The organism is Mesorhizobium sp. WSM4844 (assembly GCF_055811775.1).
On the sequence record NZ_JBVVQB010000008.1, the window covers coordinates 82,961 to 138,569 of the forward strand.

Annotated in this window: 57 protein-coding genes (2 of these 57 cut by a window edge); 41 read left to right on the forward strand and 16 right to left on the reverse strand. The window is 62.3% G+C overall.

The window, feature by feature from the left end; all coding sequences use genetic code 11:
* The 9 genes from AC0L2A_RS09635 to AC0L2A_RS09675 form a co-directional block, all read left to right on the forward strand.
* Positions 1-514, forward strand: partial view of a DNA-directed RNA polymerase subunit alpha gene (locus AC0L2A_RS09635; RefSeq protein WP_023799278.1) — the 3' portion only. The gene continues 497 nt to the left of window position 1, outside the view; only the last 514 of its 1,011 coding nucleotides appear in the window; its start codon lies beyond the left edge, outside the window; its stop codon occupies positions 512-514.
* 144 nt (positions 515-658) lie between these two features.
* Complete coding sequence (gene rplQ, locus AC0L2A_RS09640; protein ID WP_023799277.1) at positions 659-1,090, forward strand: 50S ribosomal protein L17; 432 nt, start codon at positions 659-661, stop codon at positions 1,088-1,090.
* Between the two features lie 195 nt (positions 1,091-1,285).
* A complete protein-coding gene (locus AC0L2A_RS09645) occupies positions 1,286-2,773 on the forward strand; it encodes a DegQ family serine endoprotease (RefSeq protein ID WP_473494214.1) in 1,488 nt (495 codons plus the stop codon).
* Between the two features lie 51 nt (positions 2,774-2,824).
* The gene (locus tag AC0L2A_RS09650; protein WP_473608505.1) at positions 2,825-4,135 is read left to right on the forward strand and encodes a replication-associated recombination protein A; all 1,311 of its coding nucleotides are present in this window, start codon (positions 2,825-2,827) and stop codon (positions 4,133-4,135) included.
* A gap of 68 nt (positions 4,136-4,203) precedes the next feature.
* Positions 4,204-4,581, forward strand: a complete 378-nt coding sequence (gene crcB / locus AC0L2A_RS09655) for a fluoride efflux transporter CrcB (RefSeq protein WP_473608506.1) — start codon at positions 4,204-4,206, stop codon at positions 4,579-4,581.
* Positions 4,582-4,714: 133 nt separating this feature from the next.
* Positions 4,715-5,695 carry an RluA family pseudouridine synthase gene (locus tag AC0L2A_RS09660; protein WP_091591186.1) on the forward strand — a complete coding sequence of 327 codons (981 nt, stop codon included), beginning with the start codon at positions 4,715-4,717 and terminating at the stop codon, positions 5,693-5,695.
* 11 nt (positions 5,696-5,706) lie between these two features.
* Entirely contained in the window at positions 5,707-6,621 is a 915-nt protein-coding gene (locus AC0L2A_RS09665) for a DMT family transporter (protein ID WP_167366359.1), read from the forward strand.
* An 11-nt stretch (positions 6,622-6,632) separates the two neighbouring features.
* On the forward strand, positions 6,633-7,424 hold the full coding sequence (locus AC0L2A_RS09670; RefSeq protein WP_473608508.1) for an ATP12 family chaperone protein: 792 nt from the start codon (positions 6,633-6,635) through the stop codon (positions 7,422-7,424).
* Between the two features lie 286 nt (positions 7,425-7,710).
* Positions 7,711-9,597, forward strand: a complete 1,887-nt coding sequence (locus AC0L2A_RS09675) for an MFS transporter (RefSeq protein WP_473519632.1) — start codon at positions 7,711-7,713, stop codon at positions 9,595-9,597.
* A gap of 85 nt (positions 9,598-9,682) precedes the next feature.
* Here AC0L2A_RS09675 and AC0L2A_RS09680 read toward each other — a convergent pair whose 3' ends face one another.
* The gene (locus AC0L2A_RS09680) at positions 9,683-9,877 is read right to left on the reverse strand and encodes a DUF2735 domain-containing protein (RefSeq protein WP_473494209.1); all 195 of its coding nucleotides are present in this window, start codon (positions 9,875-9,877) and stop codon (positions 9,683-9,685) included.
* Between AC0L2A_RS09680 and AC0L2A_RS09685 the strand changes: the two genes are divergently transcribed.
* Positions 9,877-10,089, forward strand: a complete 213-nt coding sequence (locus AC0L2A_RS09685) for a hypothetical protein (RefSeq protein ID WP_473608509.1) — start codon at positions 9,877-9,879, stop codon at positions 10,087-10,089. The genes AC0L2A_RS09680 and AC0L2A_RS09685 overlap by 1 nt on opposite strands.
* A gap of 105 nt (positions 10,090-10,194) precedes the next feature.
* Positions 10,195-11,235, forward strand: coding sequence for a glutamine synthetase beta-grasp domain-containing protein (locus AC0L2A_RS09690; RefSeq protein WP_473608511.1), 1,041 nt, complete (start codon positions 10,195-10,197; stop codon positions 11,233-11,235).
* A gap of 145 nt (positions 11,236-11,380) precedes the next feature.
* On the opposite strand, the gene AC0L2A_RS09695 is transcribed toward AC0L2A_RS09690, so the two are convergent.
* The 6 genes from AC0L2A_RS09695 to AC0L2A_RS09720 all read right to left on the reverse strand — a co-directional run bounded on the left by AC0L2A_RS09695 (position 11,381) and on the right by AC0L2A_RS09720 (position 18,530).
* Positions 11,381-12,583, reverse strand: a complete 1,203-nt coding sequence (locus tag AC0L2A_RS09695) for an ABC transporter permease (protein WP_473608512.1) — start codon at positions 12,581-12,583, stop codon at positions 11,381-11,383.
* A gap of 5 nt (positions 12,584-12,588) precedes the next feature.
* Entirely contained in the window at positions 12,589-13,731 is a 1,143-nt protein-coding gene (locus AC0L2A_RS09700) for an ABC transporter permease (RefSeq protein ID WP_473608513.1), read from the reverse strand.
* Positions 13,728-14,426 carry an ABC transporter ATP-binding protein gene (locus AC0L2A_RS09705; RefSeq protein WP_473608574.1) on the reverse strand — a complete coding sequence of 233 codons (699 nt, stop codon included), beginning with the start codon at positions 14,424-14,426 and terminating at the stop codon, positions 13,728-13,730. The genes AC0L2A_RS09700 and AC0L2A_RS09705 overlap by 4 nt, the downstream gene beginning before the upstream one ends.
* A gap of 969 nt (positions 14,427-15,395) precedes the next feature.
* Positions 15,396-16,424 (reverse strand): helix-turn-helix domain-containing protein, encoded by a 1,029-nt coding sequence (locus tag AC0L2A_RS09710; RefSeq protein ID WP_473608515.1) that lies wholly within the window; start codon positions 16,422-16,424, stop codon positions 15,396-15,398.
* A gap of 303 nt (positions 16,425-16,727) precedes the next feature.
* Complete coding sequence (gene glnA, locus AC0L2A_RS09715; protein ID WP_023799265.1) at positions 16,728-18,137, reverse strand: type I glutamate--ammonia ligase; 1,410 nt, start codon at positions 18,135-18,137, stop codon at positions 16,728-16,730.
* A 54-nt stretch (positions 18,138-18,191) separates the two neighbouring features.
* Complete coding sequence (locus AC0L2A_RS09720; RefSeq protein ID WP_006205430.1) at positions 18,192-18,530, reverse strand: P-II family nitrogen regulator; 339 nt, start codon at positions 18,528-18,530, stop codon at positions 18,192-18,194.
* 435 nt (positions 18,531-18,965) lie between these two features.
* On the opposite strand from AC0L2A_RS09720, the gene AC0L2A_RS09725 reads away from it, so the two are divergent.
* The 3 genes from AC0L2A_RS09725 to AC0L2A_RS09735 are packed head-to-tail and all read left to right on the forward strand — an operon-like array spanning position 18,966 to position 22,515.
* Entirely contained in the window at positions 18,966-20,498 is a 1,533-nt protein-coding gene (locus AC0L2A_RS09725) for an NAD(P)H-hydrate dehydratase (RefSeq protein WP_473608516.1), read from the forward strand.
* Positions 20,495-22,387, forward strand: a complete 1,893-nt coding sequence (locus tag AC0L2A_RS09730) for a hypothetical protein (RefSeq protein ID WP_473608518.1) — start codon at positions 20,495-20,497, stop codon at positions 22,385-22,387. The genes AC0L2A_RS09725 and AC0L2A_RS09730 overlap by 4 nt, the downstream gene beginning before the upstream one ends.
* Positions 22,342-22,515, forward strand: coding sequence for a hypothetical protein (locus AC0L2A_RS09735; protein WP_473608519.1), 174 nt, complete (start codon positions 22,342-22,344; stop codon positions 22,513-22,515). Before AC0L2A_RS09730 ends, AC0L2A_RS09735 begins: the two co-directional genes overlap by 46 nt.
* 35 nt (positions 22,516-22,550) lie before the next feature.
* Here the strand turns inward: AC0L2A_RS09735 and AC0L2A_RS09740 are convergent, their stop codons facing one another.
* Positions 22,551-24,083, reverse strand: coding sequence for an acyl-CoA carboxylase subunit beta (locus AC0L2A_RS09740; protein WP_473608520.1), 1,533 nt, complete (start codon positions 24,081-24,083; stop codon positions 22,551-22,553).
* A 178-nt stretch (positions 24,084-24,261) separates the two neighbouring features.
* On the opposite strand from AC0L2A_RS09740, the gene AC0L2A_RS09745 reads away from it, so the two are divergent.
* A complete protein-coding gene (locus AC0L2A_RS09745) occupies positions 24,262-24,498 on the forward strand; it encodes a transcriptional regulator (RefSeq protein ID WP_473608521.1) in 237 nt (78 codons plus the stop codon).
* 445 nt (positions 24,499-24,943) lie between these two features.
* Positions 24,944-26,365, forward strand: a complete 1,422-nt coding sequence (locus AC0L2A_RS09750) for a DEAD/DEAH box helicase (RefSeq protein ID WP_091591164.1) — start codon at positions 24,944-24,946, stop codon at positions 26,363-26,365.
* A gap of 95 nt (positions 26,366-26,460) precedes the next feature.
* Here the strand turns inward: AC0L2A_RS09750 and AC0L2A_RS09755 are convergent, their stop codons facing one another.
* Both AC0L2A_RS09755 and AC0L2A_RS09760 read right to left on the reverse strand, forming a co-directional pair.
* Positions 26,461-27,435 carry an alpha/beta hydrolase gene (locus AC0L2A_RS09755; RefSeq protein ID WP_473494201.1) on the reverse strand — a complete coding sequence of 325 codons (975 nt, stop codon included), beginning with the start codon at positions 27,433-27,435 and terminating at the stop codon, positions 26,461-26,463.
* 96 nt (positions 27,436-27,531) lie between these two features.
* Positions 27,532-28,353 carry an SDR family oxidoreductase gene (locus AC0L2A_RS09760; RefSeq protein WP_473608523.1) on the reverse strand — a complete coding sequence of 274 codons (822 nt, stop codon included), beginning with the start codon at positions 28,351-28,353 and terminating at the stop codon, positions 27,532-27,534.
* 214 nt (positions 28,354-28,567) lie between these two features.
* Here AC0L2A_RS09760 and AC0L2A_RS09765 point away from each other — a divergent pair, with 214 nt between their 5' ends.
* From AC0L2A_RS09765 to AC0L2A_RS09790, 6 genes are all read left to right on the forward strand, one after another.
* Entirely contained in the window at positions 28,568-29,602 is a 1,035-nt protein-coding gene (locus AC0L2A_RS09765; protein WP_473608525.1) for a cysteine synthase A, read from the forward strand.
* A complete protein-coding gene (locus AC0L2A_RS09770; protein WP_473608526.1) occupies positions 29,602-30,345 on the forward strand; it encodes an alanyl-tRNA editing protein in 744 nt (247 codons plus the stop codon). Before AC0L2A_RS09765 ends, AC0L2A_RS09770 begins: the two co-directional genes overlap by 1 nt.
* A 67-nt stretch (positions 30,346-30,412) precedes the next feature.
* Positions 30,413-31,264 carry a 3-mercaptopyruvate sulfurtransferase gene (gene sseA, locus AC0L2A_RS09775; RefSeq protein WP_473608528.1) on the forward strand — a complete coding sequence of 284 codons (852 nt, stop codon included), beginning with the start codon at positions 30,413-30,415 and terminating at the stop codon, positions 31,262-31,264.
* Between the two features lie 5 nt (positions 31,265-31,269).
* Positions 31,270-31,833 carry a GNAT family N-acetyltransferase gene (locus AC0L2A_RS09780; RefSeq protein ID WP_027154015.1) on the forward strand — a complete coding sequence of 188 codons (564 nt, stop codon included), beginning with the start codon at positions 31,270-31,272 and terminating at the stop codon, positions 31,831-31,833.
* A 112-nt stretch (positions 31,834-31,945) separates the two neighbouring features.
* Positions 31,946-32,752, forward strand: coding sequence for a 4-hydroxy-tetrahydrodipicolinate reductase (dapB, locus tag AC0L2A_RS09785; RefSeq protein WP_473608529.1), 807 nt, complete (start codon positions 31,946-31,948; stop codon positions 32,750-32,752).
* Positions 32,753-32,829: 77 nt separating this feature from the next.
* Positions 32,830-33,297 carry a DUF1203 domain-containing protein gene (locus AC0L2A_RS09790; protein WP_473515228.1) on the forward strand — a complete coding sequence of 156 codons (468 nt, stop codon included), beginning with the start codon at positions 32,830-32,832 and terminating at the stop codon, positions 33,295-33,297.
* A 221-nt stretch (positions 33,298-33,518) separates the two neighbouring features.
* Here AC0L2A_RS09790 and AC0L2A_RS09795 read toward each other — a convergent pair whose 3' ends face one another.
* Both AC0L2A_RS09795 and ald read right to left on the reverse strand, forming a co-directional pair.
* On the reverse strand, positions 33,519-34,820 hold the full coding sequence (locus AC0L2A_RS09795; RefSeq protein WP_473507633.1) for an outer membrane protein: 1,302 nt from the start codon (positions 34,818-34,820) through the stop codon (positions 33,519-33,521).
* 200 nt (positions 34,821-35,020) lie between these two features.
* On the reverse strand, positions 35,021-36,136 hold the full coding sequence (gene ald / locus AC0L2A_RS09800; protein WP_473608530.1) for an alanine dehydrogenase: 1,116 nt from the start codon (positions 36,134-36,136) through the stop codon (positions 35,021-35,023).
* 159 nt (positions 36,137-36,295) lie between these two features.
* On the opposite strand from ald, the gene AC0L2A_RS09805 reads away from it, so the two are divergent.
* A complete protein-coding gene (locus tag AC0L2A_RS09805; RefSeq protein ID WP_023799250.1) occupies positions 36,296-36,769 on the forward strand; it encodes an Lrp/AsnC family transcriptional regulator in 474 nt (157 codons plus the stop codon).
* Here the strand turns inward: AC0L2A_RS09805 and AC0L2A_RS09810 are convergent.
* Positions 36,766-37,368, reverse strand: coding sequence for a 5-formyltetrahydrofolate cyclo-ligase (locus AC0L2A_RS09810; protein WP_473608576.1), 603 nt, complete (start codon positions 37,366-37,368; stop codon positions 36,766-36,768). The two genes, AC0L2A_RS09805 and AC0L2A_RS09810, sit on opposite strands and share 4 nt — an antisense overlap.
* Before the next feature lie 265 nt (positions 37,369-37,633).
* Here AC0L2A_RS09810 and AC0L2A_RS09815 point away from each other — a divergent pair, with 265 nt between their 5' ends.
* Positions 37,634-38,899, forward strand: coding sequence for an NAD(P)/FAD-dependent oxidoreductase (locus AC0L2A_RS09815; RefSeq protein WP_473608532.1), 1,266 nt, complete (start codon positions 37,634-37,636; stop codon positions 38,897-38,899).
* 207 nt (positions 38,900-39,106) lie between these two features.
* Here the strand turns inward: AC0L2A_RS09815 and AC0L2A_RS09820 are convergent, their stop codons facing one another.
* Positions 39,107-40,363 carry a class I SAM-dependent methyltransferase gene (locus AC0L2A_RS09820; protein ID WP_473608533.1) on the reverse strand — a complete coding sequence of 419 codons (1,257 nt, stop codon included), beginning with the start codon at positions 40,361-40,363 and terminating at the stop codon, positions 39,107-39,109.
* 243 nt (positions 40,364-40,606) lie between these two features.
* Here AC0L2A_RS09820 and AC0L2A_RS09825 point away from each other — a divergent pair, with 243 nt between their 5' ends.
* From AC0L2A_RS09825 to AC0L2A_RS09905, 17 genes are all read left to right on the forward strand, one after another.
* Complete coding sequence (locus AC0L2A_RS09825; protein ID WP_023799246.1) at positions 40,607-40,741, forward strand: hypothetical protein; 135 nt, start codon at positions 40,607-40,609, stop codon at positions 40,739-40,741.
* A gap of 108 nt (positions 40,742-40,849) precedes the next feature.
* Positions 40,850-41,140 (forward strand): Dabb family protein, encoded by a 291-nt coding sequence (locus AC0L2A_RS09830; protein ID WP_473608535.1) that lies wholly within the window; start codon positions 40,850-40,852, stop codon positions 41,138-41,140.
* Positions 41,141-41,350: 210 nt separating this feature from the next.
* Complete coding sequence (locus AC0L2A_RS09835; RefSeq protein WP_473608536.1) at positions 41,351-42,262, forward strand: VOC family protein; 912 nt, start codon at positions 41,351-41,353, stop codon at positions 42,260-42,262.
* Positions 42,259-43,089, forward strand: coding sequence for a 3-deoxy-8-phosphooctulonate synthase (gene kdsA, locus AC0L2A_RS09840; RefSeq protein ID WP_254026192.1), 831 nt, complete (start codon positions 42,259-42,261; stop codon positions 43,087-43,089). The genes AC0L2A_RS09835 and kdsA overlap by 4 nt, the downstream gene beginning before the upstream one ends.
* Positions 43,090-43,190: 101 nt before the next feature.
* Positions 43,191-43,394, forward strand: a complete 204-nt coding sequence (locus AC0L2A_RS09845) for a dodecin family protein (RefSeq protein WP_023799242.1) — start codon at positions 43,191-43,193, stop codon at positions 43,392-43,394.
* Between the two features lie 97 nt (positions 43,395-43,491).
* Positions 43,492-43,857, forward strand: a complete 366-nt coding sequence (locus AC0L2A_RS09850) for a PRC-barrel domain-containing protein (protein WP_095494874.1) — start codon at positions 43,492-43,494, stop codon at positions 43,855-43,857.
* Positions 43,858-44,260: 403 nt separating this feature from the next.
* The gene (gene eno / locus AC0L2A_RS09855) at positions 44,261-45,535 is read left to right on the forward strand and encodes a phosphopyruvate hydratase (RefSeq protein ID WP_473608537.1); all 1,275 of its coding nucleotides are present in this window, start codon (positions 44,261-44,263) and stop codon (positions 45,533-45,535) included.
* A gap of 199 nt (positions 45,536-45,734) precedes the next feature.
* Positions 45,735-46,058, forward strand: a complete 324-nt coding sequence (locus AC0L2A_RS09860; RefSeq protein WP_023799238.1) for an FtsB family cell division protein — start codon at positions 45,735-45,737, stop codon at positions 46,056-46,058.
* Between the two features lie 172 nt (positions 46,059-46,230).
* Complete coding sequence (gene pdhA / locus AC0L2A_RS09865) at positions 46,231-47,277, forward strand: pyruvate dehydrogenase (acetyl-transferring) E1 component subunit alpha (protein ID WP_027153999.1); 1,047 nt, start codon at positions 46,231-46,233, stop codon at positions 47,275-47,277.
* A 15-nt stretch (positions 47,278-47,292) separates the two neighbouring features.
* Positions 47,293-48,678 carry a pyruvate dehydrogenase complex E1 component subunit beta gene (locus tag AC0L2A_RS09870; RefSeq protein WP_473608539.1) on the forward strand — a complete coding sequence of 462 codons (1,386 nt, stop codon included), beginning with the start codon at positions 47,293-47,295 and terminating at the stop codon, positions 48,676-48,678.
* A gap of 17 nt (positions 48,679-48,695) precedes the next feature.
* On the forward strand, positions 48,696-48,974 hold the full coding sequence (locus AC0L2A_RS09875; RefSeq protein WP_473608540.1) for a hypothetical protein: 279 nt from the start codon (positions 48,696-48,698) through the stop codon (positions 48,972-48,974).
* A 45-nt stretch (positions 48,975-49,019) separates the two neighbouring features.
* A complete protein-coding gene (locus AC0L2A_RS09880) occupies positions 49,020-50,432 on the forward strand; it encodes a pyruvate dehydrogenase complex dihydrolipoamide acetyltransferase (RefSeq protein ID WP_473608541.1) in 1,413 nt (470 codons plus the stop codon).
* Positions 50,433-50,595: 163 nt separating this feature from the next.
* Positions 50,596-51,234: an SGNH/GDSL hydrolase family protein gene (locus AC0L2A_RS09885; protein ID WP_473608543.1), complete on the forward strand. Its 639-nt coding sequence runs from the start codon at positions 50,596-50,598 to the stop codon at positions 51,232-51,234.
* 19 nt (positions 51,235-51,253) lie between these two features.
* A complete protein-coding gene (gene lpdA, locus AC0L2A_RS09890) occupies positions 51,254-52,717 on the forward strand; it encodes a dihydrolipoyl dehydrogenase (RefSeq protein ID WP_473608544.1) in 1,464 nt (487 codons plus the stop codon).
* Positions 52,718-52,813: 96 nt separating this feature from the next.
* On the forward strand, positions 52,814-53,071 hold the full coding sequence (locus AC0L2A_RS09895; protein WP_473608546.1) for a GlsB/YeaQ/YmgE family stress response membrane protein: 258 nt from the start codon (positions 52,814-52,816) through the stop codon (positions 53,069-53,071).
* A 126-nt stretch (positions 53,072-53,197) separates the two neighbouring features.
* Positions 53,198-54,163: a lipoyl synthase gene (gene lipA / locus AC0L2A_RS09900; protein ID WP_473608547.1), complete on the forward strand. Its 966-nt coding sequence runs from the start codon at positions 53,198-53,200 to the stop codon at positions 54,161-54,163.
* A gap of 12 nt (positions 54,164-54,175) precedes the next feature.
* Entirely contained in the window at positions 54,176-54,634 is a 459-nt protein-coding gene (locus tag AC0L2A_RS09905; RefSeq protein WP_473608548.1) for a type II toxin-antitoxin system RatA family toxin, read from the forward strand.
* Here AC0L2A_RS09905 and AC0L2A_RS09910 read toward each other — a convergent pair.
* Complete coding sequence (locus AC0L2A_RS09910) at positions 54,610-55,119, reverse strand: CinA family protein (RefSeq protein ID WP_473608550.1); 510 nt, start codon at positions 55,117-55,119, stop codon at positions 54,610-54,612. The genes AC0L2A_RS09905 and AC0L2A_RS09910 overlap by 25 nt on opposite strands.
* Positions 55,116-55,609, reverse strand: partial view of a bifunctional 2-C-methyl-D-erythritol 4-phosphate cytidylyltransferase/2-C-methyl-D-erythritol 2,4-cyclodiphosphate synthase gene (locus tag AC0L2A_RS09915; protein WP_473608551.1) — the 3' end only. It continues 736 nt past the right edge of the window; 494 of the gene's 1,230 nt are visible here — the last part of the coding sequence; its start codon lies off the right edge, out of view; it ends in the stop codon at positions 55,116-55,118. The genes AC0L2A_RS09910 and AC0L2A_RS09915 overlap by 4 nt, the downstream gene beginning before the upstream one ends.

Sequence of the window (55,609 nt, forward strand, 5' to 3'; positions counted from 1 at the left end):
CCTCATCCCGGTCGACAGCCTCTACTCGCCGGTCAAGAAGGTCTCCTACAAGGTCGAGAACACCCGCGAGGGCCAGGTTCTCGACTACGACAAGCTGACCATGACGATCGACACCGACGGTTCGATCTCGGGCGAGGACGCGGTGGCTTTCGCCGCCCGCATCCTGCAGGACCAGCTTGGCCTGTTCGTCAATTTCGACGAGCCGCAGAAGGAAGTCGCCGCCGAGCAGGTGACCGAGCTTGCCTTCAACCCGGCGCTGCTCAAGAAGGTCGACGAACTCGAGCTTTCGGTGCGTTCGGCCAACTGCCTGAAGAACGACAACATCGTCTATATCGGCGACTTGATCCAGAAGACCGAAGCCGAGATGCTGCGCACCCCGAACTTCGGCCGCAAGTCGCTGAACGAGATCAAGGAAGTCCTGGCGGCGATGGGCCTGCACCTCGGCATGGAAGTGCCGGATTGGCCGCCGGAAAACATCGAAGACCTCGCCAAGCGTTACGAAGATCAATACTGACCGGTGAATTGAGAATGGTGAAATGGTGAATGGTCGTCGGTCGGCGACTTCGGAGAGGTAGAGTCCTTCCATTCACCATTCACTATTGACCATTCACAAAACGAAACAGCCGGGCCAACCGCCCACAACACCAGGAGAAGAGCCATGCGCCACGGATTTAAAGGCCGCCGGTTCGCCCGCAGCATAAGCCACCGCAAGTCGATGTTTGCCAATCTTGCCGTGTCGCTCATCGAGCATGAGCAGATACTCACCACCTTGCCGAAGGCGAAGGATCTGCGTCCGATCGTCGAGAAGCTGGTGACGCTCGGCAAGCGCGGCGACCTGCATGCCCGCCGCCAGGTGATTGCCCAGATCGGCAATGAAGGCGTCGTCAAGCGCCTGTTCGACACGATCGCGCCGCGCTACGCCACCCGCAACGGCGGCTATCTGCGCATCATGAAGGCGGGCTTCCGCCACGGCGACAATGCCGCCATGGCGGTCATCGAGTTCGTCGATCGCGACACCTCGGCCAAGGGCGCCGGCGACCGTGCCCGCATCGAGGCAGAAGGCACCGACGAGGAAGCCGCAGCCGCATAAGCTTCGGTTTTCCCTCAAAGAGTTCAAAAGGGCCTGCGGGCCCTTTTGTGCATTCTGGCAGCGGTAGGGAGCATTGCGGGGACTGTCTTGACTTAAGCCCATGTCTTTTCCTCGAGAATAATTCGATTACATCGACTTAGCCTTTCATTTTGCACAATCGTCGGGACAATGGCGCCCGACCCCGGAGGATTCGGAATGCGCGTAAAACGGCTGTCCCTTGTTCTACTCTGCGCCTTGATGGCGGCGGCAGTCGTGCCGGCCGCCAGGCAGGCGCTGGCTCAGGACACCAAGGCCGATCCCGGTCTGTCCGACGTGCTGACCGACATGTTGCGCGGCGCCGAAGGCGAAAATGCCACCTCCGGTCCGGACAAGCGCGTACCGTTCGGCCGCGAGGAGATGCAACTGTCGTTTGCGCCGCTGGTCAAGCAGACGGCGCCGGCCGTGGTCAATGTCTATGCCTCGCAAACGGCCAGGCTGAGGTCGCCCTTCGACGGCGATCCGTTCTTCGAAGAGTTCTTCGGCCGTTCGCAGCCGCGTGCGCAGTCTTCGCTCGGCTCCGGCGTGCTGGTCGACCCGACAGGCATAGTGGTCACCAATTTCCACGTCATCAAGGACGCCGATCAGGTCAAGGTCGCCACCGCGGACGGGCGTGAATTCGACAGCAAGGTGCTGCTCAAGGACGAGACGCTTGACCTCGCCGTGCTCAAGATCTCCGCCGACAAGCCATTTCCGGTCGTCGCCATCGGCGATTCCGACGCGCTCGAGGTCGGCGACCTGTTGTTGGCCATCGGCAACCCCTTCGGTGTCGGCCAGACCACCACCAGCGGCATCGTTTCGGCACTTGCCCGCAGCCACATCGGCGTTTCCGATTCCAGTTTCTTCATCCAGACCGACGCTGCGATCAATCCCGGCAATTCCGGCGGTGCGCTGATCAACATGGGTGGCCAACTGGTCGGCATCAACACGGCGATCTACAGCCGCAGCGGTGGCTCGATCGGCATCGGCTTTGCTATTCCCTCCAATATGGTTCGCGCGTTTGCCGATGCGGCCAAGGCCGGGCGCGACTTCTTCGAGCGGCCGTATATCGGCGCCGAATTCGAGCGCGTGACGCCGCAAATCGCCGAATCGCTCGGTCTCGAGACGCCGACCGGGGCACTGGTTTCGTCCATCGACGAAGCCGGGCCGGCGGCCAAGGCGGGGCTCAAGGCCGGTGACGTCGTGCTGTCGCTCAATGGCACGCCGGTCGAGAGCATCGAGGCGCTGGATTACCGGATGGCGACGCTGTCGATCGGCACCAATGCCAGCTTCGCCGTTCTGAGCAAAGGCCAGCAAGCGGCGATGGACATCGCGCTGGAGCGTGCGCCGGAAGGTGCGAAACTCGCGGAAGTGACGCTGCGCGGTCGCAGCCCGTTCTCCGGTGCCAAGGTTGCGGAACTGTCGCCGCGGCTCGCCCAGCGGCTCGGCATTCGCACGGATGTCAAGGGTGTTACGGTGATCGACATCAATCGCGGTTCGCCCGCAGCCGGTTTCGGCTTCCAGCCGGGCGACATCGTTCGCGAGGTCAACGGCTTGACCATCGATACCGCCGCGACCCTGGAGCAGGCAGCCATGCAGGAGACGCGCTGGTGGCGCTTTACCGTCGAGCGCGGCGGGCAGATACTGCGCCAGGTGTTGCGTTACTGAGCCCGAGCGTCGATCCTTCGGACGAGATCGCGCTCCAACGAAAAGACGTGCATGGCCGATCTGTTCAGTGTCGATGAACCGGAAAAGGCGCCGCCCGGCAGGCCGCTGGCCGACCGGCTGCGCCCGCAGAACCTCAGCGAGGTCGTCGGCCAGGAGCATCTGACCGGACCCGACGGCGCGCTGACGCGGCTGATCGGCTCCGGCTCGCTCGGCTCGATGATCTTCTGGGGGCCGCCCGGGACGGGCAAGACCACGGTCGCGCGGCTGCTTGCCGGCGAAACCAGCCTTGCGTTCCAACAGATATCGGCGGTGTTTTCCGGAGTCGCCGACCTGAAGAGAGTGTTCGAGGCGGCGAAGCTGCGCCGCACCAACGGCCGTCAGACGCTGCTCTTCGTCGACGAGATCCATCGCTTCAACCGCGCCCAGCAGGACAGTTTTCTGCCTGTGATGGAAGACGGCACCGTCGTGTTGGTTGGCGCCACCACCGAAAACCCCTCCTTCGAGCTGAATGCGGCGCTACTGTCCCGCGCGCGCGTGCTGGTCTTTCATTCGCTCGGTGAGGACAGCATCGCAAAACTGCTGGCGCGTGCCGAGGAGACCGAGGGCAGGGCGCTGCCGCTCGACGACGAGGCGAGGGCGATGCTCGTCCGCATGAGCGATGGCGATGGTCGTGCGGCGCTGACGCTGGCCGAAGAGGTCTGGCGCGCCGCCAAGTCAGGCGAGGTGTTCAGCGCCGAGGGCCTGCAGCGCATCGTCCAGCGCCGCGCGCCGATCTACGACAAGGGCCAGGACGGCCATTACAATCTGATCTCGGCGCTGCACAAATCGGTGCGCGGCTCCGACCCCGACGCCGCCCTCTATTATCTCGCCCGCATGTTCGATGCCGGCGAGGACCCGCTCTATCTCGGCCGCCGCCTGGTGCGCATGGCGATGGAGGATATCGGGCTGGCAGACCCGCAGGCGCTGGTCGTCGCCAATGCCGCCAAGGATGCCTACGACTATCTGGGCTCGCCAGAGGGCGAACTCGCCTTCGCCGAGGCCACGGTCTATCTCGCCAGCGCGCCCAAATCCAACGCCGTCTACACCGCCTTCAAGGCCGCCACACAGGCGGCTAAGGAGTTCGGCTCATTGCTGCCGCCCAAACACATCCTCAACGCCCCGACCAAGCTGATGAAGGAAGAAGATTACGGCGCCGGCTACCGTTACGACCACGACGAGCCGGACGCTTTTTCCGGACAGGATTATTTTCCGGAAAAGATGGGCCGCCGCACATTCTATGATCCGCCCGAGCGCGGGTTCGAGCGTGATATCAGGAAGCGGCTCGACTATTGGGCGAAGCTGCGCGGCGAGCGAAAAAAGTAGGCTCGCGCCTACTTTCCCGCTCAGGGGCAGGGATTGACCGAGCCACCCTGTAAGGGCAGTAAACGGCGATGATCAATCTCCTCCTCGTTGCTGCGGGCGGCGCTATTGGTGCCGGGCTCCGCCACGTCGTCAATTTCGTTGCGCTGCGTCTTGTCGGCCCGAGTTTTCCCTGGGGCACGATGGCGATCAACATTGCCGGCTCCTTTGCCATGGGCCTGTTCATCACGACCCTGGCGCGGCGCTACGGCGGATCGAACGAGCTTCGGCTGTTCGTCGCCACCGGAATCCTCGGCGGCTTCACCACGTTCTCCGCCTTTTCGCTCGATTTCGCGACGCTGTGGGAGCGCGGCGCGACGCTGCCGGCGTTCGGATACGCCCTTGCCAGCCTCATTGGCGCGATCATTGCCCTGTTTCTGGGTCTTTGGCTCGCAAGAAGCCTGCCTTAATGCTATTGCCCCCGCTTGCAGCGCCGCGTGCCCCTCAGGGCGCGCCAAGGACGCTGTAGCTTTTTGATTTGCGCATGACCCTTTCCGAAGATCGATTTCAGGTCATGCGCTAGAAACGGGTAAAAACGAGACAATGGCAGGCGTAGAACAGATCACGGTGGAGGCCGGCGAGGCGGGCATGCGGCTCGATCGCTGGTTCAAGACCCATTTTCCGGGTCTTGGCTTCGGCCATCTGCAAAAGTTGCTGCGCTCCGGCCAGATCCGTGTCGACGGCGGCAGGGTTAAGGCCGATACCCGCGTCGAGCCGGGCCAGACGGTTCGCATCCCACCGCTCGAAGTGGACAAGAAGGGCGAGAGCCCGCTCACCGGTCATTCGATCCGCAACCAGGGCGACGCCGACGTTCTGGCCAAGATGCTGATCCATGAAGATCCAAAAGTGTTTGTCTTCAACAAGCCGGCCGGCCTCGCCGTCCAGGGTGGCTCAGGTGTCACCCGCAATGTCGACGACATGCTGGAAGCCTGGCGCAGCCAGAAGGGCGAGAAACCGCGTCTGGTGCACCGGCTCGACCGCGACACGTCAGGCGTGCTGGTCGTCGCCCGCACCAGGCTCGCCGCCATGAAGCTTGCCGAGGCGTTCCGGGCGCGTGAGACCAAGAAGACCTATTGGGCGCTGGTCAAGGGCGTGCCGCCGAAGCGCGAGGACAAGATCTCGACCTGGCTGATCAAGGAACCGACGCCCGACGGCGACCGCGTGCGCGTCGCCAAGCATGGCGAAAAGGGCGCCGACCACGCGGTGTCTTATTACCGGATCGTCGAGCAGGCGGCGCAGACCCTGTCCTGGCTGGAGATGGAGCCTTATACCGGCCGCACCCACCAGCTTCGCGTCCATGCCGCTCACATCGGCTGCCCGATCATCGGCGATCCCAAATATTTCGAGGCCGACACCAATTGGGATTTTCCCGGCGGCATGCAGAACCGCTTGCATCTGCACGCGCGCCGCATCGTCATCCCGCATCCCGACAAGGGTTTTATCGACGTCACCGCACCGATGCCGCCGCATATGCGCCAGAGCTGGAACCTGATCGGCTTCGACGACGCCAGCGCGGAGGACTAGGTCCAGTGGGCATGGCCACCGATACGCTCGACCGCCGCGACAGGGTCGACATGGCCGCCGCCGCCATCATGGTCGGACTGACCTTTTCCTGGGGGCTGAACTACGTCGCCGCCAAGATCTCCTATGCCGGCTACGATCCCGTTTTCCTGTCGATCGCGCGGTCGGTCATCGGCGGGCTGTGCGTTCTCGTCTGGTGCCGCTGGCGCGGCATTGCGCTTTTCAGTCGCGACGGAACCCTTGTCGCCGGCATTCTGGCAGGCGCGCTCTTTGGTCTCGAGTTCCTGTTTCTCTATGTCGGGCTCGAACAGACGACCGTCGCGCGCAACACCTTGCTGGTCAACACCATGCCGTTCTGGGTGCTGGTCGGCGGGCATTTCCTGCTCAACGAACGCATCACCGCGCGCCGGCTCGTCGGCCTTCTGCTCGCTTTCGCCGGCCTGGTCGCGGTGTTCTCCGACCAGTTGAGCGCCGATAACGGTGCGACCCTGATTGGTGATCTGCTCAGTCTCGGCGCCGGCATTCTGTGGGCCTTGACCTACATCGTCATCAAGCGCACGAAACTGGCGGAAACGAGCGCCGAGAAGTTGCTGCTCTACCAACTGGCGGGCGCTGCGATGGTCGGCGCCTTGGTGCTGCCTTTCGCCGGGCCGCCCGTCCGCGACTTCGCCGCTTTGCCGACCTTGGCCTTGCTTTTCCAGGCGGTCTACATCGTCGCCTTCACCTATGTGCTCTGGTTCTGGTTGCTGCGGCGCTATCCGGCATCGGGCCTGTCGAGCTTCACCTTCCTGTCGCCGGTGTTCGGCGTGCTGTGCGGCGCCATCTTCTTGAACGAGCCGCTGACCATCCGTATTTTCCTGGCACTCGGCCTCATCGCAGCCGGTCTGATCATTGTGAATCGGCCGGCCCGAAAACAGATCCCCGGATGAAAGGCTCCGGCATGCGCGATATTCTCAACGACCTCGAAGCGGGAAAGCAGCTTTCCGATCCGGATCCGGTACGCCGTGCCCAGATCCAGATGAAGACGCACCTGCCGAAACGCTTCTACAAAACCGTCTCGGTCGCACCGGCCGAAGCTGGTTTTGCGGTTCATCTCGATGGCAAGCCGGTCCGTACGCCGGGCAAGGCGTTTCTGATCCTGCCGACCGAAAAAGCCGCCGCTCTGGTCGCCGGCGAGTTCGCCGCGCAAGGCGAGACGATCGACCCGATGACGATGCCGGTCATGCGTCTGGTCAACACGGCCATCGACGGCGTCGCCAGCGACCCGCAGGCGGTTTTGGAAGACATCCTGCGCTTTGCCTCGTCCGACCTGCTCTGCTATCGCGCCGACGCCCCCCAAGGGCTCGTCGATCGGCAGAACGAATATTGGGATCCCGTCATCGATTGGGCGCGGAGCGCGCTCGGCGCCCGGTTTCACCTCGCCGAAGGGGTGATGCATGTCGAGCAGCCGCGCGAGAGCATCGCGGTGCTCGGCGTTCATCTTGCCCAGCGTGCCGACCCGCTCCGGCTTGCCGCCATCCACGTCATGACCTCGTTGACGGGATCGGTACTGCTGGCGCTGGCCGTCGATTTCGGCGAGATCGACGGCGAGGCAGCCTGGGCCGCCGGCCATGTCGACGAGGACTGGCAGGCCGAGCACTGGGGCCATGACGCGGAAGCCGTCGCCCGCCGTGCCCACCGCAAGCGCGACATGATGGCCGCCGTCGGTCTCCTCGAGGCGCTCAAGGGCTGACGGCAATCGCCGCCCTCATTCGTTTCGCCTTGCCTTATTAGAGCGACGTGCGTTCCAGTTGGACGTGCAAAATACGCTCTAACACTTTGAATCTATGCATCGTGCTTTCCGAACATCGATTCCGATGTTCGGGCCGATGCATTGGACCAAAGTCATAATCCCAAAGACGGGCTGCCTCTGGGCGGCGCTTTCTGTCACTTCTCGCGGCGATAGCTGCCCGAGTTCGAGCCCAGAGGCGACACCGCGCAGCATCAAGCACAGCGAGATATCACGGGAGGACGAATTCATGGCAATGGCAGTGACCGCCGGCAGAGCAAGCCGCGGAATGACGCGGGAAGAGAAGAAAGTCATCTTCGCTTCCTCGCTCGGCACCGTTTTCGAATGGTACGATTTCTATCTCTACGGCGCATTGGCTGCCGCGATCGGCTCGACATTCTTCAACTCGTATCCGGAAGCGACGCGCAACATCTTTACGCTGCTGGTTTTCGCCGCTGGCTTCCTCGTGCGCCCGTTCGGCGCGCTGGTGTTCGGCCGCATCGGCGATCTCGTTGGTCGCAAATACACCTTTCTCGTCACCATCATGATCATGGGCCTGTCGACGTTCCTGGTCGGCCTGCTGCCTGGTTCGGCAAGCTGGGGCATTGCAGCGCCTATTATCCTGATTGCGCTGCGCATGCTGCAGGGCCTGGCGCTCGGTGGTGAGTATGGCGGTGCGGCGACCTATGTGGCCGAGCATGCGCCCGACGACCGCCGCGGCTTCTACACATCGTGGATCCAGACGACGGCGACACTTGGCCTGTTCCTGTCGCTGGTCGTCATCCTTATCGTGCAAAATTCGCTGAGCAAGGAGGATTTCGAGGCCTGGGGCTGGCGCGTTCCATTCCTGCTCTCAGCCATTCTGCTCGGCATATCGGTCTGGATTCGCCTGTCGCTTGCCGAATCGCCGACCTTCCAGCGCATGAAGGACGAGGGCAAGGGCTCCAAGGCGCCGCTGACGGAAGCCTTCGGACAGTGGAAGAATGCCAAGATCGCCATTCTGGCGCTTTTCGGCCTTACTGCCGGCCAGGCCGTGGTTTGGTACAACGGCCAATTCTACGCGCTGTTTTTCCTGCAGAACGTGCTCAAGGTCGACGGCCAGTCGGTCAACATCATGATCGCCATCGCGCTGGCGCTCGGCACTATCTTCTTCGTCGTGTTCGGCTGGCTCTCCGACAAGATCGGCCGCAAGCCGATCATCATGGCGGGCCTGGCGCTGGCGATCGTCACCACCTTCCCGCTGTTCAAGGCGCTGACCTGGGCAGCCAATCCGGCGCTCGCCACCGCACAGCAAAACACCCGTGCCACGATTACCGCTGCACCTGGCGACTGCAAGTTCCAGTTCAATCCGACCGGAACGCGCAAGCCTCTGACGTCGTGCGATATTGCGACGGACTTCCTTGCCAAGAGCTCGGTGCCCTATGACATTGTCACGACAGCGGCACCGGGGACCGCGGCCAGTGTCAAGATCGGCACCGCAACGGTGGCGTCCTATGACGCTGTCGCAGCCGCAGACAAGGCAACTTCAAGCGACGCCGCGTTCAAGAAGGCAATCAACATTGCATTGCGGGACGGCGGCTATCCGCTGAAGCGTGCTGCGGCCAAGGTCGCCGACCAGAAGCTTGACGCCTTCGTCGCGGCCAATCCGGAACTGAAGCTCGACGCCGCCGCAATCCGCGCCGGCGACAAGACGACGGTTGCGGCCGACCGGGCGGTCAAGGACAAGCTGCTGACGGCCGATGAGGCCGCGGCGGTGCCCGAGATCACCGTCTACAGCGTCCCGGCGGCAGGCGCCTTTGCGATGTTTGCCGACCCTGAACAGGTCAACTGGGCAAAGGTCATCGGCGTCCTGTTCATCCTGGTCATTTACGTGACCATGGTCTACGGACCGATCGCCGCGATCCTGGTAGAAATGTTCCCGACCCGCATCCGCTATACCGGCATGTCGTTGCCCTATCACATCGGCAATGGCTGGTTCGGCGGCCTGCTGCCGGCGACGGTGTTCGCGCTCAGCGCCTACAGCGGCGATATCTATTACGGCCTCTGGTATCCGGTGGTGATCGCGGCGATGTCGCTGGTCATCGGTACGATCTTTGTCAGGGATACGCTGGGAACGGACTTGCACGCCAAGACCTGATCCTTGCCTGACGGCAAAATGAAAAGCCCGGCGCGAGCGATCGCGCCGGGCTTTGCAATTCGTCAAAAGCGATGCGGAGGAAAGGTTAGCTCTTCCGGTCCTGTTTTTCTTCCTCGATGGCCGCTTCGTGATACCAGCCGCTTCCGAAATCCGTACGGTTACGCAATGAAGCAAGTTCTGCCGCGAACTTAGCCTTTCCGCTTAAATTTAAGGCAGAAGCGCGCGTTGCCACCGGGAACATCAGGATTTTGGCCGACTGACGGGTAGGAGTGATTTCCATTGTCGGTCTCCCTTCTTGAGCAGAGCGTTGCCGATTCAATCTTTCCTCAAGATAAGTTCTGCAATCCAGTTAGGCAATATGATTATAAAAAGATCAGTATCTGCCTGTTATTTATGCAGAGCATGCTTGTGATTGATCCGGACGCATTGCGATTACGCGGCAGCGGATTTGTCGGGATGCGGCGTCAGTTTTGTCGCATCCTTCGCCGGTGAAAATGGCACACGAATTGCTTTTTGATAATCCGGCAGGTCGGCTGCAGGGTGGCTGGCATGCCCGCGCCGTCCAAGGTTCGGTGATCAAAGCAACGAGAGGCTAGAATGACGAAATACAAGCTCGAGTACATTTGGCTCGATGGATACACCCCGGTTCCCAACCTTCGTGGAAAGACGCAGATCAAGGAATATGCCGAATTCCCGACGCTCGACCAGCTTCCGCTGTGGGGCTTCGACGGTTCCTCGACCATGCAGGCCGAAGGCCACTCGTCCGACTGCGTGCTGAAGCCGGTCGCCATCTATCCCGACCCCGCGCGCAGCAATGGCGTGCTCGTCATGTGCGAAGTCATGATGCCGGACGGCGTGACGCCGCATGCATCCAACAAGCGCGCCACCATCCTCGACGACGAGGGCGCCTGGTTCGGCTTCGAGCAGGAGTATTTCTTCTACAAGGACGGCCGCCCGCTCGGCTTCCCCGAGAGCGGCTACCCCGCGCCGCAAGGCCCGTACTACACCGGCGTCGGCTACAGCAACGTCGGCAGCCTCGCCAGGCAGATCGTCGAGGAGCATCTCGACCTTTGTCTTGCCGCCGGCATCAACCATGAAGGCATCAACGCCGAGGTGGCCAAGGGCCAGTGGGAATTCCAGATTTTTGGCAAGGGCTCCAAGAAGGCCGCCGATCAGATGTGGATGGCCCGCTACCTGATGCAGCGCCTCACCGAGAAATACGGCATCGATATCGAATACCACTGCAAGCCGCTCGGCGACACCGACTGGAATGGTTCCGGCATGCACGCCAACTTCTCGACCGCTTATATGCGCGAAGTCGGCGGCAAGGACTATTTCGAGGCGCTGATGGCCGCCTTCGACAAGAACCTGATGGATCACATCGCCGTCTACGGGCCGGACAACGACAAGCGTCTGACCGGCAAGCATGAAACCGCGCCGTGGAACAGGTTCAGCTATGGCATCGCCGATCGCGGCGCCTCGATCCGCGTGCCGCATTCGTTCATCAACAATGGCTACAAGGGCTATCTCGAGGATCGCCGCCCGAACTCGCAGGGCGACCCCTACCAGATCGCTTCGCAAATCCTGAAGACGATCGCCTCCGTCCCGACCAGCGCCGAGGTTTCGGCTGCCGCTTGAGCACGCGTCACGGCTTGGACCTGAGAGGTCTGCAGTGACTGGATCCATCAAAAACCCGGCGGTTTCGCCGGGTTTTTTGTGACATCGACGATCCCGGCGAGGACGACGCCGCGCCTAGGTCAGCCTGGTTATTCTGGCTATCTCGCTAGCCGCGTGCCCGCAAGGCGGCGGTCAGCGGCAACCGCGTCACGGCAATAGCCGGGAAAGCGCCGCCGAGGGCGCCTATGGCGAGGCCAAGCATGCCCGCGGTAAGCATGACATCGCCGTTGACCGTGAGTTGGAAGCCTGTGCTGGCATTGTTGACACCAATGGTGCTGGCCTGCCAGCCGTTGAAGACAAGCCAGGAGGCAAGGATGCCCAAAGCCGCGCCGACGGCCGCGATCGCGAAAGCTTCGATCCATGTTGCGAGAAAGGCCGAGAACCGACTGAAGCCGAGCGCGCGGACGGTGGCGATCTCGACGGTGCGGTCGGAGACGGAACTCATCATCGTGTTCAATGCACCGGCGGTCGCGCCAATGGCCATCAGCAGCGTCACCGGCCAGCCGAAGAAAAGGATGAGGCTGGATATCCGTTCCGATTGCGCGATGTAGAGATCGGCTTCCGAAACAGCGACCAGAGGGCTAGTGCTTGCGGCTGTCAGCCTGGCGTTCAGCGTTGCCAGGGATGATGGACCGGTGAGGCGCAGACGCAGGCTTTGCACCTGTCCCTGCCGGTCGAAGGCAGCACGAACTGCGTCGAGATCGCCCCAGATTTCGGATTCGAACGCACTGCCATTGGCTGCGAAATGCCCTGTCACCGTCCAATCCACGGCCCCCAGCCGGACGGCATCGCCAATGCCGAATCCCGGAAATTCGCTGGCGATTCGCGAGCCGACCACGATCTCGCGAGCGCCGGGGGTAAACAAGCGTCCCGCCGATAGCGCGACGCCATTGCGGATCGATGGACCGCCAACATCCATGCCGCGAAGCGTAAGCGTCGTCGAGGCTTCGTCCTGCGCCCGGGCGACATCCACTGGAACCACAAGTTCGCGGGATGCCAGCAGGCCTCCCGCGCCAGTGCGAACGACTCCGATATCGCCGGTCATCGATTGAATGCTGCGAATCGCATCGGCCGGGATATCCGAACCGGTCTCCTGGTTCGTACCGCCTCCGAGGACAACGGCGACAGAGGGTGAGCCGGCGCCAGCCAGGGCTTTCTCGAAACCCTTGGCCATGGCGAGGAAGCCGGCGAGGACCGCGACGACCAGCGCTACCGACAGCGCCATGGATAGCGAGATCGCGAGGCGGCGTGGGAGGCTGGAAAAATTGGCTCTCGTCATAACGAGCGTCTGTCTAAGCTGGATGGACATGGCGACTACCTCGTTCTGAAGGCGATGATGATAGGGATTCGTATGGCGTTGATGGCAGGCAGCAGGCCGGTCGCGAGGCCCAGAGCAAGGACGATGGCCGCCGCCTTGACCAGCACGAGCGGCGAGAAGACGAGCCCGAGGGTCGGTCCGGCAAGCACGGTCCCCAGTTTAGCCAGAGCGAGGCCCACGCTTCCGCCGATGATGAAGACGAGCAGCGTTTCGCTAAGGACCAGCACCATGATCCTGAGACGGGAGATGCCCAGCGTCTTCAGCACGCCGATTTCGAAGGTGCGCTCGCGCACGGCGAAGACCATGGTATTTACGACGATCAGCAGCAGGGTGATGAAAGCCGCACCCGTGACGAGATCGACGATCAGACCGATATCGGCATATTGGCGCAGGAACGCTTCGAGGAACTGCTTTTCCGATTGGCTGCGTGTGGGGGCGGCAGAATTGGCGAACAGCGCATCGATGCGGGTGGCGAGTGCACCGGCCTTAACGCCATCGCGCGGGCGAACGATGAATGCATCCACCGTATCCTTGCCCCTCGCGCGGGCCGCATTGACATAGTCATAGCGTGCGATGGTGAAATATGTGTCGGTGCTGGCGCTTTCACCTTCGAAAATCCCTGCGATCTCAAAACGCCAGTCATGGCCGCCGTCCTGCATGGCAATCTGGAACGCGGTCACGGCGATACGCTGGCCGACGCGCCAGCCTTGCGCTTCGGCCAGCGCGCGGCCGACCAGTACCCGGTCGCGCCCCTTGCCGAGCGCCTCGACCAGCGCCGGCGTCAGACCGAGCTCTTTGCCGTTGACGGCCATGAGTGCCTGCGGCTCGACGGCGCTGACCGCGATCGCGTTCTTCTCGACATCCACAAAACCGCGCATGCGCGCCATGTAGCCGACTGCGGCGACACCGGGTTCGGCGGCGATGCGGGAGAGATGCGCCCTTGGCAGGGCTTGCGTGCGTCCCACCGCGCTCATTACGCCGATGATGTCTTCGCTGGCGGCCGAAGCCCCCTGCGAACCGGCGAGGAAGCTCGCCGTCAGGCCGTAAATGAGAAAGGCGACAGCGACGCAGACCATGAGGAGGACGGTGCGCAGCGGCTTCCGCCAGGCGTTCTTCCAGGCAAGATCGAGGAAGGTCATGAGGCGGCCCTCTTCTCTTCGACGAACTGACCCTTGTCGAGGTGCAAGGTCCGCTTGGCCGAACGCGCTGCCTGCGGGTCGTGCGTTACCATGACGATCGTCTTTTCCAGCTGACGGTTGAGGAATGAGAGTATCTCCAACACCTCGTCGGCGGATTTCCGGTCGAGATCGCCAGTTGGCTCGTCGCAGAGAAGCAGGCCGGGATCGGATACGATGGCGCGGGCGATACCGACGCGTTGCTGCTGCCCGCCGGACATCATGGAGGGATACTGCTTCTCGCGACCGGAAAGCCCGACGAGATCGAGCATTTTTCCGACCCGGTCGCGGCGTTCCCTAGCAGATAGAGGCTTCAGGAGCAGCGGCAGTTCGACGTTCTCCGTAGCGTTCAGCATCGGCAGGAGATTGTAGAACTGAAAGACGATGCCCATGTTGTGCGCCCGCCAGGTCGAGCGCGCGGTCTCGCCCATCCGGTCGAGGCGATGATTGCCAATGCTGAGGCTCCCCGCATCCGGCACATCTATCCCGGCAAGCATGTTGAGCAGCGTCGACTTGCCCGATCCTGACGGACCCATGACCGCGACGAAATCGCCGCGCGGGATGGCTAGATCGAGCGCGGAGAAGATCGGGATCGCCTCGCCGCCTATGCGGTAGCCTTTCCGCACACCCGCGAGGGCAATGTAAGGGTCTTGTGTCATTGCTTGGTGTCTCCAGTGTTGCTGAGAGTGTCGATGAGCGGGATGCGGATGCGCGCAGCCATGTTCGGCCGAATTCCTTCCGGCGGATCGCAGGCTTTGGCTCTCGCGCACACTGTCGACGCGGGCGAGCACGGTGTCGCCTATATGAGCGTCGAGCCGGGTCACGGTCCCGGCGAAGGGCGCACGCACCGTCAGTTCCCGAACGGGCTCCTCGGCGATGCGGATGGCAAGCTCCGCGGTTGCGAGTTCCTGCCGTGCCTGGGCAACGGCGTTTTCGACGCGTTCGGCCGCCCTGCGCGCCTCCTCCAGCTGCTGTTTGGAGGCAGCATCACGGGCAGCAAGCGTTGCGGTGCGGCCGAGGGCGGAACGCGCCTGGTCGAGATCGATGGTTCGGGCGGTGAGCAAAAGATCCGCCGCGACCTTGGCGGCCCTGGCCCGTTCGAGCGCGAACCGGGCTCCCGCATCGTCGAGTATCACCAGAGCTTGCCCGGCATCCACGAAATCTCCCAGTTCGATCGCGATGTTGGTGATCCTGCCTTCATATTTGGAGAAGACCGTCGTGGCACGCGGTGCGATGACCGTGCCGGAGCCGGTGATCTCGCGGGCGGCGAGGGGTGGGCGGACAGCAGATTGCCCTGCGTGCTTCTCGACCTGTGGAAGGCTCGCCTGTTCGACGGGCGCGACAACAGCGTTGTCGGCCGCACTGCCTGCCAGGCCTGTCGTCGTCAGCACCAAAGCGACGGTGGCGACGACTAGTGCAGCCAGCGCCGACAGGCAGACGGGAAGGATGAGAAGCCGGAGGACTTTCTTCTGTATCTCGACGGTGTCCGGGGCAGATCCGAGAGATAGAGAGGTGAGCGCTGCGGCCAGTTTGCGGTCGTGTTCGGTGATCGTGTTCATGCCGCCAGTGTGATCAACCGGGCGGGAAAAGAGACCTGAAACGCGTTCCAGGCCGTGCTCGATCGCGATTTAGGCCGTGAGACTCTCAGATGGAGCCTTCTTCCGCCTCCATTCGAGCGGCGTCATTTCGGTGACGCGCCGGAACTCACGGTTGAAGTTGGACTTGGCCAGGAAGCCAACGTCGAACATGATCTCGGTTACGGGCTTCTCAGTGTCCGTCAGTAGGTCGCACGCTTCTGCGATCCGGTGATCGTTGACATATTGCGAGACGTTCTTGCCCGTCGCACGGTTGATCGCCGCGGAAATCCGCCGGGCTGGAATTCCTGTCTTGCGGGCCAGCCGATCGAGATTGAGATCGACATCGCGATAGACGCGCTTCGTCTCCATCAGAACCTGAACTGCGGCGATGGTTTCCCTGTCCTCCGCTATCTCCAATCTGGGAGTAATTCCGAGAGTCTGAGCGGGCCTGCCGCGGCGGCTGGCGGTCGCGACGGCAATTGACAGCAGAGCCAGCACTGCAAGGTTTGCAATGGTGACCAGCAGTGGGGTGTGGGCTCCCCGCGTCCATGCAAAATCGAAAAAGACGAAGATGTCCATCGCCGCCGACAGAAGCAGGGCAGATGCCGCGAAGAGGATTGCACGATAGGTAGATCCAGCATTCTCGAAAGGCGCGAGGCGCAGCGCATCCGCGCCCGACCGCATCAGTAGCAGTATCGCCATCGCGTAACCGACGAAGATCACTGCAATGCCGATGTCGATGGCGTCCCCCCATAGCGCGATAAGCAGCACCACGCCGGCAGCTGGAAGAAGATGCAGACCGACGCGCAGGAGGGCTGAAAGGTCACTCTTCCGGACCAGCCCGGACACGCCGCCATAGACAAGCGGCGGTACAGTTGCCGCGACGACAGGAAGGATGCGGCCAACGCCATCCACGCCGTAACCCCAACGCAGACCCAACAGCGTCGATTGAAAGGCGGCCACCAGAATCAAAGCGAGAAACGGCACATTTGGCTGCGCATCGTCGTCACGCCGGGCGACGGTGACGAAGAGAATCAGCAGCAGGATGGCGACGACGAAAGGAAGCGGGATGAAAAGCATTGGGTCTGCACAAGCCGGATGACGAAAGACAATCGATCGGCGCCATCATGGTCCGCAGCAGAATTTTTTGCGACCTCGATCGTGTTCCAGGTCGAAAATTGCGGCAACGGCTTCGTCGACGGCCGCTGTTCACTCAAAGACCCAGGAAATGGGATGGATTTTCGGACGGATCGTGCACAAAAATTCAGAAATGCAGCGTCTTTTGCGCATCGAATGGGACGCGGCGCCGTAGTCTCTCCGGCGGTCTGCCCCAGCAAGAACCCCGGCTTTCGCCGGGGTTCTTTTTGCAACGATTTCGGTGAGTTAGACCGAGTAATACATGTCGTACTCGACCGGATGCGGGGTCATTTCGAAGCGCATCACTTCGGCCATCTTGAGCTCGATGTAGCTGTCGATCTGGTCGTCGTCGAAGACGCCGCCGGCCTTCAGGAAGCCGCGGTCCTTGTCGAGGCTCTGCAGCGCTTCGCGCAGCGAGCCGCAGACGGTCGGGATCTTCTTCAGTTCCTTCGGCGGCAGGTCGTAGAGATCCTTGTCCATCGGCTGTCCCGGATGGATCTTGTTCTTGATGCCGTCGAGCCCGGCCATCAGCATGGCGGCAAAGGCGAGGTAGGGGTTGGCGCCCGGATCGGGGAAGCGGACCTCGACGCGCTTGGACTTCGGCGACGAGCCGAATGGGATGCGGCAGGAGGCAGAGCGGTTGCGGGCCGAATAGGCGAGCAGCACCGGCGCTTCATAGCCCGGCACAAGGCGCTTGTAGGAGTTGGTCAGCGGGTTGGTGAAGGCGTTGATGGCCTTGGCATGCTTGATGATGCCGCCGATGTAGAACAGGCAGCTCTCCGAGAGGCCGGCATATTCATTGCCGGCGAAGGTCGGCTTGCCGCCCTTCCAGATCGACTGGTGGACGTGCATGCCCGAGCCGTTGTCGCCGAACACCGGCTTCGGCATGAAGGTGGCCGTCTTGCCGTAGGCGTTGGCGACCTGGTGCACGACATATTTGTAGATCAGCATCTTGTCGGCGTTGCGGACGAGCGTGTCGAACTTGATGCCGAGCTCGTGCTGGGCAGCGGCGACTTCGTGGTGGTGCTTTTCGACACGCACGCCCATTTCGGCGAGCACGGTCAGCATTTCGGAGCGCATGTCCTGCGCCGAGTCGATCGGCGGCACCGGGAAATAGCCGCCCTTGATGCGCGGGCGGTGGCCGAGATTGCCGGTCTCGTAGTCGGTGTCGTCGTTGGACGGCAATTCGGTGGAGTCGAGCTTGAAGCCGGTGTTGTACGGATCGGCCTTGTACTTGACGTCGTCGAACACGAAGAACTCGGCTTCCGGGCCGACGAAGATCTGATCGCCGATGCCTTCCGCCTTCATATAGGCTTCAGCCTTCTTGGCGGTGCCGCGCGGGTCGCGATTGTAGGATTCTCCGGAGATCGGATCGAGGATATCGCACAGGATAACCATGGTCGACTGCGCGAAGAACGGGTCCATATGCACCGTCTCGGTGTCGGGCATCAGCACCATGTCGGACTCGTTGATCGCCTTCCAGCCGGCGATGGAGGACCCATCGAACATGACGCCGTCGGCAAACATGTCTTCCTCGACCTCAACGACATCCATCGTCACGTGCTGCAGCTTGCCCTTCGGATCTGTGAAGCGCAGGTCAACGAATTTCACGTCGTTGTCCTTGATCTGCTTCATGATGTCTTTGGCTGTCGTCATGTCATGTTTCCCTGTCTGATGACGTTTCGAGGAGATGATCTGAAATCAGAATCCTCAGACCGCGTCCATCCCTGTTTCGCCGGTGCGGATGCGCACGACTTCCTCGATGTTGGAGACGAAGATCTTGCCGTCGCCGATGCGGCCGGTCTGGGCCGCCTTGCGAATGGCTTCGATCGCGCCTTCGACCGCGTCGTCGCCGAGCACGACCTCGATCTTCACCTTGGGCAGAAAATCCACGACATATTCGGCGCCGCGATAGAGTTCGGTATGGCCCTTTTGGCGGCCAAAACCCTTGGCCTCCGTAACGGTGATGCCTTGCAGCCCGGCCTCCTGAAGCGCTTCCTTCACTTCGTCTAGCTTGAACGGCTTGATGATCGCTTCGATCTTTTTCATGTAAAAGTGGCCTCCACTGTCAAAAAAGACGGGTTGTGAGCCCCGCTTGCGCCTCTTTCAAGCACGAACTGTGCCAATTTGAGGGGATTCGAAGCGGTATCACGCGATTTCGATGCCATGCCGCGTTGAGGGCTAAATTCGCGTCATTCGCTGCATTGGCTGCGCCATGGATACTGGGAACCTACACATTGTCGGCGCTACCGTCCGCACAATAATTGGGCAGATAGAGCATTTCGCGGGCAATTGTGCTTCGACGACGCCATTGTCCGTAACGATGTGCTTATAGATCGTGCCATTTCATCGCCGTTTGCTTCGAACCGAAAACTGGACAATGTTTGACCACAGGGATCGGGGTTTGACCACAAGGGTCGGGGTTTGACCACAAGGATCGGGTTTGACCACAGGATCGGCTTGAGCCAATGCGGATCGGCATCCATGAGCAATGAAATTCTGTCTCCGGCCGAAATGGCTGAGGCCGACCGGTTGACGATTTCGGCCGGACCATTCGATGGCATTGGCCTGATGCGCAATGCGGGTGCCGCAGTCGCTGCGGTGGTGCTCGCCCATTTTCCGGCTGCCAGGCGGGTCCACGTGCTGTGCGGGCCCGGCAACAATGGCGGCGATGGCTATGTCGTCGCCCGCATTCTTGGGGACAGCGCCGTCGACGTCTTGCTGTGGGCATCCGGCTCGCCCAAAGCCGGCAGCGACGCGGCGCTCGCCGCGTCGGAATGCCCGGTAAGGCCCCGGCCGTTGTCGGAATTTGCTGCCGATAAAGGTTCGATCCTGGTCGATGCGCTTTATGGGGCAGGGCTGTCCAAGCCGCTGTCCGGTGATGCCGGCAGGGCGGTCGAGGTCGCGACAGAACTGAACCTGCCTGTCGTCGCGGTCGATCTGCCCTCAGGCGTGTCAGGCGACAGCGGCCAGATTCTCGGCCAGGCATTCCGCGCCCAATTCACGGTAACATTCGCGCGAAAAAAGCCCGGCCATCTGCTGTTGCCGGGGCGCGGGATGTGCGGCGAGCTGGTGCTTGCCGATATCGGCATTAGCGACGATATCGTTGCGCAGCTTGAACCGCTCACCTTCGAGAACATCCCGCCGATTTGGCTCGAAAATTTCCCAATCCCAGCCGTCGACGCGCACAAATACAGGCGCGGCCATGTCGGCGTCTTTTCCGGCGGGCCATCGGCGACGGGTGCCGCACGGCTGTCGGCGCTTGCCGCAGCCAGAAGCGGGGCAGGGGCGGTGACCGTGCTGTCGCCGGCGAACGCCATGCAGGTGAACGCCGCGCATCTGACTTCGATCATGCTGAAAAAGGCCGACAGCATCGCAGACGTGCAGGAATTCATCGACGGCCGCCGGCCATCGGCGTTTGTCCTCGGACCCGGATTTGGCGTCGGCCAAAAGACCCGCGATTTTGCCCTCGGCGTGCTGGCCGCCGGAGACCGGCAGGACGGCAGGGTCGACGGGCTGGTGCTCGATGCCGATGGCATCACCGCGTTTCGCGATACCGCGAACGTTCTGTTCGAAGCCGCCCGTCGCCCGAACGCACCGGCGCTGGTGCTGACGCCGCATGAGGGCGAATTCGCCAGGCTGTTTGCGGACATCGCCGGAGCCAGGAACCTGTCCAAGCTGGCCAAGGCGCGCTCTGCCGCCGCGCGCGCCGGCGCCATCGTCGTCTACAAGGGCGCGGACACGGTGATCGCGGCGCCCGATGGCAGGGCGGCGATCAACGGCAACGGCGCGCCATGGCTGGCCACCGCCGGTTCGGGCGACGTGCTGTCGGGCATCATCGCCGGCCTCCTGGCGCAAGGCATGCCGGCTTTCGAAGCCGCCTGCGCGGCGGTCTGGATCCATGCTGAGGCCGGCAGCCGTTTCGGACTTGGGCTGATCGCTGAAGATCTGCCGCTGGCGCTGGTGCCGGTGCTGCGCGAGCTTGCCGAAAATCGCAACGGGATGACCGCTGAATGAACCGTCGGCTCGCCTTGATCGCTGTGATTTTCGGCAATTTTTTCTTGGCCAGCCTGGCGCGCGCCGAAGGTCCGGTGATGATCGTTGACGATCCGGCCGTGCTGGCCGCTCTCGACGCCAGGGGTTTCGATTTCGCCGGCATTTTCGATGTCGACGGCATTTTCGATGTCGAAGGCAAGGGCGACCTGAAGACGCTCTATGACAAGGCGCCGGCCTATCATCAGATCGTCGAAACGATTGCCGGCGATGTCGCCGCGCTGCGCGCCGAGATGAAGGCTGGCGGGCGGTCGCTCTACGAAGTCACCGACGGCAATGTCGGCCGCATCATCGACATGCGCTGGCTGAAGACCGACGCCGCGCGCTTTCGGCTGGTCGGTGTCGTCAACCGGCTCGATCGGCGTGATTTCGCCGAGATACGAGGCGACGGGGGCTGCGGCGAGGTGCGTTTCATCTACCGTCTTGCCTACAACTTCAAGAAAAACGGCAAGGTTCTGGCCTCGCGCCTGCCGTTCAATTTCAATGCCATCTATAGCGTCGCGCCGGACGCCGATGGCGGCTGCGTCGGCGTTGCCGGACGCTGGAGGCCGCAGCTCGATGAGACCGTCGACATCGGCTGGCTCATCGGCGGGCCGCTTGAAAAGGCCGGGCTGAGCTTCAAGCAGCTCGAGCTCAACGCACAAATGGTGCGCTTTCCCTCCGGCCAGGAGACCGAATTTGGCGGGCAGGCTGCCTACCTCATGCGGATTTTTGGCGTCGATGGAGAGACGGTCAGCGAAAAGCCGCTGGAAAACACGCCCGACCTGGCGCGGCTTGCCGACGACGCCGCGCTGAAAGCAAAACTTGCCGACTATCTCAGCGCCAATCTCGCGGCGGTCGATCTCGGCGTCTACGAAATCCCCAATGAATTCCTGGCGAAGAAAGTCGTCTCATGGTCGACTTTCGGCAGCGCAAGGCAGGCCAATCACCCGTTCACGCCGCTGTTCCAGCCCGCGGATTTTTCCGGGCTGGACTATTCCGCGCTGAAGCTGCTGCGCACGCCGGAAGCGCTGGTCGAGCGGCTCGACAATGGCGCCTGCCAGGGTTGCCATCAGGCTGGTTCGACCGCCGGTTTCCATTTCATCGGCCTCGACGACAAGACGACATCGCCGCTGAACCGCATCGAGGTCGGCATCTCGCCGCATCTCCATGCCGAGATGCCGCGGCGCGAAGCCTGGCTGCGTGCGACCGCCGACGGCAAGGAGCCGAACCGCCTCCGCCCGCTGTCCTTCGCGCCGCCGGCCGCATGGAAAGACGCCGGCGAGGTCGCTTACGCACCGGCCGAGATGGCGATGCCATGCTTGATGCCGGCGGATGCCGCCCGCTTCGGCGCGACTTGGCAATGCGGCGGCGGCACCGTCTGCACGGCGCTGGCGACGGCATCGGGGGTGCGGACGAAACTGGCGCAATGCCTGCTGCCCAAGGACAGCGAAAAGATGTTCTCCGGCCATCCATGCCTGACCGGCTCGATCGCCAGCAACGGCACGCAGCCTTTCAATGACCGCTACAGCATTAGCGGCCAGTTCGCGGCCTTCGCCACCGACATTTCGCACACCGCCTACACCTGCCGGCCGCCGAAGATCGGTGTGCCGGCCGGCATCGCCTATCGCGGATGCAATGACAAGGACCGCGCCTTTGCCGGCTTCAAGCCGGGCAAGCCGATGCCGAACGAGATCTGCGGGCTGGTCGGCGGCAAAAATTCGACATCTGCGTGGCGACCAATAATTTCGACCAGTGCTTGGGCGGCGCCGTCAATCGCGGCAACCGGCCGGCTTGCTCGGCCGATCATTTCTGCCGCGAAGATTACATGTGCCAATCGCTGCCGCCCGACACGCCTGGTATCGGCAAGGTGAAAGGTGTCGGCTTCTGCTCGCCGACCTATTTTATCTTCCAGATGCGCATCGACAATCATGCCACGCCGTGGTCGGGCGCCGTCCGCGCGACGATGGGCGCAGGGTTCGGCGCCGCGGAAGCGGAGTGAGCTTTTGCTGTGGTCGCTTTCGCGACATCAGCGCCTCACAACGGAATGTTGTCGTGCTTCTTCCAGGGGTTTTGCATGTCCTTGTTGCGCAGCATGCGCAGCGCACGCGCAATGCGGCGGCGGGTCGAATGCGGCATGATCACCTCGTCGACATAGCCGCGCTCGGCGGCGACGAAGGGCGACAGGAAGCGATCCTCGTAAGCCTTTGTATGTGCTGCGATCTTCTCGGCATCGCCGATGTCCTTGCGATAGATGATCTCGACCGCGCCCCTGGCGCCCATCACTGCGATCTGCGCCGTCGGCCAGGCATAGTTCATGTCGCCGCGCAGATGCTTTGACGCCATCACGTCATAAGCGCCGCCATAGGCTTTTCGGGTGATCACGGTGACCTTCGGGACGGTCGCTTCGGCATAGGCAAACAAGAGCTTGGCGCCGTGCTTGATCAGCCCGCCATATTCCTGCGCGGTGCCGGGCAAAAAGCCTGGAACATCGACGAAGGTGACGATCGGAATCGAGAAACAGTCGCAGAAGCGTACGAACCGCGCCGCCTTGCGGCTGGCGTCCGAATCGAGCACGCCGGCCAGCACCATCGGCTGGTTGGCGACGAAGCCGACCGTGCGCCCTTCGACGCGCCCGAAGCCGGTTACGATGTTTTTTGCAAAATCCTGCTGGATCTCGAAGAAGTCACCCTCATCGGCAACTTTAAGGATCAACTCCTTGATGTCGTAAGGTTTGTTGGCGTTATCGGGGATCAGTCGGTCGAGCGACAGATCATGATCGTTGACCGACTGATAACATTCGATCTCGGGGATTTCAGCCGTGTTGGAGGCAGGCAGCAGATCGACCAGCCGGCGCATCTGCAGCAGCGCCTCGACGTCATTGTCGTAAGCGCCATCGGCGATCGACGACTTCGTCGTGTGGACGAAGGCGCCGCCGAGGCTCTCGGCGGTTACCGTCTCGTTGGTGACGGTCTTCACCACGTCCGGGCCGGTGACGAACATGTAGGAGGTGCCGCGCACCATGAAGATGAAGTCGGTCATCGCCGGCGAATAGACGTCGCCGCCGGCGCAAGGGCCCATGATCACTGAAATCTGCGGGATGACGCCGGAGGCGAGCACATTGCGCTGGAATATCTCGGCATAGCCGCCAAGTGCTGCCACGCCTTCCTGGATGCGGGCGCCGCCGGCGTCGTAGAGGCCGATGATCGGCGCGCGGTTGCGCAGCGCCATCTCCTGCACCTTGACGACCTTCTCGGCGTGGGCCTCGGACAGCGAGCCGCCGAACACGGTAAAGTCCTTGGCAAAGACATAGACCGGCCGGCCATTGACGGTGCCCCAACCGGTGACGACGCCGTCGCCGGCGATCTTGGTCTTCTCCATGCCGAAATCGGTCGAGCGATGCTCGACATACATGTCGAACTCCTCGAACGAGCCTTCGTCGAGAAAGACGTCGATGCGTTCGCGCGCGGTGAGTTTGCCCTTCTTGTGCTGAGCGTCGATACGGGCCTTGCCGCCGCCCATGCGCGCCATGGCGCGGCGGCGCTCGAGTTCCTTCAGCACGTCCTTCATCGCTCGGTCCCCAAAACGGAAAGCTGATTTGTGGTAATCGTGGCGGTAAGCGAGCGCAAGCGCCGCTTTTCGCGTCGGTCTCGATAGGCTGGCGGGCACCCGGATCGAACGGGGAACAAACAGCCTTCAACAGCGAAACTTCTTGGCAGGCATTCGCCGGATATGGCAAACTAAACTCATGAAGAACCGCATAGAAATATCCGAGGATTTGAACCGCCGGATCGACATGTTGGCCTCGCGCTCAACCCTGACTCGCGATCAGATCATTGAGGACGCGCTGTCCCATGGCCGTTCTCTGGCGTGGCAGGAAAAGTGGATCGCCGGTGTTCAGGCGGGGATCGAGGCCGCCGACCGCGGAGACTTCGCAAACGAAGAAGAGATCGCGGCGGTTCTCAACAAATATGGTCAGGCATAGCGGTCGGTGCGAATTGTCTGGACCCGACACGGGTAAAAGACACTCAAATAGAAGTTCTGTTCGTCCAGCATGGGGCGAGGGAATGGCCGGGAGAAGTTTGAGCAGACCTTCACGGCTGCTCGTCGTGGCTGTTTTTGCTGCGCTGCAACATGACGGCCCTTGCATTTCGCGGCGAACTGGGCCATATGCGGCGGCATAGGCGCTTGGGCCGGGACCTATCCGGCCTTCTCGACGAATGAGACTGGTTGCGTCTGTTTTCCCTCTTTCCGGCACATCGGCAAGGCGGCGAAAAAGCCCCGTGGCATGATGCCTGCGGGCACGACAGCGCAGCCGTGCGGACGATAACGTCCGCCCGCCTTGTCGTTTCATGACAGTTTTTCGACGGCAGGTTGCGCCCTGCCGCCATTGATGTTTGCGGCCAGGAGCCGCGTGAAAGAAGAATATTTTGAACAACGAAAACACTTTGACCGGTAACGACAATCTGACCGGTAAGAACACTGGCGAGCTTTCGGGATTCGCAGCACTTGGAATTACGGGCGCGCTGCTCAAGGCCACCCATGGCGCAGGCTTCACCGATCCGAAGCCGATCCAGGCCCAGGCGATCCCGCCGCAGCTGGAAGGCCGTGACATTTTCGGCATCGCCCAGACTGGTTCGGGCAAGACCGCGGCGTTCGCGCTGCCGATCCTTTCGAAGATCATCGCGCTCGGCACCAAGCGCCGGCCGAAGACCGCTCGTGCGCTGATCCTGGCGCCGACGCGTGAACTCGCCGTGCAGATCGAAGAGATGATCAAGCTGCTCGCCAAGGGCGCGCATGTCTCGACAGCACTCGTGCTTGGCGGCGTCTCGCGCTTCAGCCAGGTGAAGAAGATCGCTCCCGGCGTCGACATTTTGATTGCCACGCCCGGCAGGCTGACCGATCTGGTGCGTGAGGGCGACCTCGTGCTTGCCGACACCAAATGGCTGGTGCTCGACGAAGGCGACCGCATGCTCGACATGGGCTTCATCAACGACGTCAAGCGCATCGCCAGGGCGACCGCGCCGGACCGTCAGACGGTGCTGTTCTCGGCGACCATGCCGGCCGAAATCGCCGAGCTGGCGAAAGGCCTGCTGAAGAACCCGATCCGCGTCGAAGTGGCGCCGCACAGCACTGCGGCGGCCGAGATCGTGCAGGGCGTCGTCTTTGCCCGTACCAAGCAGAAGCGCCAGGTTCTGGCGACGATGCTCGCCGACGAGGCGATGAAGTCCGTCATCATCTTTTCGCGCACCAAGCATGGCGCCGACAGGGTGACCAAGGATCTCGAGCGCGATGGCTTCAAGGCCGCCGTCATCCACGGCAACAAGTCGCAGAACGCCCGCCAGAAGGCGCTGAACGATTTCCGCGAGGGTTCGGTGCGCATTCTTGTGGCGACCGATATCGCGGCGCGCGGCATCGACGTGCCCGGCATCAGCCATGTGGTGAATTTCGACCTGCCGGACGAGGCGGAGAGCTATGTCCACCGCATCGGCCGCACCGGCCGTAACGGCATGGACGGCATCGCCATCACGCTTTGCGACCCGTCCGAGAACAGCAAGCTGCGTCAGGTCGAGCGCATCATCCGCACCAAGCTGCCAATCGTTGCCGACCATCTCGGCAGTCCCGACCCGCAGCGCAATCCTGCCGAAAAGAACGAGCGCAGCTTCGAGCCGGCCAACGACCGTAATGGTCGTCGCGACGGCAGGCGGCCGGGCGGCCACAACAACGGCAACAAGCGCTTCGGCGACAAGCCGGCCTTTGCCGGCGAACGCAAGCCGGAGGGCGCCAAGGCGTTCAAGGGCAACAACAAGCGTCGTTTCGGCGGCAAGCGGCCAGCAGCGCGGGCTGCGTAATCAGATAGCGCATCCGGCCCGCGCCTGTCGGGTCGGCTGCTCACAATGAAAAAGGCGATCGGAGCGATGCTTCGGTCGCCTTTTTCGCCAGAAATCTACTTCACCACCGCCTGTACCCAGACGACAATGCGCTGGGCGAGGAAAGCTGTGGTTGCTGGCGACAGCGCGTCTCCGGCAATGACATGGTTGTCCCGATCGCCGGTATCGTCGACCGGCACCAGTTCGTGCGCCGCGCCCCAGCGCCCGGCGATGTCACGGGTGCGGTCCGGCCGCACGATCCTGTCCGAATCGGAAAGGATGAAGAGGGCAGGGATGGTCGCCTTCTCCACCGGCGCGCCATAGGCCAGCTCGGTCAGCGCCACCATCGGCAGCGTCGCCGCGATCGGATAGCGCCAGGTCCAGAATTTCTCGTGCAGCGCATTGCGAGGCACGAAGCTGCGCTCCTTGCCGGCAACCAGCTCGGCGATCTCTCGGCCCCACGGCATGGTCAGAAGTTCGGCGCCGGAAGCCTTGACGCCGAAATTCGGCGAGATGAACGCTATTGCCGCCACCCCGTCGGATGCGCCCGGCTGCGTCGCGGCCCAGGCTGCCAGCGAGCCGCCGGTCGAAGTGGCGATGACGATCACCTTGTCGCCGATCGCTCGGCCGATGGCGAGCGCTTCCTCATAGTCGTTGATCCAGGCGTTGACGCTGCCGTCCGCCATTGCGGCGCCGCCCTGTCCGTGGCCGGTGAGACGTGTGTAGTAAAGATTGGCGTCGAGCTGGTCGGCCACCTCGTCGGGAAGCGGCCGAACCTCGCCCTTCGACGCCGAAAAGCCGTGGATATAGACGATCGACAGCGGCGTCCTGGCGTGAACCATCGGATTGGCCCAGATGATTTCCTTTTCCAGCCCGTCGTGGATATCAGGTACGGCCGCCTCTTTGCGTGCCAGATAGGCTTGCGGGTCATCGCCGATCACGGAAGGATCGAAGCGGATCGTGATGTCGGCTGGGACGCGCGGGCCAAAGACGTAGGCAAGGACGAGAATGACGGCGAGAGCCAATATCGCAAGCACGATCCGTCGCCCCATCGCAGACTCCATGCAATAAATCTCAACCTATGGCCACGATGGCAAACAGGCAACGACGTCCCGCCGGCGGCGGGATCGCCAACTTTGATGGCCGGTCTATTCGCTCGGCGGCTTGCGGTCGAAATTAAGCGGACGCGCCGTCCAGCGGGTCGCGGTGCTGATGACCCATCGGCAGAACGGTCCCGGCAGGATTCTGAGCAGCTTCAGGCCCCAGCTCAAGCGCCACGGGAAGGTGACTTCGAAGCCGCCGGACTTGATGCCGCGCGCCATGCGGCGCGAGGCGCGATTGACCGGCATCAGCCCGGGCATCGGCAGCAAATTCTTCTCGGTCAGCGGGGTGTCGACGAAGCCCGGGTTTATCACCTGGATGCGGACGTTCATCTTGTCGAAATCGTACTTCAGCGATTCGGCGAGGATATTGATCGCCGCCTTGGTGCCGCCATAGGCGGCCGTGGTCGGCCAGCCGAAATAGGCAGTGACCGAACCGACCAGGACGATATGGCCGCGCGCGCGGACGCGCATGCGCTCGATGACCGGCACCAGGCCGTGGATGATGCCGAAATAATTGACATCGAAGGACTGGCGAAATCCACGGACGGTGAGGTCTTCGCCGGCGGTCGCAATATAGCTCCCGGCATTGAACACGGCCAAGACGATCGGGCCGAGATCCTTCTCGATCGCCGCGACCGTCCTTGCCATGCGGTTCTCGTCGGTGACGTCGCAAGGATAGGCCGTGACGTGGCCCGGCATCTGCGCCGTCTCGACAACAAGCGTGTCGATCGGATCGTCGTCGAGCGCCGTCACCGCGACGACATAGCCCTGCGCCGCGAGGTCCTTGGCCAGTGAACGGCCGATGCCGCTGCTGCCGCCGGTAATCCAGGCGACGCCGTGCTTCGGGTCGGCCCGATAGAGTGTCATGCTATGCCCTGCGACTTTTTCTTAGCCTGTGCTCTAGCGGTGAAGAAATCGGATGAAAAGAGCGCTTTTCAATGGTGAGCTTCAATGATTGGCGCAACGCAACATCTGTTTTAGGAAATTGCAGCCCGGAAATGCCGCTGGACCAGGCAAATTCTTGCCTTGAAACCCAAGCTTCGGGTTTCTAGGGTTCGGCCGCAAGCATAAAGGAATCTCCATGCCCCGTTCTGTGATCGAAGCGATCGGCAATACGCCTCTGATCCGCCTCAACAAAGCCTCGGAAGAAACCGGCTGCGAGATCCTGGGCAAGGCCGAATTCATGAATCCGGGCCAGTCGGTCAAGGACCGTGCCGCGCTGTTCATCATCCGCGACGCCGAGCAGCGCGGACTTTTGAGGCCGGGCGGGGTGATTGTCGAGGGGACGGCCGGCAACACCGGCATCGGATTGACGCTGGTCGCCAAGGCGCTTGGCTACCGCACTGTAATCGTCATCCCGGAGACGCAAAGCCAGGAGAAGAAGGACACGATCAGATTGCTCGGCGCCGAGCTGATCGAGGTGCCTGCCGTTCCCTACAAGAACCCCAACAATTATGTGAAACTGTCGGGCCGTCTGGCCGAGCAGTTGGCCCGGTCCGAGCCGAACGGCGCGATCTGGGCCAATCAGTTCGACAACGTCGCCAACCGTGATGGCCACACCCGCACCACGGCGGAAGAAATCTGGGCCCAGACCGGCGGCAAGGTCGACGGTTTCGTCTCGGCGGTCGGCTCCGGCGGAACACTGGCCGGCGTCGCCTTCGGGCTCAAGGCCAGGAGCAAGGACGTCAAAATCGCGCTCGCCGATCCGCTCGGTGCGGCGCTCTATAGCTTCTACACCAGCGGTGAGCTGAAATCCGAAGGCAGTTCGATCACCGAAGGCATCGGGCAGGGGCGGGTCACCGCCAATCTGGAAGGGTTCACGCCGGATTTCTCCTTCCAGATCCCGGATGAGGACGCGCTGCCTATCGTCTTCGACCTGATCCAGGAGGAAGGCCTGTGCGTCGGCGGCTCGACCGGCATCAACATTGCCGGCGCGATCCGGCTGGCACGTGAGATGGGTCCCGGCCACACCATCGTGACTGTGCTTTGCGACTACGGCACGCGCTATCAGTCGAAATTGTTCAACCCGGAATTCCTGCGTCAGAAGCAGCTGCCGGTGCCGGGCTGGATGGAACAGCGGAGCACAATCTCGGTGCCGTTCGAAAAGGTTGCGTGATGGCTTACAGGACGGATGCCCTGTTTCGCGACGACGCCTATCTCAGGACGGCTGATGCCGTGGTTGTCGCCGTCAACGACCGTGGCGGCATCATTCTGGACCGGACGATCTTCTATGCCACGTCGGGCGGGCAGCCTGGCGATACGGGCACCCTCGAACGCGCCGACGGCAGCCCGATCGCTGTTGCCGCCACCATCACCGGTGAGACCAAGGATGACATCATCCATGTGCCGCCGCCTGAGCAGGCGGTGCCTGAGGTCGGCGAGCCGGTAAAGCTTGCCCTCAATTGGGAGAGGCGGCATCTGCTGATGCGTATGCACACAGCCTGCCACTTGCTTACCGTCGTCTGCCCGTTCCCGATCACCGGTGCCTCGGTTTCCGAGGACGACAGCCGTATCGATTTCGATATTCCGGATGCCGGCTTCACCAAGGAAGACGTGACGGCCCGGCTGATGGAATTGGTGCGGGCCGACCACCCGGTCTTTGTCAGGCTGATCACCGACGAGGAGTTGGCGGCCAATCCGGGACTGGTGAAATCGAAGAATGTTCGGCCGCCGGTCGGCACGGGCAAGATCCGCTTGGTCTGCATTGGCGAGAACGCCTCGATCGACAGCCAGCCTTGCGGCGGCACTCATGTGAAGAGCACTGGAGAAGTCGGCGAGATCCATATCGGCAAGATCGAGAAGAAGGGTCGCGAGAACCGGCGCTTCCGAATACGCTTTGGACCAATGCCGCCGGCCTGATAAACAGCCGGCCTGATAAACAGCCGGCCTGATAAACAGATTGTCGAAGGCGGGCAGGAGAAGAACAATGGCCGAAGACAGCCCTTTCACGGTCGATGCGGACTGGTTGCAGAAGCGCCTCGGCGAGCCTGGCCTGACCATCGTCGACGCGTCCTGGTATTTGCCGGCGCAGAAACGCGACGCGCGCGCCGAATATGACGCAGCGCACATTCCGGGCGCCCGTTTCCTGGATCACGATGCGATCTCGGATCCTGATTCCCCACTGCCGCACACACTGCCGTCGCCGCAGCATTTCGCCCAATATGTCGGCGCCATGGGCATTTCGGCCGACGACACCATCGTTGTCTATGACGGCCCGGGCTTCTTCTCGGCGCCGCGCGCCTGGTGGATGTTCCGTGTCATGGGGGTGTTCCAGGTCTACATATTGGACGGCGGCTTCGATCGCTGGAAAGCGGCTGGACGGCCGGTGACGGCGGAGCCGACGAAGATCGCGCCTTGCGTGTTCCATGCCGACTTCGATGCCGCTCGCGTCGCCGGCCTGGCCGACATGCGCCGGATCGTCGAGACCGGAGAAAGCCAGATCGCCGACGCGCGTTCGCCTGGCCGGTTTGCCGGTACCGAGCCGGAGCCTCGCGCCGGCGTCCGCTCGGGCCATATGCCCGGCGCGCGCAATGCACCGTTTTCGGCGCTTGCCGAGGATGGCGAGTTGCTGTCGAAAGACCGGTTGCGCAAGGTGATCGAGGACGCCGGCATCGACCTGTCAAAGCCGGTCGTCACCTCTTGCGGCTCAGGCGTTACGGCGGCGGCGATCACGCTGGCGCTCGAGACGCTAGGCCACACCGACAACAGGCTCTACGACGGTTCATGGACCGAATGGGGTGGGCTTGGCGATACGCCCGTCGTGACGGGCAAGGACTGACTGCGATGGAAAACGGCGCGCTTGAAGACATCGAGGTCACGGTGACGTTTCTCGAAATGCATGCGCCGCCGGCCTATTCGCCGCCGCTGCCGTACAACCGCCAGATCGCATTGCTGAAAACCAAGGACATTCCGCTGCATTTCTACCGCTATTTGATGGATCGGGTGGGCCGCAAATGGCACTGGGTCAACGTGCTGAGGCTGAGCGACGAGGAGCTTTCTGCCGGGATCCACCGCGAGGACCGGGACATCAGGGTGCTGTATCTCGACGGCTCGCCGGCCGGCTTTTTCGACCTGAAGCCGCATCTGCCGGGAGAAGTGGAACTGGCCTATTTTGGCATGATGGAGCACGCCACCGGCCAAGGCATCGGCCGCTGGTTCCTGGGTGCGGCGATCGACGCCGCCTGGTCGCACGGACCAAGGCGGGTGACGGTGCAGACCTGCACGCTCGACCATCCAGCGGCATTGCCGCTCTATCAGAAGCTCGGCTTTGAACCGGTCGCGCAAAAGAAGGAGATGGTGCATCCAATGACCTTCGCCGAACGTGCGGCCAGCGTCATGCGGCCATGATTTTCTCCGCAGACTGAATTTCATCGATGCTTCAGCTCGGAGGCAAACTGTTGGAGCGTTCGCCACGCATCCAAGGGAACGCGTGGCGCTCGAAATGGCGATGGGAGGATCAATGATGATTCGGGTGGTGATGGCCGGTGCGACCGGCTGGGTCGGCAAGGCACTGGTTCCGGCGATCGGGGCGCAAGGCGACATGGCGCTGGCCGCGGCCGTGTCACGCAGCGGCGCTGGGCAGGATTCCGGCCTGCTGGTCGGCCTGCCGGCAAACGGCATCATCGTTGCCGCCTCGTTGGCCGAGGCAATGGAGGTGCCGTCGGACGTGCTGGTCGACTACACCAAGCCGCATGTCGTGAAGGACCACGCGCTGCTGGCCATCGAAAACGGACGGCACGTGGTGATCGGCACCTCGGGGCTGGGTGCGACCGATTTCGGCGAGATCGATGCTGCAGCCCGCGCCAATCGTGTCGGCGTCATTGCCGCCGGCAATTTTTCGATCACCGCCACGCTGATGAAGCGGTTTGCCCTGATGGCGGCGAAATACGTGCCGGATGTCGAGGTCATCGACTATGCCAGCGCCAGGAAACCCGACGCGCCGTCCGGCACGGCGCGCGAACTTGCCGAAGCGCTGGCCGATGTCCGCAAGGCTTCGACCGCGCGACCGGTCTCGGAGGTCTCCGGTGTGCCGGGAACGCGCGGTGCGGCGGTTGGCACGGGTGAGGGGGTGCAGGTGCATGCGCTTCGCCTGCCTTCCTACATCCTGTCCTGCGAAGCGCTGTTCGGCCTGCCCGACGAGCGGCTGACCATCCGCCACGACGCCGGCTCGTCCGCTGCCCCTTATGTGGCCGGGACGCTGCTCGCCATCCGGCGGGTACAGGAGATCACAGGGCTGGTGCGCGGTCTCGACGCGCTGATGGACTGATCCAGATTGGCAGGAATCGGGTGGGAAGCGCTGGCGCAGCGACGTAATTTCCGGTCGACGACATCGGAGATTTCACCATGACCATCCAGTTCAAGGCCTTACCCACGGAAGGCGTCAGAGCTTTGCAGCGCGGCGGGCCGGACGCCTATGGCCTGATCCCAGAGCGGAAAATATCCGACGGTGACGGCGTGCCTTGCCGCCACTGCCTGAAGAACGTCGCCGCTGGAGAAGCCTACCTTGTCCTGGCTTATCGGCCATTCCCGCAATTGCAGCCTTATGCCGAGACCGGTCCGATCTTCCTGCATGCCGAGCCTTGCGAGCGCGCTGCCGAGGCCGAGGCGCTTCCCGAAATTCTCGAAAGCAGCGACTACATCGTGCGCGGCTACGGCAGCGACGACCGCATCGTCTACGGCAGCGGCGGCGTCATCCCAACGGGCGCTATCGCGGCGCGGGCCGAGAGTTTGTTCGAGCGCGACGACATCGCCTATGTGCATGTCCGCTCGGCACGAAACAATTGCTACCAGTGCCGGATCGAGCGCGCGTGACCGGATCGGTCGCAGCTGTCGTGCGCCTGTCGCAATGTCGCGTTATGGAATGATTGTCGATCGATTTGCCGACCGCGGATGAACCGGCGGGAGATCTCGATATCAGAGGAAGCGGGGCTTTGGCTCCGCTTTTTTGCTGCCTGCATTATATTTCTTTACCCAAAGAAAAAGCCCGCCGGAATGACCGACGGGCTTTGACTGTTGTCTGGACGGCTCGAAAATTAGTTGAACTTGTACTTCGCACCGATGCGAACGGTATGGAACGAAGGCGTGGAGGTGAGAGTGTCGTCCGGCAGCCCAAGTTCTGAGGAAAAATCCTCCTCGGAGAACTGCGAGTAGCGGTATTCGAGACCGACGGTCACGTTGCTGGACATGGCCGTTTCCAGACCACCACCCACCGAGAAGCCGCTGGAGTCCCAGTCGAGGATGTCGCCGATGGGCGAGGACGCATTCAGATCGAAATGCTGCCAGCTGTAACCGCCGAGCACATAGGCAAGTGTCGATTCGTTGACTTTCATACCGACGCGGGCAAGCACATCGAAGCCGTAATCGGTGTCCAGATTGATCGATCCGCCTGGAACTTCCAACTCGGAAGTCATGCCGGAGTAGCGGGCATCCACCATGACACCTGCGACCCAGCTGCCGAAATCATGGTCATAGCCGACGTTCAATTCGCCGAACACACCTTCGCCGCCGAGCCCGTTGAACTCGAGCCCGCCAAGTGGCGGAACCTCGATCTGATGCACCGACGCACCCGCGCCGGCGGCGCCGCCGACGTAGAAGCCGGTCCAGTTGTAGGCAGGCGCTTCAAAAGAGGCGACGCCGCCATTCTGGGCGCCAAAGCGATAGTTGGCCCCGACCTGGAACGTATGCCGCGACGTGTCGATATTGAGGGCGCCATCCGGCAAACCGAACTCGGAAAGCAGATCATCATTGGTACCGAAGCGGGTATAGCGATATTCTGTCTTGATGGTCCAGTTGCTGTTGATGGCCGTTTCAACGCCGGCTCCGACGAAGTAACCGCTCTGGTCCCAATCCAGGTCAAAACCAGCGTTGGTGTCGAGTTCGTATTTCTGCCAGGAATAGCCGCCGAGCACATAGCCCAAAGTGTTCGGCGTGAACAGGTAACCGGCTCGCAAACCAGCGTCGAAGCCGTAGGTCTCTTGGACCGAAGCCTCTAGTCCAGCTACATCGAGCGTGGTTTCAATGTTGCCGATATGGGCGTCCAGGAGTCCGCCGATCAGGAAGCGCGGCGACACCATATAGTCGTATCCAACGGTCAATTCACCGTATACGCCTTCACCACCAATGCCGTTCAACGAGAAGCCGGGAAGGAAGTCGCTGCTGAGCTCGTGGACATTGGCGCCGGCGCCAACGCCAAAGCCGACATAGATGCCACTCCAGTTGAAGGCCGACGTCTCGACCACCGGCACAAGCGCGTCGGCGGCATGAGAAGCCGATCCAAGCGCCAGAACGGAAACTGCGCCAAGAAGAAGAGATTTTGCGAATCGTTTGCTGGTCATTGCCCCTGCCTTTTGAAAAACCCGTCAGCCGTCTAGCACCTGCCCACGCCGGCGGATGTAACAAAAAAGCCACAGGAATAACACATTGCAAGCAAAACGGGTAAAGCCGGCCAGTTGATCGCAAACCGTGAAATTTTCTTGTGGAAAAAAGAGCCGCCGGGGGCGTCGGCGGCTCTTTCGGGAGAGAATCAGCGGCGGGTTCAGGCGGCGAGAACGGCCTTCGGCTCGACCAACTCATAGCCGAGTGATTCGGCCACCGCGCGGTTGGTGATCTTGCCCTTGTGGACATTGAGGCCGTTGCGCAAATGATGATCGTCGACCAGCGCCTTCAGGCCTTTGTCGGCAAGCTGCAGGCCGTAATGCAGCGTCGCGTTGTTCAACGCCTGGGCCGAGGTGACCGGCACCGCGCCCGGCATGTTGGCGACGCAGTAGTGAACGACGCCGTCGACCTCATAGGTCGGGTCGGCATGAGTTGTGGCGTGCGAGGTGTCGAAGCAGCCGCCCTGGTCGATGGCAACATCGACCAGCACCGAGCCCTTCTTCATTCCCGACAGCATTTCGCGCGAAACGAGTTTTGGCGCGGCGGCACCCGGGATCAGCACGGCGCCGACGACGATGTCGGCCGAAAAACATTCCTCTTCCAGCGCCTCGACCGTCGAGTAGCGGGTGTGGACGCGGCCGCCGAAGATATCATCGAGCTGGCGCAGGCGCGGGATCGAGCGGTCGATGATGGTGACGTCGGCGCCAAGGCCGGCCGCCATCCGTGCGGCATGCAGGCCGACGACGCCGCCGCCGAGCACAGTGACCTTGCCAGGCAGCACGCCGGGCACGCCGCCGAGCAGAACGCCGCGGCCGCCATTGGCCTTCTGCAGCGCGGTGGCGCCCGCCTGGATCGACAGGCGGCCCGCGACTTCCGACATCGGCGCCAGCAGCGGCAGGCCACCGCGGTCGTCGGTGACCGTCTCGTAGGCGATGGCCGTCACGCCCGAGGCCAGCAGGCCCTTGGTCTGCTCCGGATCCGGAGCGAGATGGAGATAGGTGTAGAGGATCTGGCCGTCACGGAGCTGGACCCATTCGCTGGGCTGCGGCTCCTTGACCTTGACGATCATGTCGGACTTGGCAAACACGTCGGCGGCCGTTTTGGCGATGGTGGCGCCGGCGGCGCGATAGGCGTTGTCGTCGGCGCCGATGCCGGCGCCGGCGCCGGTCTCGACCAGCACTTCGTGGCCATGCGCGACATATTCGCGGACCGATCCCGGCGTCAGGCCGACGCGGTATTCGTGGTTCTTGATTTCCCGGGGGCAGCCGACGCGCATCTTCTTCTCCTCCTGATCCAGCCTTTTGGGGCATGTTCGCTGTTGAGAGACAGTGAACCACGAATCGTCGCGTAGGTGTTTGCGAATACGCTTGCGCAAGGCGGTGCGGTTCGATAATCGTTGCGTAAAACAGCTGGATTGTCGCAGGAATCCCGAAAAATGCCGCTCGACAGGATTGATATCGCCATCCTCGAAACGTTGCAACGGGATGGGCGGATACCCAACGCGGCGCTTGCCGAGAAGGTCGGCCTGTCACAGTCGGCCTGCTCGCGGCGGCTGGACAATCTGGAGAAATCCGGAACCATCCGCGGCTACCACGCCCGGCTGTCCAATGCCGCTCTTGGCCACCAGATGACGGCGATTGTGCATATATCGCTGTCGGGGCAATTCGAAAAGACACTGTCGGATTTCGAGGCGGCGATAAAGCGCTGCCCGAACGTGTTGTCCTGCCACCTGATGTCGGGTGAATACGATTATATCCTGCGCATCGCGGCAAAGGACCTCGTCGACTATGAGCGCATCCACAAGGAATGGCTGTCGGCAATGCCGCATGTGACGAAGATCAACTCGTCGTTCGCCTTGCGCGAGATCGTCGACCGGACGGCGGTCGGGATGAAGCCGGAACTTGCCTAGGCTTTGAAAGCCTCCGTTACCACCCGGTCCATCGGGATGTCATGCGGCTGCGGGTAGATGGTGGCGATGCGCTGCAGTTCGTAGCCGACACCGATGACCAGCGGCTTGAACGGCATCGCCGCCAGCGTGCGGTCGAAGAAGCCGCCGCCATAGCCCAGCCGATACTGTCTCGGATCGATGCCGACGACAGGCGAGATGACGATGTCGGGCAGCACCGGATCGCCTCCAGCCGGGATCGGGATGTTCCAGACACCCTTCTCAAGCCGGTCGCCCGGTGCGTAGGCGCGAAAGATGAGCGGGCGGGCTTTTTCGACGACAACAGGCAGCGCGGTACGGCCGCCGCGCTCATTGACGGAAGCCATCCAGGCCCGCAAATCCGGCTCGCCGCGGAACGGCCAGTAGAGGCTGACCATGCGGCCGGCAATGTCGCCGATCACCGCGTCGAGGTTTTTGCCGATGCGCCGCGACATTGCCGTCCGCGCGTCAGCCGGGACAGCGAGGCGCGCCGCAATCAGCCGCTCGCGCTCGGCCTTGCGCCATCGTTTCACGTCGTTCCAGTCGGATAGGAGCGGCCGGAATTCCGGGTCGAGCTCGTGCATGAAGCAAGGCGGCGAGGAATATTGCTCCGGACCGTCGTCATGATCGCTATCCAAGTTCCTCTCCTTTCGTCTGCCTCGATGAAATTATACTCGGCTGCAGGATGGGGGCATGTACAACAGCGACATCTCAGGGCGGGCAGTCGGCAAAGTCGGATGTTGTTGCGGTGCACAAAAGTCGCTACATCAGCCTTGGCGAAATTGCTGTCCAGTCTGCGCTCCCGCCCCACCTGCTCTCCTGGCCCAACCTGCTCCCGGAGTGAATGAGATGAACGAAACCAGACATCATGTCGTCGTCGTCGGGGCGGGCTTTGGGGGTCTCGAATTCACCCGCGCGCTTGACGGTGCGCCGGTGCGCATCACCATGATCGACAAGCGCAACCATCATCTTTTCCAGCCGCTGCTCTATCAGGTGGCGACCACGGCGCTGGCGACCTCGGAAGTCGCCTGGCCGATCCGCCATCTCCTGCGCAAGCGCAAGGATGTGACGACACTGCTGGCCACCGTCAGCGGCGTCGACCGCGCCGGCGGAAACGTGCTGCTCGATGATGGCGGCGCGGTTGGATACGACACGCTGCTGCTGGCCACCGGCGCCCGCCACGCCTATTTCGGCCATGACGAGTGGGAGCCTTTCGCACCGGGGCTGAAGACGTTGGAGGACGCCACCACCATTCGACGGCGCATCCTGCTCGCCTTCGAGCAGGCCGAGCGGGAGACCGATCCCGCCAGGCGCCAGGCGCTGCTGACATTGGCGATCGTCGGTGGCGGACCGACCGGCGTGGAACTGGCCGGCACCATTGTCGAACTGGCGCACGAGATGCTGCGCGGCGAGTTCCGCAACATCGATACGCGGCAGACGCGCGTGGTGCTGATCGAGGCCGGTGACCGTATCCTTCCCAATTTCGCGCCGGAACTCTCCGACTATGCCAGCAAGGCGCTCGAGCGGCTTGGCGTGACGGTCGAACTCGGTCGGCCGGTGACACGTTGCGACGCGGAGGGTGTCGTCTTCGGTGAAACGCATCTGCCGGCCAGGACTATCCTGTGGGCAGCAGGCGTCGCCGCTTCGCCGGCCGCCGAATGGCTGGGGGCGGCAGCGGACCGCGCCGGCAGGGTGCTGGTCGAGCCCGATCTGACCGTGCCGGGCAGCCCGGAGATTTTCGTCGTCGGTGACGCTGCGCACGTCCTGCGGCCGGATGGCCGCATGGTGCCCGGCGTAGCACCCGCCGCCAAGCAGCAGGGCCGGCATGTCGCCGCGACGATCAAGGCCCGGCTTGCCGGCGACATGAACCCGCGGCCTTTCCGCTACAGGCATGACGGCGATCTGGCGACGATCGGCAAGCGCGCCGCCGCGATCGACTTCGGCTGGATCAAGCTCACCGGCCGGCTGGCCTGGTGGCTATGGGGCCTGGCGCACATCTATTTCCTGATCGGCTTCCGTAACCGGCTTGCGGTTTCGCTGAGCTGGCTATGGATCTACCTGACAGGGCAGCGCAGCGCGCGGCTGATCACCCAAGGCGACGACGACAGGAACTGACGTCTCCGCCCGCGCACATGCATCCGCACGTCATCTGTTCCCTTATGGACTCGACCGGATTCAGGCGCGAAGCTGTGCTTCGGTCAGGACTTGGCACGCTGTTGAAGGCTGGCACGCCGTTGAACAGCAGCCGGCTCGAACCGCATCATCGACTTGATGTTCGACGGAGAACCAATTGATCCCATGCGGAAATTAGTCGTCGCCGGCCTAAGCCCTGTAAACCACCTGGCGGACATCGATGTAGCTGGCGCGGAAGCCGGCTTCGCAATAATGCAGGTAAAACTCCCAGAGCTTCTTGAAGCGGTCGTCGAAACCGAGCGGGACGATCTTTTCCCATGACCCACAAAAACGGTGGCGCCATTCGGCGAGCGTGCGGGCATAGTCGTCCGGGAAAATGCGCTCGCGCAGATGAGCAAGGCCATGGTCTTTGCCGAGCGTTTTCAGGATCGACGGCGTCGGCAGCATGCCGCCCGGGAAGACGTAACGCTGGATGAAATCCGGCCGGGCGCGATAGGTATCGTAGGCTTTCTCGTTGATGGTGATGATCTGCAGGCCGGCGGTGCCGCCAGGCCGCAGGCAATCCTTCATCTTGCCGAAAAACACGGGCCAGTACTTTTCGCCGACCGCCTCGAACATCTCGATCGAGGCGATGCGGTCGTAGGAACCGGTTTCGTCGCGGTAGTCCTGCAGCTTGATGTCGATCTTGTCGGCAAATCCAGCCTTCTGGACGCGTGCTCTGGCGAAATCATGCTGCTCGCGGCTGATTGTCAGCCCGGTGACGCGGCAGCCGATCTCGCGCGCCGCGAATTCGGCAAAGCCGCCCCAGCCGCAACCGATTTCAAGCACGTGGTCGTTCGCGCCGATGCCCGTGTCCTTGGCCAGCGCGCGATATTTGGCGGCTTGCGCGCTTTCCAGATCGTTGGCGCCAGCCGCATAGAGCGCCGACGAATAGGTCATGCTCGGATCCAGCCATTCCTTGTAAAAGGCGTTGCCGAGATCGTAATGCGCCGAAATGTTGCGCTTCGAGCCGGTGCGGGTGTTTTGGTTGAACCAGTGGCGGACACGCTGGACGGCGTTGATCAACCAGCTGGCGCCGCCGGCGATGCGCTCTCCGATTTCTGAATTGACGACGAACAGTTCCAGGAAACTGGTCACATCGGGACTGTCCCAATCGCCGTCGATGTAGGATTCGGCGATGCCGATGGTGCCGCCGCTGAAGGCGCGGCCGGGCAGGCGCCAGTTCTTGAGCACCAGTTCGGCGTCCGGACCCGGGCCCTTGCCGCCGACGAGGACGGCGCGGCCGTCCGGCATCCTCACCTTGAGCGAGCCACGCGGCAGGTTCATCGCCGCCGACAGCACCATGCGCGCCTTGGCCGGCAGGCCTTTGACGGTCTCGGCGAAATTGAATTCGTCCAATCTGACCGCGTCGCCCGACGCAACGCTGGTGTCTTCCTTGTGAGCCATGTCACGCCCCCGGGACTTCTGCGGCGCCGGCGCAAAATCGCCGGTTTCCAACTCTCTCGCAGTTCATCGGCAGGGCGCGAACGCCGCTTCCCGATGAATCCCCGCAGCAATCTTTCACGTCATCAAGGGGAACTTCAAGAGCCAAGGCAAGCGAGCACGGATCATGGAAAGATTTTGGGGGAGGGCGCTGATCAACGCCGGAATCACTATGGTTGCAGCCACCCGGATGCAGTAGTTTTAGCCATGCGTTATGTCATCGTCATCTGCGCCGTCACGTTCTTCCTGATCTGGGACGGGCTCTACAATCAGGGCAGCTATCTCGACACCACGGTCAGGGAGATTAACCGCATCGTGCGCTACATCACCAGCATGATGTAGGTTTCCTCGCCTTCGCCCCAACGCGTTGTTGCCGCGACATCGTTGCCGGTTGACGCAATCGTGTTGCCCACACAAAACATGGCTGCACATCGATCGAGGAGGCTGGGGTTGATCCGGCATATCGTTTTCTTCAGCGCACGGCACAAAGAGGACGTCGAGGCCGTACGCACGGGCTTGCTGGCGCTGGGCAACATCCCCCATTCCCGTCTGTTCGAGGTGACGCTCAACAGCAAGGTCGACCCGCTTTCGGACGAGATCGACGTGGTCGTTTATGCCGAGTTCGACGATGACGCCGCTCTGGCCGCGTATAAGGCGCATCCGCTCTATGCCGAGACGACCAGTCAGGTCAAACCGCTGCGCGAATTGCGCTATTCGGCGGACATTGTGGCTGCGACTTGAAGGGAAACTGACCGAAGCAGGAGCGCACCCATCTGCGGCCGTTGGTTCGGTCGGATCAGCGCCCTGCCGTTTTCGCGCGTCGCCAAGGCAGCGTGGCCAAGAACAGCCATCGCGACGACCGCTGCCGCTATATGAAATCCCTGCGCGTCAGGCGAGGGCTCTTGAACCAACTTCCGGAATGATGCACACCGCGCCGGCATGATCGAGACTATGCCAGCACGCCCTCATTCGCCCGGCGCTTATCCGCCCGGCCCCTGTCCGCTTGACCATCTTGTGCTGCCGACCGCGAGCCTCGACGTGGCACGGGCGCGGCTGGTTTCGCTTGGCTTTGTCGTGGCGCCGACCGGCATCCATCCTTTCGGCACGGAAAACTGCTGCGTCTTCCTTGAGGACGGCACCTATCTCGAGCCGCTGGCAGTGGTCAATGCCCAAGCGGCGGCGAAAGCGATCGCCGACGGCAACGCCTTCGTCGCGCGCGATCGCGCCTATCGCGACAGCTGCGGCAATGAGGGATTTTCCGCCCTTGTCCTGGGCACCCAAAGTGCGGATGCCGCCCACGCACGCTATGTCGAAGCCGGCCTGTCGGCTGGAGACATGCTGAGCTTTTCGCGCGCATTCACCGACGCGGCGGGAAACAGCGACACGGCATCGTTCAAACTGGCCTTCGCCTCCGGCACCGGGGCGACGGACGCATTCCTGTTTGCCTGCGAGCGGATCAATGCGCCGAAAGTGGACCGCAGCGCGTTGCAGGTCCACGCCAATGGCGCAACCGGCATTGTCGAGGTCGTGGCGGTCAGCACCGAGCCAGCCGAACAGCACCGATTGATTTCGATCGCGACGCGCAGTCCGGCGACCGGGCAGGGGAGCAGCACCGCGCTTGACCTGCCGAACGCGACCTTGACCCTGCTTGACCCCGTCGCTTTCGAATCGCGCTTCGGCATACCTGCCGGCGCGCCATCGGAACTCCGCTTCGCGGCGATCGTCTTTTCAGTTGGTTCCGCCGACACGGTCGCCAAGCTGCTTTCAGCAAGTTCCGTCGAACATGACATACGCGGCGATGATATTGTCGTGCGGCCGGCATCCGGGCAGGGTGCGGCCTTCGTTTTCCAGGAGAAAGCATGAGCAAGCCCAATTCGTCCGTAACCGTCGGCAATGTCGTCTTCGGCAACACCGCGCCGCTGTCGCTGATTGCCGGCCCGTGCCAGCTTGAATCGCGCCAGCACGCCTTCGACATGGCTGGCGCGCTGAAGGAACTGACCGAGAAGCTCGGGCTGGGCCTCGTCTACAAGACCAGTTACGACAAGGCCAACCGCACCTCGCTTGGCGGCACGCGCGGCGCCGGGCTCGATGCGGCGCTGCCCGTCTTCGACGATTTGCGCAAGGCGTTTTCGCTGCCGATCCTGACCGATATCCACACCGAGGAACAGTGCGCGCTCGTCGCGCCGCATGTCGATATCCTGCAGATTCCGGCTTTCCTCAGCCGCCAGACCGATCTGCTGATCGCGGCGGCAAGAACCGGCAAGGTCGTCAATGTCAAGAAGGGCCAGTTCCTCGCGCCGTGGGACATGAAGAACGTCGTCGCCAAGGTCACCGGTTCCGGCAACGCCAATGTGCTGGTCACCGAGCGCGGCGCGTCCTTCGGCTACAACACGCTGGTGTCCGATATGCGCGCCCTGCCGATCATGGCCGAGATCGGCGCGCCGGTGATTTTCGACGCCACGCATTCGGTGCAGCAGCCGGGCGGGCAGGGCGGCTCGTCAGGCGGCGATCGGCGCTTCGTCGAGACGCTGGCGCGCGCCGCGGTTGCGGTCGGTGTCGCCGGCGTCTTCATCGAGACGCATCAGGATCCCGACAACGCCCCCTCCGACGGTCCCAACATGGTGCCGCTGAAGGACCTTCGGGCGCTGCTTGAAAGGCTGATGGCATTCGATCGCGTCGCCAAGGGCTGAGCAAGTTCAGCGGCCCAGCCCTAAGTCCGACCCGAAACTTGTGATCAACAGGCGCCGGTTGTACGCTGCCCAGGCAACCGAGTGCCTTGGAGGAGGAAGCCATGTCCGTCGCCCGCGTCACCGAAATCACATCATCGTCGAATAAGAGCTTTCAGGACGCCATCGAACAGGGGATTGCCCGCGCCGCAAAGACATTGAAGAACGTCGAAGGCGCCTGGATCCAGGACCAGAAGGTCGTCGTCGAGAACGGCACGATCTCCGCCTACCGCGTCAACATGAAGGTCACCTTCATCCTCGCTGAGTGATCAGCCCTGCACGTATGACCGCGTCCATAAAAGTCTGGAACCTTCGCAGCCCTCTCCTCATTGTCGAAGCTGAAGTGAACGACAAGAGGAGCACATCATGACAACCCAGACAGGACACACTGAAGCCATCGCTGCCTCGCGGGTGATCGGCACTTCCGTCTACAACACGGAAGGCACGCACATCGGCGACATCGAGGATGTCATGCTCGACAAATTGTCGAATGGAATCATGTTTGCCGTGATCGGCTTTGGCGGATTTCTCGGCATCGGCGAGAAATACCACGCCATTCCGTGGGCGAGCCTCGACTATGACGAGAACAAGGGCGGCTATGTCGTGCCGTTCACCAAGGAGCAACTGAAGGCAGCTCCCGCCTATTCGATCAACGAATTGACGGGCGCCGACGGCGAGGCCGCGCGTGATGCTTCATACAGTTACTACAAGGTCGAGCCTTATTGGCATTGATCTTGCTCTGCCGGAATCAAAAGGCCCCCGGTTGAACCGGGGGCCTTTTTTGCAGGATATCTACTCCGCTGCAATGGTCGACAACTCTACCGCGCCCTGTTGAGGCTGCTGAGTGTCACACGACGTCAAAAACGCCGCCGCGATCAGGAACAAACTCACAATACCGCTCAACTGAGACATGGCGAAACTCCTCCTGTTTCGCCCCGCGCAGCTGTGAGCATAAACCAGAAAGCCGCATGCCGCCAAGGCCTATGACTGACATGACTTATGATGACAGCAATTTGTGCTTCGTGATTCGATGTGGCGGAAGTGGCGGCACTATTTGCGGACGCCCCGATTGCGTTTTGCGGCACTTTGGCTAAGACGTGCGCGACGCTTCGTCAGATCAATCGGGGACATCGCAATGACTGCCATCATCGACATTGTCGGGCGCGAAATCCTGGACAGCCGCGGAAACCCGACCGTCGAGGTCGACGTCGTGCTCGAAGACGGCTCGATGGGCCGCGCTGCGGTGCCTTCCGGCGCCTCGACCGGCGCGCATGAGGCGGTCGAGCTGCGCGACGGCGGCGCCCGCTACCTCGGCAAGGGCGTCCTGCGGGCGGTAGAGGCCGTCAATGGCGAGCTGTTCGAAGCGATCGGCGGGATGGAAGCCGAGAACCAGATCCACATCGACCAGACCATGATCGAGCTCGACGGCACACCCAACAAGAGCCGCCTCGGCGCCAATGCGATCCTTGGCGTGTCGCTGGCGGTGGCCAAGGCTGCGGCGGAAGCGGCTGGCCTGCCGCTCTACCGCTATGTGGGTGGCACCAAGGCGCATGTGCTTCCGGTGCCGATGATGAACATCATCAACGGTGGCGCCCATGCCGACAACCCGATCGATTTCCAGGAATTCATGATCCTGCCGATCGGTGCGCCGACACTGCGTGATGGCGTGCGCTGGGGTTCGGAAATTTTCCATACGCTGAAGAAGCGGCTGAAGGACGCCGGCCACAACACCAATGTCGGCGACGAGGGTGGCTTCGCTCCTAACTTGAAAAGCGCGCCCGCAGCGCTCGATTTCATCATGGAATCGATCGAGAAGGCCGGCTTCAAGCCGGGCGAAGAGGTTGCGCTCGGCCTCGACTGCGCCGCGACCGAATTCTTCAAGGACGGCAACTACGTCTATGGAGGCGAGAAAAAGACCCGCGATCCGAAGACCCAGGCCAAGTATCTGGCCAAGCTCGCCGCGGACTATCCGATCATCACCATCGAGGATGGGCTGGCCGAAGACGACTGGGACGGCTGGAAAACGCTGACCGACCTCATCGGCAACAAGACCCAGCTGGTCGGCGACGATCTGTTCGTCACCAATACGGCCCGGCTGCGCGACGGTATCCGCATGGGCGTCGCCAATTCTATCCTGGTCAAGGTCAACCAGATCGGCTCACTGACCGAAACGCTCGATGCCGTCGAGACCGCGCACAAGGCCGGCTACACCGCGGTCATGTCGCACCGCTCGGGCGAAACCGAAGATTCGACCATCGCCGATCTCGCCGTCGCCACCAATTGCGGGCAGATCAAGACGGGTTCGCTGTCGCGGTCGGATCGCATGGCCAAGTACAATCAGCTCATCCGCATCGAGGAAGAGCTCGGCAAGCAGGCGCTCTACGCCGGCAAGTCGATCGTGAAGGGCTGAGCCGCAGAAAATCCTAAAACCCAGAAAATCCGAAAACGAAAGGGCGGGGCATTCTCGCCTTTTTTGTTTCAACACCGCCAGATCCGGTCGTCCGTAACCGTCCATTAAGCACAATCGGGCGAGAAAGGGCTAGGTCGCAGAGTGGTTAGAGCGCCCTTTGCGCGTCCAGGCGCGCGCGGTGCTCTAAGGGATTTGGGTCATGTGGACACGTCAGCACAAGCAGAGAAATACCGGTCGGCTGATCATCCCCTCGCTCTGCGTGGCGTTCCTCGCCTATTTCGGCTTTCATGCCTACCACGGCGAATTCGGCATCTATTCCAAATACCGGTTGCAAGCCGAAGCCGTCGACCTGCAAGGTAAGCTCGATGCCGTCAAGGCGCGCCGGCTCGATCTGCAGCGGCGTGTTCAGCTCATGCATCAGGGCACACTGGAGAAGGACATGCTCGACGAGCAGGCGCGCAAGGCGCTCAATGTGTCCCACGCCGACGAAATCACCATCATGCTACCGGCCACGGCAAGATAACCAAATTCAAGTTAATCGCCGATATTTTCAACGATTTTAATTGCTTAGACGCATGTCAGCCATGCATTTTTCGGCATGGCGAAACGCTTTCTCGCGTGTTAGCCTTTGCCAAATCGGTGGGGAGAACTGATCTCCCTCAGTGTCCGCAAGAGACGCCAACAGGGAGTGATGCATGGCCACCGCCGCCAGAAAAGCGCCTGCCAAAACCAAACCCAAATCCGACGGCAAATCGGCAGGGCTTTCAGCCCCCAAACCTCTCGACTTCACCAAGGATGAGGAGCTTGACGCCTACCGGCGCATGCTGCTCATTCGCCGCTTCGAGGAAAAGGCCGGCCAGCTCTACGGCATGGGCTTCATCGGCGGCTTCTGCCACCTCTATATCGGCCAGGAAGCAGTTGTCACCGGCATGAAGATGGCGCTGATCGACGGCGACCAGATGATCACCGCCTACCGCGACCATGGTCACATGCTGGCGATGGAACTGTCGCCGCGCGGCGTCATGGCCGAATTGACCGGGCGCCGCGGCGGCCTGTCCAGGGGCAAGGGCGGCTCCATGCACATGTTCTCCAAGGAGAAGCATTTTTACGGCGGCCACGGCATTGTCGGCGCGCAGGTCTCGCTCGGCACCGGCCTCGCCTTCGCCAATCGCTATCGCGGCAACAACAATGTGACACTGACCTATTTCGGCGATGGCGCCGCCAATCAGGGCCAGGTCTATGAGAGCTTCAACATGGCCTCGCTATGGAAGCTGCCGGTGATCTTCATAATCGAGAACAACCGCTATGCCATGGGCACCTCGGTAACGCGTTCGTCGGCCGAGACGGATTTTTCGCACCGCGGCGCCTCCTTCAAGATCCCCGGCATCCAGGTCGATGGCATGGACGTCCGTGCAGTCAAGGCAGCCGGCGATCTCGCCACCGAATGGTGCCGTGACGGCAAGGGGCCGCTGATTCTCGAAATGCAGACCTATCGCTACCGCGGCCACTCGATGTCCGATCCGGCAAAATACCGCTCCAAGGAAGAAGTGCAGAAGATGCGCTCCGAGCGCGACCCGATCGAGCAGGTCAAGGCGCGCCTGCTCGACAAGAAGTGGGCTGATGAGGACGAGCTCAAAGCCGTTGACAAGGAGGTCCGCGACATTGTCGCCGACGCCGCCGAATTTGCCCAGAACGACGCAGAGCCGGATCCGTCCGAGCTCTGGACCGATATCGTACTGTAACGAGAGGGCAAGGCCATGCCGATCGAAATTCTCATGCCCGCTCTCTCGCCGACTATGGAAGAGGGCAATGTTTCCAAATGGTTGAAGAAAGAGGGCGATAAGGTTGTCGCTGGTGATGTCATCGCCGAGATCGAAACCGATAAGGCGACGATGGAAGTCGAGGCCGTCGACGAAGGCACGCTAGCCAAGATCGTGGTTCCTGCCGGCACCGAAGGTGTCAAGGTCAACACGCTCATCGCAGTGCTCGCCGTTGATGGTGAAGACATCGACAAGGCAGGCGAAGGCATCGGCGAGGAACCTGCCAAGGCGGAAACTGCAGCGCCAGCGCCTGCTGCGGCCAAAAGCGAGGGCGCAGCACCTGTCGCCGCGGCGCCGAGAACCGAAATCGCCGCCGATCCCGACATCCCGGCCGGCACGGAGATGGTCTCGACCACGGTGCGCGAAGCGCTGCGTGACGCGATGGCCGAGGAAATGCGCCGTGACGCAGACGTCTTCGTGATGGGCGAGGAGGTCGCCGAGTACCAGGGCGCTTACAAGATCACGCAAGGGCTGCTGCAGGAATTCGGGGCGCGTCGCGTCGTCGACACACCGATCACCGAGCACGGTTTTGCCGGCGTCGGTGTTGGCGCGGCGATGGCCGGCCTGAGGCCGATCGTCGAGTTCATGACCTTCAACTTCGCCATGCAGGCGATCGATCATATCATCAACTCCGCCGCCAAGACGCTCTACATGTCCGGCGGCCAGATGGGCGCGCCCATCGTCTTCCGCGGGCCAAACGGCGCGGCCGCCCGCGTCGCCGCCCAGCACTCACAGTGCTATGCCGCCTGGTACAGCCACATTCCCGGCCTCAAAGTGGTGATGCCCTACACCGCCGCCGACGCCAAGGGATTGCTGAAGGCCGCGATCCGCGACCCGAACCCGGTCATCTTCCTCGAGAACGAAATCCTCTACGGCCAGTCCTTCGATGTGCCGAAGATCGACGATTTCGTGCTGCCGATCGGCAAGGCGCGCATCCACAAGTCGGGCACGGATGTCACCATCGTCTCCTTCGGCATCGGCATGAGCTACACGGTGAAGGCCGAGGCAGAATTGCGCGGCATGGGCATCGATGCCGAGATCATCGACCTCAGGACCATCCGCCCTCTCGATTTCGACACCATCATCGCCTCGGTCAAGAAGACCAATCGTCTCGTGGTGGTGGAGGAAGGATTTCCGCAGAGCTCGGTCGGCGACCACATCGCCAGCCAGGTGTCGCAGCGCGCCTTCGATTTCCTCGACGCGCCGGTCATCACCATTGCCGGCAAGGACGTGCCGATGCCCTATGCGGCAAACCTCGAAAAGCTGGCGCTGCCCAATGTCGGCGAGGTCGTCGAGGCGGTCAAAGCCGTCACATATCGCTGATGAATGGGGAGGATCCGGTGGCGACTGCGAGAGAGACACGACGGATTGCTTGGGCGATTTTTTGGCGCGCGGGCCTTACAGGCATTATCCTCGGCTTTGTCTCTGGCTTTATATTCGGATTTGTCATCAATTTTGTTGGAACGATCGCCGGCGTTGATCGGCAACTTCTCTACCAAATAAGTGCGTGGGGTGGCGGTATTCTCGGACTGGTCGCTTCTTTCCTGGCATTCAACTATTTCCTCGCTTGGTCGATCGGCAGACCGATCGGTGAAAAGACTCTTTCGCTATCTGTATAGCGCTGCTGACACGGTGAACGCATTTCGCTTGGGAGAAGAATACCTATGCCGATCAACATCACCATGCCGGCCCTGTCGCCCACGATGGAAGAGGGCAATCTTGCCAAGTGGCTGGTCAAGGAGGGCGACAAGGTTTCGCCGGGCGACGTGATCGCCGAGATCGAGACCGACAAGGCGACGATGGAAGTCGAAGCCGTCGATGAGGGCACGGTGGCCAAGCTGGTGGTTCCAGCCGGCACCGAAGGCGTCAAGGTCAACGCGCTGATCGCCGTGCTCGCCGCCGAAGGTGAAGATGCGGCGGCTGCCGCGAAAAGCGGCGACGGCGCTGCCGCTCCGGCAAAAGCCGAGGCAAAACAGGATAAGGCGCCAATCTCCCCACCCGTGGGGGAGATGTCGACGAAGTCGACAGAGGGGGGCGCTGTCCCGCCAGCGGCAAGGAACGAGGCGCCCCCCTCTGGCCTGCCGGCCATCTCCCCCACAAGGGGGGAGATCAGCCAGTCGGACGGTCGCACCTTCGCCTCGCCGCTGGCCCGTCGCATCGCCCGGGAAGCCGGTGTCGATGTCTCTGCGGTGACAGGCTCCGGCCCGCATGGCCGCGTGGTCAAGGCCGATGTCGACGCAGCGATTTCCAGCGGCGGCGCCAAGGCGGCACCCGCCGCGAAAGCGGCACCTGCCGGCGCTCCGGCTCCGGCGGCCGCAGCCAAGCCAATGTCGGACGACCAGGTGCTGAAACTGTTTGCCGACGGCTCTTACGAGCTTGTCCCGCATGACAACATGCGCAAGACCATTGCGCGCCGGCTGGTCGAGGCCACGACCACCATCCCGCATTTCTACCTGACGCTCGACTGCGAGCTTGATGCGCTCCTGGCCCTGCGCACGCAGCTCAATGCGGCCGCCCCGGTGAAGAAGACCGACAAGGGTGAGGCGCCGGCCTACAAGCTGTCGGTCAACGACATGGTCATCAAAGCGATGGCAATGGCGCTGATGGCGGTGCCGGATGCCAATGCGTCATGGACCGAGAGCGCCATGGTCAAGCACAAGCATGCCGACGTCGGTGTCGCCGTGTCGATCCCCGGCGGGCTGATCACGCCGATCATCCGGCGTGCCGACGAAAAGACGCTGTCGGTCATCTCCAACGAGATGAAGGATCTTGCCAGCCGCGCGCGCAGCCGCAAGCTGAAGCCGGAAGAATACCAGGGCGGCATCACTGCGGTGTCCAATCTCGGCATGTTCGGCATCAAGGACTTTGCCGCCGTCATCAACCCGCCGCATGCGACGATCCTGGCGGTCGGCGCCGGCGAGGCGCGCGCGGTGGTCAAGAACGGTGAGATCAAGATCGCTACAATCATGTCAGTCACTCTGTCGACCGATCACCGCGCCGTCGACGGCGCGCTCGGCGCCGAACTGCTCGGCGCCTTCAAGCGCATGATCGAAAACCCGATGGGCATGCTGGTCTAGAAAGGAAGGAGGGGGTGCGGGAAGGAGGGGGTGCGGAAAAACTCTTCACCAGCCTTTTTGCCTTCAGCCTTTCCAGCGTTGCAACGATCGTCGTGCATTGGCTGTTCGTGGGTTGGCGGGTGAGGGGCGCGCAGGCAGATTTCGACCGGAGTGGGGCAAACGCATGAAAACAGTCCTTTGCTACGGCGATTCGCTGACCTGGGGCTATGATGCGGCAAGTCTGGATCGCCACCCGCTCAAGGACCGCTGGCCGAGTGTGCTGCAGGCGACGTTGGGAGCCAGCGTCGAGGTCATCGCCGAAGGCTTGAACGGCCGCACAACGGCTTTCGACGACCATTTGGCCGGCGCCGACCGTAACGGCGCAAGAGTGCTGCCGACGATCTTGATGACGCATGCGCCGATCGACCTGGTCATCATCATGCTCGGCGCCAACGACATGAAGCCGTGGATTCACGGCAATCCGGTCGCCGCCAAGCAAGGCATGCAGCGCCTGATCGACATCGTGCGCGGTCACGACTACCCGTTCGATTGGCCGTCGCCGCAAATCCTGATCGTCGCGCCGCCCGCCGTCAGCCGCACGGAAAACGCCGAATTCAAAGAAATGTTCGCCGGCGGCGATGAAGCGTCGAAGCGGCTGGCACCACAATATTCCGTCCTTGCCGACGAGGTCGGCTGCGGCTTCTTCGATGCCGGCTCGGTGGCCGAGACCACGCTACTCGACGGCGTCCATCTCGACGCAGAGAACACGCGCAAAATCGGGCAGGCATTGGCGCCAATCGTGCGCGTGATGCTGGAACTCTAGAGAATCATGGGAGAAATCCGTGGCTGAGAACTACGACGTCATCATCATCGGCTCCGGCCCCGGCGGCTATGTCACGGCGGTGCGTTCCGCCCAACTCGGGTTCAAGACAGCGATCGTCGAGCGCGAGCATCTCGGCGGCATCTGCCTCAACTGGGGTTGCATCCCGACCAAGGCGCTGCTGCGTTCGGCCGAGATCATGCACTATTCGGATCATTTGAAGGACTACGGCTTGAAGATCGACGGCAAGGTCAGCGTCGATACCGCTGCCGTGGTCGACCGCTCGCGAAAGGTCTCGCTGCGGCTGAACGGCGGCGTCGCCTTCCTGATGAAGAAGAACAAGGTCGATGTCATCTGGGGCGAAGCCAAGCTGTCCAAGGCGGCTTCCGGCGACAGGCCGGGCGAGATCGTCGTGTCGAAATCGTCGAAGAAGCCGATGGAGCCTCAGCCGCCGGCGCCCAAGGGCGTCAAGGGCGAGGGCACCTACACCGCCAAGCACATCATCCTGGCGACCGGCGCCAGGCCGCGGGCGCTGCCCGGCATCGAGCCCGACGGCAAGCTGATCTGGACCTATTTCGAAGCGATGGTGCCGAAGGAGATGCCGAAATCGCTGCTGGTGATGGGTTCGGGCGCAATCGGCATCGAATTCGCCTCATTCTACCGCACCATGGGCGCGGAGGTGACGGTGGTCGAGTTGCTGCCGGCGGTGATGCCGGTCGAGGACGCAGAGGTCTCGAAATTCGCGCAAAAGCAGTTCGAGAAGCAAGGCATGAAGATCATCCTCGATGCCAAGGTCACCAAGGTCGAAAAAGCTGCGAACTCGGTAACCGCGCATGTCGAGATGAAGGACGGCAAGGTCGAGAAGATCACCGCCGACCGGATGATCTCGGCCGTCGGCGTGCAGGGCAATATCGAAAATCTCGGCCTCGAAGCGCTCGGCGTGAAGACCGAGCGCGGCTGCGTCGTCGTCGACGGCTACGGCAGCACCAGTGTGCCCGGCATCTATGCCATCGGCGACGTTGCCGGCCCGCCTATGCTCGCCCACAAGGCCGAGCATGAAGGCGTGGTCTGCGTGGAAAAGATCGCCAACGTCCCCGGCGTGCACGCCACTGACAAACTGAAAATTCCGGGCTGCACCTATTGCAACCCGCAGGTTGCCTCCGTCGGGTTGACCGAAGCGAAAGCCAAGGCCGAGGGCAAGGATATCCGCGTCGGCCGCTTCCAGTTCGCCGCCAACGGCAAGGCCATTGCGCTCGGCGAGGACCAGGGTTTCGTAAAGACCATCTTCGACAGGAAGACCGGGCAGTTGCTCGGCGCGCATATGGTCGGCGCCGAAGTGACCGAGCTGATCCAGGGCTTTGTCGTGGCGATGAACCTGGAGACCACCGAGGAAGAACTGATGCACACGATCTTCCCGCACCCGACGCTGTCGGAGATGATGAAGGAAAGCGTGCTCGACGCCTATGGCCGCGCGCTGAACGCGTGATAAATTGACCGCGTAAGACTCAATAGGTGAGAGCCAAGGAACTCAACCGTAAGGTAATTCGTTTCCGGATGCATTTATCACCAGAGGAGAGGGCATATGGACGTGAATGGCGTGGGCTGGATCGCAGCCATCATCATCGGAGGACTGGCAGGCTGGCTTGCCGAGATGTTCATCAAAAGCAACATGGGCATTTTGATGAACATCGTTCTGGGCATCGTCGGCGCGATCGTGCTGAATGCCATCCTGCAGGCGCTCAACATCGGCGCCTTCGGCACCGGCTGGATCGCCTATCTAATCACCGGTTTCGTTGGCGCCTGCCTGCTGATCTTGGCAGGGCGCATGGTGCGCCGTTAGTTGCTGAACTCTTGCCATGCGAAAACGGCTGTGGCGGCATGCGTCGCCGCGGCCTTTTTCTTTGCAGCGAAAAGTCCTAGATGGAAAGCGAACGCCGGAAGCGATCGCGAATGAACTGGATTTCTGATGGTCACCGTCCTCGACACGATCGCCAATGCGCCGCGCCTGCGGCATCCTGAAAAGGCGCACAAGCCTGACCAGGATGTGCTGCGCAAGCCCGACTGGATCCGCGTCAAGGCGCCGATGTCGAAAGGCTATGCCGAGACGCGCGACATCGTGAAGTCGCACAGGCTGGTGACGGTGTGCGAAGAGGCCGGGTGCCCCAATATCGGTGAGTGCTGGGAGAAGAAGCACGCCACCTTCATGATCATGGGCGAGATCTGCACGCGTGCCTGCGCCTTCTGCAACGTCGCTACCGGCATTCCAACCGCGCTCGATCCCGATGAACCGGCGCGCATCGCCCACGCCGTCAAGCAAATGGGTCTAACCCATGTCGTCATCACTTCGGTCGACCGCGACGATCTCGCCGATGGCGGAGCTCAGCACTTTGCCGAGGTCATCCGCGCCATCAGGGCGGCAACGCCTTCGACGACGATCGAAATCCTGACGCCCGACTTCCTGCGCAAGGACGGCGCGCTGGAGATCGTGGTGGCGGCCAAGCCTGATGTGTTCAACCACAATCTGGAGACCGTTCCGTCGAACTATCTGACGGTCCGGCCGGGCGCCCGCTATTTCCATTCGATCAGGCTGCTGCAGCGGGTCAAGGAGCTCGATCCCTCGATCTTCACCAAATCCGGCATCATGGTTGGCCTTGGCGAGGAGCGGAACGAGATCCTGCAATTGATGGACGATCTGCGTTCGGCCAATGTCGACTTCATGACCATCGGTCAGTATCTGCAGCCATCGAAAAAGCACCATCCGGTGATCCGTTTCGTCACGCCGGAAGAATTCAAGTCCTTCGAGACGATCGGCAAGACCAAGGGCTTCCTGCTGGTGGCATCGAGCCCGCTGACGCGTTCGTCGCATCACGCCGGCGACGATTTCGCCAAGCTGCGCGCGGCACGGGAAGCGTTTCTCAAGAAGTTCGCCTAACACACTGGTTTCATGCCACAATTCGAAGCCCATCGCCGCGTTGCGCATACGCCGGAACAGATGTTCGCTCTGGTCGCCGATGTCGCATCCTATCCGCAATTCCTGCCGCTTTGCGAAGCGCTGACGGTTCGCTCGCGCAAGGAACGCGACGGACGCACCCTCCTCGTCGCCGACATGAGCATAGGCTACAAGGCGATCCGCGAGACTTTCACCACGCAGGTGCTGCTAAAGCCCGACGAGAAGGCCATCGACGTCAAATACATCGACGGTCCGTTCAAATATCTGAGCAATGCCTGGCGTTTCGAGCCGGCCGACGGCGGCTGCAATGTCTGCTTCTTCATCGACTACGAATTCAAGAGTCGTATTCTGGGTGCGGTGATGGGAGCGATGTTCGATCGCGCCTTCCGCATGTTTTCCGAGGCGTTCGAGAAGCGCGCCGACCTCATCTATGGCGCAGCGCCGGCCGCCTGATCCGCAGCGAGCGCGCGCAAGCCCAGTTCAAGCGCATGCCTGACCGTCTCCCGGCGGATGAAATTGCGGCCCTTGTCGTCAAACAACTGGCATTCGCTGACGACCGGCCGGCCGGTCAAGGCGATACCGAACCAGACCAGGCCGACGGGCTTTTCCGTCGAGCCGCCGCCAGGACCGGCAATGCCGGTGACGGCAAGGGTTAGCCCGGCGCGCGAATGGTCCAAGGCGCCGGCCGCCATCTCGACCGCCGTTTCCCGTGAGACCGCGCCGTGCGCCTCGAGCGTGGCGGCGGAAACGCCGAGCATCTCCGTCTTGGCCTCGTTGGAATAGGTGATGAAACCCCGGTCGACCACCGTCGATGAGCCGGCGATGTCGGTCAAGGCGGCGATGATCATGCCGCCGGTGCAGCTCTCGGCCGTCGCCAGCATGATGCCGCGCTGTTGGCAGGCTTGAAGCAGGGCATCTGCGAGATCGCTGTTGCTCATTCGGGGACATCACCTGGAAACACGACGCTGGCGGTGGCGATGGCGGCTATGCCTTCCTCGCGTCCGACAAAGCCGAGCTTTTCGTTGGTCGTCGCCTTGATCGAGATGCGGTCCCGGGAAATCGCCAGCATTGCCGAAAGGATTTCGGTCATTGCTTCGCGATGCGGGCCGACGCGCGGCGCCTCGCAGATCAGCGTGATGTCGGCGTTGGCGATACGCCCGCCGCGCGCGCGCACCAATCCTGCCGCATGCTCGACGAAGATCCGCGAGGCCACGCCTTTCCACTGCGGGTCCGATGGCGGGAAATGTGTGCCGATGTCGCCCGCACCACAAGTGGCGAGCAGCGCGTCGGTCAAGGCGTGCAGGCCGACATCGGCATCCGAATGGCCGGACAGTTTCTTGTCGTGCGCGATGGAGACGCCGCACAGGACGACATGGTCGCCGGGCTCAAAGGCATGTACGTCGTAGCCATTGCCGGTGCGGATATCCG

What these genes read in the sequence shown, in the direction of transcription:
- rplQ (WP_023799277.1), top strand. Translation starts at nt 659, where the DNA reads ATGCGCCACGGATTTAAAGGCCGCCGGTTCGCCCGCAGCATAAGCCAC.
- AC0L2A_RS09645 (WP_473494214.1), top strand. Translation starts at nt 1,286, where the DNA reads ATGCGCGTAAAACGGCTGTCCCTTGTTCTACTCTGCGCCTTGATGGCG.
- AC0L2A_RS09650 (WP_473608505.1), top strand. Translation starts at nt 2,825, where the DNA reads ATGGCCGATCTGTTCAGTGTCGATGAACCGGAAAAGGCGCCGCCCGGC.
- crcB (WP_473608506.1), top strand. Translation starts at nt 4,204, where the DNA reads ATGATCAATCTCCTCCTCGTTGCTGCGGGCGGCGCTATTGGTGCCGGG.
- AC0L2A_RS09660 (WP_091591186.1), top strand. Translation starts at nt 4,715, where the DNA reads ATGGCAGGCGTAGAACAGATCACGGTGGAGGCCGGCGAGGCGGGCATG.
- AC0L2A_RS09665 (WP_167366359.1), top strand. Translation starts at nt 5,707, where the DNA reads ATGGCCACCGATACGCTCGACCGCCGCGACAGGGTCGACATGGCCGCC.
- AC0L2A_RS09670 (WP_473608508.1), top strand. Translation starts at nt 6,633, where the DNA reads ATGCGCGATATTCTCAACGACCTCGAAGCGGGAAAGCAGCTTTCCGAT.
- AC0L2A_RS09675 (WP_473519632.1), top strand. Translation starts at nt 7,711, where the DNA reads ATGGCAATGGCAGTGACCGCCGGCAGAGCAAGCCGCGGAATGACGCGG.
- AC0L2A_RS09680 (WP_473494209.1), bottom strand. Translation starts at nt 9,877, where the DNA reads ATGGAAATCACTCCTACCCGTCAGTCGGCCAAAATCCTGATGTTCCCG.
- AC0L2A_RS09690 (WP_473608511.1), top strand. Translation starts at nt 10,195, where the DNA reads ATGACGAAATACAAGCTCGAGTACATTTGGCTCGATGGATACACCCCG.
- AC0L2A_RS09695 (WP_473608512.1), bottom strand. Translation starts at nt 12,583, where the DNA reads ATGTCCATCCAGCTTAGACAGACGCTCGTTATGACGAGAGCCAATTTT.
- AC0L2A_RS09700 (WP_473608513.1), bottom strand. Translation starts at nt 13,731, where the DNA reads ATGACCTTCCTCGATCTTGCCTGGAAGAACGCCTGGCGGAAGCCGCTG.
- AC0L2A_RS09705 (WP_473608574.1), bottom strand. Translation starts at nt 14,426, where the DNA reads ATGACACAAGACCCTTACATTGCCCTCGCGGGTGTGCGGAAAGGCTAC.
- AC0L2A_RS09710 (WP_473608515.1), bottom strand. Translation starts at nt 16,424, where the DNA reads ATGCTTTTCATCCCGCTTCCTTTCGTCGTCGCCATCCTGCTGCTGATT.
- glnA (WP_023799265.1), bottom strand. Translation starts at nt 18,137, where the DNA reads ATGACGACAGCCAAAGACATCATGAAGCAGATCAAGGACAACGACGTG.
- AC0L2A_RS09720 (WP_006205430.1), bottom strand. Translation starts at nt 18,530, where the DNA reads ATGAAAAAGATCGAAGCGATCATCAAGCCGTTCAAGCTAGACGAAGTG.
- AC0L2A_RS09725 (WP_473608516.1), top strand. Translation starts at nt 18,966, where the DNA reads ATGAGCAATGAAATTCTGTCTCCGGCCGAAATGGCTGAGGCCGACCGG.
- AC0L2A_RS09730 (WP_473608518.1), top strand. Translation starts at nt 20,495, where the DNA reads ATGAACCGTCGGCTCGCCTTGATCGCTGTGATTTTCGGCAATTTTTTC.
- AC0L2A_RS09735 (WP_473608519.1), top strand. Translation starts at nt 22,342, where the DNA reads ATGTGCCAATCGCTGCCGCCCGACACGCCTGGTATCGGCAAGGTGAAA.
- AC0L2A_RS09740 (WP_473608520.1), bottom strand. Translation starts at nt 24,083, where the DNA reads ATGAAGGACGTGCTGAAGGAACTCGAGCGCCGCCGCGCCATGGCGCGC.
- AC0L2A_RS09745 (WP_473608521.1), top strand. Translation starts at nt 24,262, where the DNA reads ATGAAGAACCGCATAGAAATATCCGAGGATTTGAACCGCCGGATCGAC.
- AC0L2A_RS09755 (WP_473494201.1), bottom strand. Translation starts at nt 27,435, where the DNA reads ATGGGGCGACGGATCGTGCTTGCGATATTGGCTCTCGCCGTCATTCTC.
- AC0L2A_RS09760 (WP_473608523.1), bottom strand. Translation starts at nt 28,353, where the DNA reads ATGACACTCTATCGGGCCGACCCGAAGCACGGCGTCGCCTGGATTACC.
- AC0L2A_RS09765 (WP_473608525.1), top strand. Translation starts at nt 28,568, where the DNA reads ATGCCCCGTTCTGTGATCGAAGCGATCGGCAATACGCCTCTGATCCGC.
- AC0L2A_RS09770 (WP_473608526.1), top strand. Translation starts at nt 29,602, where the DNA reads ATGGCTTACAGGACGGATGCCCTGTTTCGCGACGACGCCTATCTCAGG.
- sseA (WP_473608528.1), top strand. Translation starts at nt 30,413, where the DNA reads ATGGCCGAAGACAGCCCTTTCACGGTCGATGCGGACTGGTTGCAGAAG.
- AC0L2A_RS09780 (WP_027154015.1), top strand. Translation starts at nt 31,270, where the DNA reads ATGGAAAACGGCGCGCTTGAAGACATCGAGGTCACGGTGACGTTTCTC.
- dapB (WP_473608529.1), top strand. Translation starts at nt 31,946, where the DNA reads ATGATGATTCGGGTGGTGATGGCCGGTGCGACCGGCTGGGTCGGCAAG.
- AC0L2A_RS09790 (WP_473515228.1), top strand. Translation starts at nt 32,830, where the DNA reads ATGACCATCCAGTTCAAGGCCTTACCCACGGAAGGCGTCAGAGCTTTG.
- AC0L2A_RS09795 (WP_473507633.1), bottom strand. Translation starts at nt 34,820, where the DNA reads ATGACCAGCAAACGATTCGCAAAATCTCTTCTTCTTGGCGCAGTTTCC.
- ald (WP_473608530.1), bottom strand. Translation starts at nt 36,136, where the DNA reads ATGCGCGTCGGCTGCCCCCGGGAAATCAAGAACCACGAATACCGCGTC.
- AC0L2A_RS09805 (WP_023799250.1), top strand. Translation starts at nt 36,296, where the DNA reads ATGCCGCTCGACAGGATTGATATCGCCATCCTCGAAACGTTGCAACGG.
- AC0L2A_RS09810 (WP_473608576.1), bottom strand. Translation starts at nt 37,368, where the DNA reads ATGCACGAGCTCGACCCGGAATTCCGGCCGCTCCTATCCGACTGGAAC.
- AC0L2A_RS09815 (WP_473608532.1), top strand. Translation starts at nt 37,634, where the DNA reads ATGAACGAAACCAGACATCATGTCGTCGTCGTCGGGGCGGGCTTTGGG.
- AC0L2A_RS09820 (WP_473608533.1), bottom strand. Translation starts at nt 40,363, where the DNA reads ATGGCTCACAAGGAAGACACCAGCGTTGCGTCGGGCGACGCGGTCAGA.
- AC0L2A_RS09825 (WP_023799246.1), top strand. Translation starts at nt 40,607, where the DNA reads ATGCGTTATGTCATCGTCATCTGCGCCGTCACGTTCTTCCTGATCTGG.
- AC0L2A_RS09835 (WP_473608536.1), top strand. Translation starts at nt 41,351, where the DNA reads ATGCCAGCACGCCCTCATTCGCCCGGCGCTTATCCGCCCGGCCCCTGT.
- kdsA (WP_254026192.1), top strand. Translation starts at nt 42,259, where the DNA reads ATGAGCAAGCCCAATTCGTCCGTAACCGTCGGCAATGTCGTCTTCGGC.
- AC0L2A_RS09845 (WP_023799242.1), top strand. Translation starts at nt 43,191, where the DNA reads ATGTCCGTCGCCCGCGTCACCGAAATCACATCATCGTCGAATAAGAGC.
- AC0L2A_RS09850 (WP_095494874.1), top strand. Translation starts at nt 43,492, where the DNA reads ATGACAACCCAGACAGGACACACTGAAGCCATCGCTGCCTCGCGGGTG.
- eno (WP_473608537.1), top strand. Translation starts at nt 44,261, where the DNA reads ATGACTGCCATCATCGACATTGTCGGGCGCGAAATCCTGGACAGCCGC.
- AC0L2A_RS09860 (WP_023799238.1), top strand. Translation starts at nt 45,735, where the DNA reads ATGTGGACACGTCAGCACAAGCAGAGAAATACCGGTCGGCTGATCATC.
- pdhA (WP_027153999.1), top strand. Translation starts at nt 46,231, where the DNA reads ATGGCCACCGCCGCCAGAAAAGCGCCTGCCAAAACCAAACCCAAATCC.
- AC0L2A_RS09870 (WP_473608539.1), top strand. Translation starts at nt 47,293, where the DNA reads ATGCCGATCGAAATTCTCATGCCCGCTCTCTCGCCGACTATGGAAGAG.
- AC0L2A_RS09880 (WP_473608541.1), top strand. Translation starts at nt 49,020, where the DNA reads ATGCCGATCAACATCACCATGCCGGCCCTGTCGCCCACGATGGAAGAG.
- AC0L2A_RS09885 (WP_473608543.1), top strand. Translation starts at nt 50,596, where the DNA reads ATGAAAACAGTCCTTTGCTACGGCGATTCGCTGACCTGGGGCTATGAT.
- AC0L2A_RS09895 (WP_473608546.1), top strand. Translation starts at nt 52,814, where the DNA reads ATGGACGTGAATGGCGTGGGCTGGATCGCAGCCATCATCATCGGAGGA.
- lipA (WP_473608547.1), top strand. Translation starts at nt 53,198, where the DNA reads ATGGTCACCGTCCTCGACACGATCGCCAATGCGCCGCGCCTGCGGCAT.
- AC0L2A_RS09905 (WP_473608548.1), top strand. Translation starts at nt 54,176, where the DNA reads ATGCCACAATTCGAAGCCCATCGCCGCGTTGCGCATACGCCGGAACAG.
- AC0L2A_RS09910 (WP_473608550.1), bottom strand. Translation starts at nt 55,119, where the DNA reads ATGAGCAACAGCGATCTCGCAGATGCCCTGCTTCAAGCCTGCCAACAG.